Annotated in this window: 52 protein-coding genes (2 of these 52 cut by a window edge); 27 read left to right on the top strand and 25 right to left on the bottom strand. The window is 63.4% G+C overall.

The window, feature by feature from the left end; all coding sequences use genetic code 11:
• From C8N32_RS02895 to C8N32_RS02885, 3 genes are all read left to right on the top strand, one after another.
• Positions 1 to 755, top strand: the 3' portion of a protein-coding gene (locus tag C8N32_RS02895) for an RluA family pseudouridine synthase (protein WP_107890958.1). 292 nt of this gene lie to the left of the window's left edge; the window shows 755 of its 1,047 coding nt (coding positions 293-1,047); the start codon falls outside the window, past its left edge; the stop codon is at positions 753 to 755.
• Positions 756 to 874: 119 nt separating this feature from the next.
• A complete protein-coding gene (locus C8N32_RS02890) occupies positions 875 to 1,423 on the top strand; it encodes a DUF2726 domain-containing protein (protein WP_107890957.1) in 549 nt (182 codons plus the stop codon).
• Between the two features lie 422 nt (positions 1,424 to 1,845).
• Positions 1,846 to 2,172: a hypothetical protein gene (locus C8N32_RS02885; RefSeq protein ID WP_107890956.1), complete on the top strand. Its 327-nt coding sequence runs from the start codon at positions 1,846 to 1,848 to the stop codon at positions 2,170 to 2,172.
• Positions 2,173 to 2,216: 44 nt separating this feature from the next.
• Here the strand turns inward: C8N32_RS02885 and C8N32_RS02880 are convergent, their stop codons facing one another.
• Positions 2,217 to 3,590, bottom strand: a complete 1,374-nt coding sequence (locus C8N32_RS02880) for a M20/M25/M40 family metallo-hydrolase (RefSeq protein ID WP_107890955.1) — start codon at positions 3,588 to 3,590, stop codon at positions 2,217 to 2,219.
• A 379-nt stretch (positions 3,591 to 3,969) separates the two neighbouring features.
• Here C8N32_RS02880 and hemA point away from each other — a divergent pair, with 379 nt between their 5' ends.
• From hemA to ispG, 3 genes are all read left to right on the top strand, one after another.
• Positions 3,970 to 5,193: a 5-aminolevulinate synthase gene (gene hemA, locus C8N32_RS02875; RefSeq protein WP_107890954.1), complete on the top strand. Its 1,224-nt coding sequence runs from the start codon at positions 3,970 to 3,972 to the stop codon at positions 5,191 to 5,193.
• Positions 5,194 to 5,308: 115 nt separating this feature from the next.
• Positions 5,309 to 6,460, top strand: coding sequence for a helix-turn-helix domain-containing protein (locus C8N32_RS02870; RefSeq protein WP_242509475.1), 1,152 nt, complete (start codon positions 5,309 to 5,311; stop codon positions 6,458 to 6,460).
• A gap of 79 nt (positions 6,461 to 6,539) precedes the next feature.
• On the top strand, positions 6,540 to 7,670 hold the full coding sequence (gene ispG, locus C8N32_RS02865; RefSeq protein ID WP_107890953.1) for a flavodoxin-dependent (E)-4-hydroxy-3-methylbut-2-enyl-diphosphate synthase: 1,131 nt from the start codon (positions 6,540 to 6,542) through the stop codon (positions 7,668 to 7,670).
• 54 nt (positions 7,671 to 7,724) lie between these two features.
• Here the strand turns inward: ispG and C8N32_RS02860 are convergent, their stop codons facing one another.
• The 4 genes from C8N32_RS02860 to C8N32_RS02845 form a co-directional block, all read right to left on the bottom strand.
• A complete protein-coding gene (locus tag C8N32_RS02860) occupies positions 7,725 to 8,015 on the bottom strand; it encodes a hypothetical protein (RefSeq protein WP_107890952.1) in 291 nt (96 codons plus the stop codon).
• A 120-nt stretch (positions 8,016 to 8,135) separates the two neighbouring features.
• Complete coding sequence (locus C8N32_RS02855) at positions 8,136 to 8,885, bottom strand: DsbA family protein (RefSeq protein WP_107890951.1); 750 nt, start codon at positions 8,883 to 8,885, stop codon at positions 8,136 to 8,138.
• Positions 8,886 to 8,951: 66 nt separating this feature from the next.
• Positions 8,952 to 9,662, bottom strand: a complete 711-nt coding sequence (locus C8N32_RS02850) for a DsbA family protein (RefSeq protein ID WP_107890950.1) — start codon at positions 9,660 to 9,662, stop codon at positions 8,952 to 8,954.
• Positions 9,659 to 10,990 carry a M48 family metalloprotease gene (locus C8N32_RS02845; RefSeq protein ID WP_107890949.1) on the bottom strand — a complete coding sequence of 444 codons (1,332 nt, stop codon included), beginning with the start codon at positions 10,988 to 10,990 and terminating at the stop codon, positions 9,659 to 9,661. Before C8N32_RS02845 ends, C8N32_RS02850 begins: the two co-directional genes overlap by 4 nt.
• A 59-nt stretch (positions 10,991 to 11,049) precedes the next feature.
• Here C8N32_RS02845 and C8N32_RS02840 point away from each other — a divergent pair, with 59 nt between their 5' ends.
• The 3 genes from C8N32_RS02840 (at position 11,050) to prfB (ending at position 15,999) form a co-directional block, all read left to right on the top strand.
• Complete coding sequence (locus C8N32_RS02840) at positions 11,050 to 12,192, top strand: pyridoxal phosphate-dependent aminotransferase (protein ID WP_107890948.1); 1,143 nt, start codon at positions 11,050 to 11,052, stop codon at positions 12,190 to 12,192.
• 90 nt (positions 12,193 to 12,282) lie between these two features.
• Positions 12,283 to 14,802 carry a penicillin-binding protein 1A gene (locus C8N32_RS02835; protein ID WP_107890947.1) on the top strand — a complete coding sequence of 840 codons (2,520 nt, stop codon included), beginning with the start codon at positions 12,283 to 12,285 and terminating at the stop codon, positions 14,800 to 14,802.
• A gap of 69 nt (positions 14,803 to 14,871) precedes the next feature.
• Complete coding sequence (gene prfB / locus C8N32_RS02830; protein ID WP_107890946.1) at positions 14,872 to 15,999, top strand: peptide chain release factor 2; 1,128 nt, start codon at positions 14,872 to 14,874, stop codon at positions 15,997 to 15,999.
• 73 nt (positions 16,000 to 16,072) lie between these two features.
• On the opposite strand, the gene C8N32_RS02825 is transcribed toward prfB, so the two are convergent.
• The 3 genes from C8N32_RS02825 to C8N32_RS02815 form a co-directional block, all read right to left on the bottom strand.
• Complete coding sequence (locus tag C8N32_RS02825) at positions 16,073 to 16,597, bottom strand: bactofilin family protein (RefSeq protein ID WP_107890945.1); 525 nt, start codon at positions 16,595 to 16,597, stop codon at positions 16,073 to 16,075.
• Positions 16,587 to 17,918: a DUF5930 domain-containing protein gene (locus tag C8N32_RS02820; protein ID WP_107890944.1), complete on the bottom strand. Its 1,332-nt coding sequence runs from the start codon at positions 17,916 to 17,918 to the stop codon at positions 16,587 to 16,589. The genes C8N32_RS02825 and C8N32_RS02820 overlap by 11 nt, the downstream gene beginning before the upstream one ends.
• Before the next feature lie 190 nt (positions 17,919 to 18,108).
• A complete protein-coding gene (locus tag C8N32_RS02815) occupies positions 18,109 to 18,570 on the bottom strand; it encodes a peroxiredoxin (protein WP_107891015.1) in 462 nt (153 codons plus the stop codon).
• Positions 18,571 to 18,712: 142 nt separating this feature from the next.
• Here C8N32_RS02815 and C8N32_RS02810 point away from each other — a divergent pair, with 142 nt between their 5' ends.
• The 5 genes from C8N32_RS02810 (at position 18,713) to lpdA (ending at position 26,475) form a co-directional block, all read left to right on the top strand.
• Positions 18,713 to 21,937, top strand: coding sequence for a YhdP family protein (locus tag C8N32_RS02810; RefSeq protein WP_211309702.1), 3,225 nt, complete (start codon positions 18,713 to 18,715; stop codon positions 21,935 to 21,937).
• Entirely contained in the window at positions 21,934 to 22,983 is a 1,050-nt protein-coding gene (gene queA / locus C8N32_RS02805) for a tRNA preQ1(34) S-adenosylmethionine ribosyltransferase-isomerase QueA (RefSeq protein WP_107890942.1), read from the top strand. Before C8N32_RS02810 ends, queA begins: the two co-directional genes overlap by 4 nt.
• Positions 22,984 to 23,023: 40 nt before the next feature.
• Positions 23,024 to 24,280, top strand: coding sequence for an MFS transporter (locus C8N32_RS02800; RefSeq protein WP_107891014.1), 1,257 nt, complete (start codon positions 23,024 to 23,026; stop codon positions 24,278 to 24,280).
• Positions 24,281 to 24,369: 89 nt separating this feature from the next.
• Complete coding sequence (locus C8N32_RS02795) at positions 24,370 to 24,948, top strand: DUF924 family protein (protein WP_107891013.1); 579 nt, start codon at positions 24,370 to 24,372, stop codon at positions 24,946 to 24,948.
• A gap of 132 nt (positions 24,949 to 25,080) precedes the next feature.
• Complete coding sequence (lpdA, locus tag C8N32_RS02790; protein ID WP_107890941.1) at positions 25,081 to 26,475, top strand: dihydrolipoyl dehydrogenase; 1,395 nt, start codon at positions 25,081 to 25,083, stop codon at positions 26,473 to 26,475.
• Between the two features lie 9 nt (positions 26,476 to 26,484).
• Here the strand turns inward: lpdA and C8N32_RS02785 are convergent, their stop codons facing one another.
• Positions 26,485 to 26,847 carry a rhodanese-like domain-containing protein gene (locus C8N32_RS02785; protein WP_107890940.1) on the bottom strand — a complete coding sequence of 121 codons (363 nt, stop codon included), beginning with the start codon at positions 26,845 to 26,847 and terminating at the stop codon, positions 26,485 to 26,487.
• A 252-nt stretch (positions 26,848 to 27,099) separates the two neighbouring features.
• On the bottom strand, positions 27,100 to 27,543 hold the full coding sequence (locus tag C8N32_RS02780; RefSeq protein ID WP_107890939.1) for a GFA family protein: 444 nt from the start codon (positions 27,541 to 27,543) through the stop codon (positions 27,100 to 27,102).
• A gap of 347 nt (positions 27,544 to 27,890) precedes the next feature.
• Between C8N32_RS02780 and uvrA the strand changes: the two genes are divergently transcribed.
• On the top strand, positions 27,891 to 30,749 hold the full coding sequence (gene uvrA / locus C8N32_RS02775; RefSeq protein ID WP_107890938.1) for an excinuclease ABC subunit UvrA: 2,859 nt from the start codon (positions 27,891 to 27,893) through the stop codon (positions 30,747 to 30,749).
• 27 nt (positions 30,750 to 30,776) lie between these two features.
• On the opposite strand, the gene C8N32_RS02770 is transcribed toward uvrA, so the two are convergent.
• From C8N32_RS02770 to C8N32_RS02740, 7 genes are all read right to left on the bottom strand, one after another.
• Positions 30,777 to 30,971 carry a YgaP family membrane protein gene (locus C8N32_RS02770; protein WP_107890937.1) on the bottom strand — a complete coding sequence of 65 codons (195 nt, stop codon included), beginning with the start codon at positions 30,969 to 30,971 and terminating at the stop codon, positions 30,777 to 30,779.
• A gap of 83 nt (positions 30,972 to 31,054) precedes the next feature.
• Positions 31,055 to 31,714 (bottom strand): Crp/Fnr family transcriptional regulator, encoded by a 660-nt coding sequence (locus C8N32_RS02765; RefSeq protein WP_107890936.1) that lies wholly within the window; start codon positions 31,712 to 31,714, stop codon positions 31,055 to 31,057.
• 435 nt (positions 31,715 to 32,149) lie between these two features.
• Positions 32,150 to 33,022: a 3-hydroxyisobutyrate dehydrogenase gene (gene mmsB, locus C8N32_RS02760; protein ID WP_107890935.1), complete on the bottom strand. Its 873-nt coding sequence runs from the start codon at positions 33,020 to 33,022 to the stop codon at positions 32,150 to 32,152.
• A complete protein-coding gene (locus C8N32_RS02755) occupies positions 33,019 to 34,065 on the bottom strand; it encodes an enoyl-CoA hydratase/isomerase family protein (protein ID WP_107890934.1) in 1,047 nt (348 codons plus the stop codon). The genes mmsB and C8N32_RS02755 overlap by 4 nt, the downstream gene beginning before the upstream one ends.
• Positions 34,062 to 35,207 (bottom strand): acyl-CoA dehydrogenase family protein, encoded by a 1,146-nt coding sequence (locus C8N32_RS02750; protein ID WP_107890933.1) that lies wholly within the window; start codon positions 35,205 to 35,207, stop codon positions 34,062 to 34,064. Before C8N32_RS02750 ends, C8N32_RS02755 begins: the two co-directional genes overlap by 4 nt.
• Before the next feature lie 31 nt (positions 35,208 to 35,238).
• Positions 35,239 to 36,369 carry a carboxylate-amine ligase gene (locus tag C8N32_RS02745; protein ID WP_107890932.1) on the bottom strand — a complete coding sequence of 377 codons (1,131 nt, stop codon included), beginning with the start codon at positions 36,367 to 36,369 and terminating at the stop codon, positions 35,239 to 35,241.
• Positions 36,370 to 36,494: 125 nt separating this feature from the next.
• A complete protein-coding gene (locus C8N32_RS02740; protein ID WP_107890931.1) occupies positions 36,495 to 37,994 on the bottom strand; it encodes a CoA-acylating methylmalonate-semialdehyde dehydrogenase in 1,500 nt (499 codons plus the stop codon).
• Positions 37,995 to 38,100: 106 nt separating this feature from the next.
• Here C8N32_RS02740 and C8N32_RS02735 point away from each other — a divergent pair, with 106 nt between their 5' ends.
• The 3 genes from C8N32_RS02735 (at position 38,101) to coaD (ending at position 40,056) form a co-directional block, all read left to right on the top strand.
• Positions 38,101 to 38,991: a LysR family transcriptional regulator gene (locus C8N32_RS02735; RefSeq protein WP_107890930.1), complete on the top strand. Its 891-nt coding sequence runs from the start codon at positions 38,101 to 38,103 to the stop codon at positions 38,989 to 38,991.
• Between the two features lie 56 nt (positions 38,992 to 39,047).
• Positions 39,048 to 39,482, top strand: coding sequence for a CBS domain-containing protein (locus tag C8N32_RS02730; protein ID WP_107890929.1), 435 nt, complete (start codon positions 39,048 to 39,050; stop codon positions 39,480 to 39,482).
• Positions 39,483 to 39,564: 82 nt separating this feature from the next.
• The gene (gene coaD, locus C8N32_RS02725; RefSeq protein ID WP_107890928.1) at positions 39,565 to 40,056 is read left to right on the top strand and encodes a pantetheine-phosphate adenylyltransferase; all 492 of its coding nucleotides are present in this window, start codon (positions 39,565 to 39,567) and stop codon (positions 40,054 to 40,056) included.
• 22 nt (positions 40,057 to 40,078) lie between these two features.
• On the opposite strand, the gene C8N32_RS02720 is transcribed toward coaD, so the two are convergent.
• From C8N32_RS02720 to C8N32_RS02710, 3 genes are read right to left on the bottom strand one after another with little or no spacing between them, the layout of a single operon-like run.
• A complete protein-coding gene (locus C8N32_RS02720) occupies positions 40,079 to 41,263 on the bottom strand; it encodes a vWA domain-containing protein (RefSeq protein ID WP_107890927.1) in 1,185 nt (394 codons plus the stop codon).
• A 1-nt stretch (position 41,264) separates the two neighbouring features.
• Complete coding sequence (locus C8N32_RS02715) at positions 41,265 to 42,596, bottom strand: DUF2927 domain-containing protein (RefSeq protein ID WP_107890926.1); 1,332 nt, start codon at positions 42,594 to 42,596, stop codon at positions 41,265 to 41,267.
• 19 nt (positions 42,597 to 42,615) lie between these two features.
• A complete protein-coding gene (locus C8N32_RS02710; RefSeq protein ID WP_107891012.1) occupies positions 42,616 to 43,452 on the bottom strand; it encodes an AAA family ATPase in 837 nt (278 codons plus the stop codon).
• A 174-nt stretch (positions 43,453 to 43,626) separates the two neighbouring features.
• On the opposite strand from C8N32_RS02710, the gene dksA reads away from it, so the two are divergent.
• Together dksA and C8N32_RS02700 are read left to right on the top strand one after the other, a co-directional pair.
• A complete protein-coding gene (gene dksA / locus C8N32_RS02705) occupies positions 43,627 to 44,049 on the top strand; it encodes an RNA polymerase-binding protein DksA (protein ID WP_107890925.1) in 423 nt (140 codons plus the stop codon).
• Between the two features lie 42 nt (positions 44,050 to 44,091).
• Positions 44,092 to 45,267 carry an FAD-dependent monooxygenase gene (locus tag C8N32_RS02700; RefSeq protein ID WP_107890924.1) on the top strand — a complete coding sequence of 392 codons (1,176 nt, stop codon included), beginning with the start codon at positions 44,092 to 44,094 and terminating at the stop codon, positions 45,265 to 45,267.
• A gap of 2 nt (positions 45,268 to 45,269) precedes the next feature.
• Here the strand turns inward: C8N32_RS02700 and xth are convergent, their stop codons facing one another.
• The 5 genes from xth to C8N32_RS02675 all read right to left on the bottom strand — a co-directional run bounded on the left by xth (position 45,270) and on the right by C8N32_RS02675 (position 48,866).
• Positions 45,270 to 46,049, bottom strand: coding sequence for an exodeoxyribonuclease III (xth, locus tag C8N32_RS02695; protein WP_107890923.1), 780 nt, complete (start codon positions 46,047 to 46,049; stop codon positions 45,270 to 45,272).
• A gap of 67 nt (positions 46,050 to 46,116) precedes the next feature.
• Complete coding sequence (locus tag C8N32_RS02690; RefSeq protein WP_107890922.1) at positions 46,117 to 47,295, bottom strand: BaiN/RdsA family NAD(P)/FAD-dependent oxidoreductase; 1,179 nt, start codon at positions 47,293 to 47,295, stop codon at positions 46,117 to 46,119.
• A 50-nt stretch (positions 47,296 to 47,345) separates the two neighbouring features.
• Positions 47,346 to 47,948 carry a cytochrome b/b6 domain-containing protein gene (locus C8N32_RS02685; protein ID WP_107890921.1) on the bottom strand — a complete coding sequence of 201 codons (603 nt, stop codon included), beginning with the start codon at positions 47,946 to 47,948 and terminating at the stop codon, positions 47,346 to 47,348.
• A 2-nt stretch (positions 47,949 to 47,950) separates the two neighbouring features.
• Entirely contained in the window at positions 47,951 to 48,406 is a 456-nt protein-coding gene (locus C8N32_RS02680; RefSeq protein ID WP_107890920.1) for a c-type cytochrome, read from the bottom strand.
• Positions 48,407 to 48,542: 136 nt separating this feature from the next.
• Positions 48,543 to 48,866, bottom strand: a complete 324-nt coding sequence (locus tag C8N32_RS02675; protein ID WP_107891011.1) for a HesB/IscA family protein — start codon at positions 48,864 to 48,866, stop codon at positions 48,543 to 48,545.
• A gap of 81 nt (positions 48,867 to 48,947) precedes the next feature.
• On the opposite strand from C8N32_RS02675, the gene C8N32_RS02670 reads away from it, so the two are divergent.
• The 7 genes from C8N32_RS02670 to scpB form a co-directional block, all read left to right on the top strand.
• On the top strand, positions 48,948 to 50,093 hold the full coding sequence (locus C8N32_RS02670; protein ID WP_107890919.1) for a deoxyguanosinetriphosphate triphosphohydrolase: 1,146 nt from the start codon (positions 48,948 to 48,950) through the stop codon (positions 50,091 to 50,093).
• Positions 50,094 to 50,099: 6 nt separating this feature from the next.
• Complete coding sequence (locus C8N32_RS02665) at positions 50,100 to 51,911, top strand: cation:proton antiporter (RefSeq protein WP_244905889.1); 1,812 nt, start codon at positions 50,100 to 50,102, stop codon at positions 51,909 to 51,911.
• 50 nt (positions 51,912 to 51,961) lie between these two features.
• Complete coding sequence (argS, locus tag C8N32_RS02660) at positions 51,962 to 53,707, top strand: arginine--tRNA ligase (protein ID WP_107890918.1); 1,746 nt, start codon at positions 51,962 to 51,964, stop codon at positions 53,705 to 53,707.
• Positions 53,708 to 53,777: 70 nt separating this feature from the next.
• Positions 53,778 to 54,593 carry an SPOR domain-containing protein gene (locus tag C8N32_RS02655; RefSeq protein ID WP_107890917.1) on the top strand — a complete coding sequence of 272 codons (816 nt, stop codon included), beginning with the start codon at positions 53,778 to 53,780 and terminating at the stop codon, positions 54,591 to 54,593.
• On the top strand, positions 54,590 to 55,600 hold the full coding sequence (locus C8N32_RS02650; protein WP_107890916.1) for a glycoside hydrolase family 3 N-terminal domain-containing protein: 1,011 nt from the start codon (positions 54,590 to 54,592) through the stop codon (positions 55,598 to 55,600). Before C8N32_RS02655 ends, C8N32_RS02650 begins: the two co-directional genes overlap by 4 nt.
• Positions 55,593 to 56,372: a segregation and condensation protein A gene (locus C8N32_RS02645; RefSeq protein WP_107891009.1), complete on the top strand. Its 780-nt coding sequence runs from the start codon at positions 55,593 to 55,595 to the stop codon at positions 56,370 to 56,372. The genes C8N32_RS02650 and C8N32_RS02645 overlap by 8 nt, the downstream gene beginning before the upstream one ends.
• Positions 56,372 to 56,498: the 5' portion of an SMC-Scp complex subunit ScpB gene (scpB, locus tag C8N32_RS02640; protein ID WP_107890915.1), read on the top strand. 506 nt of this gene lie beyond the right edge of the window; 127 of the gene's 633 nt are visible here — the first part of the coding sequence; it begins with the start codon at positions 56,372 to 56,374; the stop codon falls past the right edge of the window. The genes C8N32_RS02645 and scpB overlap by 1 nt, the downstream gene beginning before the upstream one ends.

Raw genomic sequence — 56,498 nt, 5'->3', positions numbered from 1 at the left:
TGAACAAGCCCGCGGGTATGGTGGTCCATCCCGCGCCGGGGGCGCCGTCGGGGACGTTGGTGAATGCGCTTCTGGCGCATTGCGGGCAGAGCCTTTCCGGAATCGGCGGGGAACGCCGGCCCGGTATCGTCCATCGTATCGACAAGGATACCAGCGGTCTTCTGGTCGTCGCGAAGACGGACAAGGCCCATGCCGTGCTGGCGGCCCAATTTGCGGCCCACAGGACGGAACGGCATTACAAGGCACTGGCCCATGGTGTGCCGGATGCGGCGGAGTCGCGCCTGCGAGGGGTGCGGGGGATCAGTTTCGAACCCGGCGGGGTGTTGAAGATCACCACGCAACTGGCCCGCCACCGTACCGACCGCCAACGGCAGGCGGTGGTCTGGTCCGGCGGACGGCACGCCGTGACGCGCGCGCGGGTCGAAGAGATCTTTGGCCAGCCCGGCGCGGCGGCGTTGCTGGACTGCTGGCTGGAGACCGGGCGGACTCACCAGATCCGGGTGCATATGGCCCATGCGGGGCACGGATTGATCGGGGATCGGGTCTATGGCGGGCGGCGCCTGTCGGCGGCTGCGTTGGGCGCGGCGGCGACGGTGGCGCAGGCCTTTCCCCGCCAGGCCCTGCACGCGGCGACGTTGGGATTTTGCCACCCGGAAACGGGCCGGGACATGCGTTTTGAGGCGCCCCTGCCTGCCGATATGGCCGCGCTTCTGGACGTTTTGCGCAGCGCGTCCAGCCCCCGCCCGCGCCCGTGACGCGCGCGCGACTATCTTCGCCATGGGGCTTTGGCCGCCGGGGCCATGCCGTGCATTCCCGGTGCGGATTGGTATGACAAGGCCCATCCGGGTTCGAAAACAGGTACGGGATTTGGTTTATGGATTTTTTGACAGGCTTTCTGGCAGGTGTTCTGATTTTTGGCTTTTACCAGAAAAGAAAACATCGTTCTGCGAAGGAACGGTTCCAACAGTTTGATGTGACCAAACATCATAATCAACAAAGATTTGTCGATCAGGCAGATTTTTATCCGCGCAAGCCCGTGAACCCGGAGGCATATAAAGCTGTTTTCTCCGTGGTGGAGCGTACTCTCGCGGAGATTACTCCGAAACATCGGCTTCTGGCAGAGGTTTCGATGGGCAGTTTTCTGGGCACGTCAAACGAAAAAGGCACACGGGGGCAGCAGAATCTGGCTTTTCGATCAATCAACAGCAAGCGTGTGGATTTTCTGGTAATTGATGAATTTGGGTATCCAAAACTTGTTATCGAATATCACGGGAGTGGGCATTTTCAGGGAAGTGCCGAAGCGCGTGATGAAGTCAAACGCCGTGCGCTCAAGCGAGCGGGAATCCCGTTGCTTGAGTTCCATGAGGGGGTGAGCGCGAAGGAAGTCGGCAACAGGGTGCGCTGGTGGGTCACGAACCGCTGATCTCTGCCCCTTGTGCGGCGACGGGGCTGTTCGCAATCCGGGTCCGCGTTTTCGCGGCTTGGCTTTTGCGTCTTCGCCGGGGGTAAAAATACTCAAATATGAGAGGGGAGATTGAGGGCGGTTCGCGTCGCCCGCGACATTGATATTGGAGCCGGTGTCAGTCTTCACGCGCATTACACTCTCTGACTGCCAAAAATTCAAAAAAATATTCCTCTGATTGAATCTTTGTAAAAGATTCGCGTAAATTTGCCCGATTTTGCATTTTCATGACGTGTGTGATTACATGCGGTCGCCGGAAATGTATGTGACCGTAATCTGGCTTTAGTGATAATGGGGGCAACATGCGTCACGAGAGACTGATTGTTTTGGGATTGGTTTGCGGGCTTGCGGCCTGTGGGGCGACCACGCAACCGGAAAAGAGCATGCAAAGGGAAGATGCCGAAACGCTCGGAACCAAGGTTCTTGAGGGTGAGACACTCTATGTCGTTGGCGCGCGCGCACCGCTCTCCGGTGCAAGCGGCAAGGATGGGATGCCGACCCGTGCAGAAGTAGACGCCGGGATGAAAGCCATCCAGACCAGCGATGCGTCCACCGCGCTGCCTCGGCAAGCGGCACGCTATTGCACGACTTACCGGGTCTTGGATCCCGGTGTGCCGATCATCCGTGAGGAGCGCCGGGAGGGAGAAGGCTGGACGGTCTTTTCCAGGGTGACGATCGCGTGCGCATCGCCGTCGGGCGCCAGATCGTAGGTTGACCGGCCCGGAAGCTTTTGTCCTCCGGGCCATCAGGGCCGTTACGCCGCCAGCGCGCTGAGGATGCGTGCCCAGCTTCGGGCCCCTTTGCGGAAACTGACAAGATCGTATTTCTCGTTTGGCGAATGTATTGCGTCGTCGTCCTTACCAAAGCCGATCAGCATCGAATCCATTCCCAGGACGGTTTTGAAATACCCCGCAATCGGGATGGAGGCGCCGCAGCCGATATAGGCGGCGGGGTGCGGCCATTCGTCGGAAAGCGCCACGCGGGCTTTTTCAAAGGCGGGGTGATCTGTTGCCATCTGTGCGGCGGGTGACGCACCGTGGCCCTTGAAACCGACCGTGCAGTCGGGTGGCATGTGGCTTTGGATGAAGGCACGGAAATTTTCACGAATTTTAAGGGGATCCTGCTGACCGACAAGACGGAAGCTGACCTTGGCATGGGCCTGCGCCGGCAGGACCGTCTTGAACCCTTCGCCGGTATATCCGCCCCAGATTCCGTTCACATCGCAAGTCGGCCGCGCCCAAAGCTGCTCCAGCGGTGTCCGGTCTGCCTCGCCGGCGGGGGCCGAAAGGCCTGCCTCGCCCAGAAAGGTTTGCGGATCGAAGCCCAGGGCCTGCCATTGGGCCATGACATCCGCGGGGATTTCCGGCACGCCTTCGTAAAAACCGGGGACGGTGACGTGGCCCGTTTCGTCATGAAGGGCCGCAAGAGCCCGAGACAGGGCCCGGATCGGATTCATCGATATCCCGCCATACATTCCCGAATGCAGGTCTTTCGAGGGGCCAGTGACAGTCAGTTCTTCGGTCAGAAGGCCGCGCAGCATGGTGATGATCGCGGGAGTGTCTTCGCCAAAGAGGCCGGTGTCGCAGATCAGGGCGATATCGCTGGTGAGTTCACGCGCGTTTTCTTTCATGAACGGGATCAGCGAGGGCGAGCCGGATTCCTCCTCTCCCTCCAAAAACACAGTCACCTTGAGCGGCAGGCTGCCATGTACGGCCTTCCAGGCACGGCAGGCTTCGATGAAGGTCATCACCTGCCCCTTGTCATCGCTGGAACCGCGCCCGCGGATCACCTGACCCTTGGCGGTGTCCTCGACGACCGGGTCGAAGGGGTCGCGTGTCCACAGGGCCAGGGGGTCGATGGGCTGCACGTCGTAATGGCCGTAAAACAGCACATGCGGGCCGGGGCCGTCGTGATGGGCAACCACCATCGGGTGGCCGGGGGTTTCCCGCAGGCTGGCGTCAAAGCCGATGGACAGAAGGTCCGCGATCAGCCATTCGGCGGCGCGGGTGCATTCCGTGGCATAGGCAGGGTCGGTGGAGATGGAGGGGATGCGCAGAAGGTCCATCAGCCGGGCCAGCGCGGCGGGTTCCTCGGACTCGAGGCGATCCAGGACGGGGGTGAGTTTCATGCCCGAAGGCTCCTTGGTTTTGGGAACTGCGCGCAAGGTAGCAGGCGCGTGGGGGGTGTCCAGAGGCGGGGGGCGGCAAAACTTGACCGAAATCAAAGTCTGTCTTGTGGAACTGCCGTTAGCGTGCCCCGGAGGAACATGTCGCCGCCGCGATGTTCTCCGATAGGAACGCCTGTAGCGGATCGGAAAACGACCCCCGCAGAAATATACCCGTCTGCGCTGAAAGCGCCGGGAAGGCACGAGACGACGCATCGACAACCGGGGTAGATTTCGTATGGAATCGACCCGGAAGATCGCAAACCCGCATTGCGGGGCCGGATCGTCACAGATCCGGCAGGCATCAGGCCCCACGGAGGCCGAACAACGAAGGAGAGACCCGGTGGATTATACCGCAGGACTGGACGCAGCCATCAACCGCCTTCACGAAGAGGGGCGTTACCGCACCTTTATCGACATCGAGCGCCGCAAAGGCGCCTTCCCCGAGGCGGTCTGGTCGCGCCCCGATGGGGCGCAGCAGGACATTACGGTCTGGTGCGGGAACGACTATCTGGGCATGGGGCAGCATCCGGTCGTTCTTCAGGCGATGCACGATGTGCTGGATGCCACCGGCGCCGGGTCCGGGGGCACGCGCAACATCTCCGGAACCACGGTCTATCACAAGCAGCTTGAGGCCGAACTGGCCGATCTGCACCAGAAAGAAGCGGCGCTCGTTTTCAACTCCGCCTACATGGCCAATGACGCGACGCTGTCGACCCTGCCGGTTTTGTTCAAGGATCTCGTTATCGTTTCGGATGAACTCAACCACGCCTCGATGATCCAGGGGATTCGCCGGGGCCGCTGTGAGAAGCACATTTTCCGTCACAATGATATGGCGCACCTGCGCGAGATTCTCGAAGGCATAGAGAAAGGGCGCCCGATCCTGATCGCCTTCGAATCCGTTTATTCCATGGATGGTGATTTCGGCCCGATCGAGGATATCTGCGACCTTGCCGATGAATTCAACGCCCTGACCTATATCGACGAAGTGCATGCCGTGGGCATGTACGGCCCCCGCGGCGGAGGCGTGTGTGAGCGGGACGGCCTGATGGGCCGGATCGATATCATCAACGGTACGCTGGCGAAGGCTTATGGCGTATTCGGCGGGTATATCGCGGCGTCGGCCAGGATGTGCGATGCGGTCCGGTCCTATGCGCCCGGCTTTATCTTTACCACGTCGTTGCCCCCTGTGGTGGCCGCCGGGGCCGCGGCTTCGGTTCGGCATCTCAAGACCGACAGCGCCGTGCGTGACGTCCACCAAGACCGCGCCCGCGTCCTGAAGGCCCGTTTCAAGGGGCTGGGTATGCCGATCATCGACCATGGGAGCCATATCGTCCCCGTGATCGTGGGGGATCCGGTTCATACCAAGAAGATTTCCGATATGCTGCTGTCGGGTTACGGTATCTACGTACAGCCGATCAACTTCCCCACCGTGCCGCGCGGTACGGAGCGTTTGCGTTTTACCCCGTCTCCCGTCCACTCAACGGAGCAAATGGACGCCCTGGTTCGCGCAATGGATGGTCTTTGGTCCCATTGTGCGCTGAATCGTGCCGAGATGACGGCCTGATCAAGTTTCTGCCAGTGCAAAAACTCTGGCGCTGTGTTAAAAAACCCACAAGGCGGCGGTGATTCTGACACGCCGCCGTTTGGGGACACAGTGTGGCAGGCACAAGGCAGTTTAGATGGCCGGGCACCATGAGTTGTTGGCAGAGTCCGACAGCACCGTTGTAGATTTTGACGAAAATGACTTTCGTCTTGGCGATGTCATGCGCGGGGAGCGCGCAACCTTGGGCAAATCTTTGCTCGACGTTCAGCGAGAGCTGAAGATAAAGGCCGCCTATATCGCCGCGATAGAAAACCTGGACGTCAGCGCGTTTGAGACACCGGGCTTCATTGCCGGGTACGTGCGCTCCTATGCCCGCTATCTCGGACTGGATCCGGACCTTACATATCGGCGTTTCTGCGAGGAAGGCGGGTTGCCGCGCCCCTGCGACTCAGCCCCCAAGACCGAGCGCCGTACCACGGGTGATCCGCTGACAGATCCGAATGCGCTGTTCGTGCCCCAGGGCGACAGCTTCCTGTCGCGGGTAGAGCCGGGGGCGATCGGTTCGGTCCTGGTTTTGATTTTGCTGTTGAGCGGGCTGGCCTATGGCGGCTGGTCGGTTTTCAAGCAGATTCAGCGTGTGCAACTCAGCCCGGTGGAACAGACCCCCGGCGTGGTGGTGCAGGTGGACCCTCTGACCTCGGAACACGGCGTCGCGCAGGCGGACATTGCCCCCCCAAGCCCTGATGCCATGACCCGGCTTTATCGCCCTCAGGCGCTGGAGGCCCCGGTGCTGGTGGCGCGCGATGGGCCCATTGCCGCGCTCAAACCGGACCGTGTCGGGGCGTTTGCGGATCGGGCCGCCGACCCTCATCCGCCGGTGTTTGCCGAAAGCGGGGGAGTTGCAGCGCCGGAAGAGTCGCAGGTTCGGGTCCTTGCCGGGGGGGTGCCGGAGGTTTCGGTTCTGGCGGTGCGTCCGGCTTGGATACGTGTGAGCGCGGCTGACGGTGCGGTGCTGTTTGAAAAGATCCTGGATGCGGGGGAACGCTATGTCGTTCCCCAAACGGAGCAGCCGCCTGTGCTGCGCGCCGGAAATTCCGGGGCGGTTTATTTTTCCGTCGGAGAAAAGACCTACGGTCCGGCACTGCCCGGTGCCCGTGTTGCCAAGAATGTCAGCCTGGGGGCCGGGGACCTGGTTGCTGCCTATGATCTCGCGGATCCGGATGCCGATCCGGCACTGGCCAGCGCCATTGCCGTTGCGCAGGCGCAGGGTGGCACCGGGTCGCAATAGCGGGGGCGGTGCCGCGTTGCGTCTCCAGGCGTAATCCTTTATTCAGGGGACGACTTCACCAGCCGCAGGCAGGGTTTCCATGTCGCTGAACGCCGTGCGCCCCTGGCGCAATATAGAACGCCGAAAATCCCGTAAAATCCACGTTGGTCCGGTCCCTGTCGGGGGCGATGCGCCGATCTCGGTGCAGACCATGACCAACACTGTGACCACCGATATCAAGGGGACCATCGGACAGGTCCAGGCCGCCGCCGAGGCCGGGGCGGATATCGTCCGTGTTTCTGTTCCTGACGCGGATTCGTCTGCCGCGTTGAAAACGATCGTTGCGGAAAGCCCGGTTCCGATCGTTGCGGATATCCATTTCCACTACAAGCGCGGGATCGAGGCCGCCGAAGCCGGGGCCGCCTGTTTGCGGATCAATCCCGGAAATATCGGGGATGAGAGGCGCGTGAAAGAGGTCATCAAGGCTGCGCGCGACCATGGTTGCTCCATGCGGATCGGGGTCAACGCGGGCAGTCTCGAAAAGCACTTGCTGGAAAAATACGGTGAGCCGTGCCCCGAAGCGATGGTGGAAAGCGCGCTCGAACATATTCGCATCCTCGAGGATAACGACTTTCACGAGTTCAAGATCAGCGTGAAGGCATCGGACGTCTTTCTGGCCGCCGCCGCCTATCAGGGGATTGCCGAGGCCACGGATGCGCCGCTGCACCTTGGCATTACCGAGGCCGGGGGGTTGATGACGGGTACGATCAAGTCCGCCATCGGCTTGGGCAACCTGCTCTGGGCGGGGGTCGGGGACACGATCCGCGTGTCGCTTTCGGCGCATCCGGTCGAAGAGGTGAAAGTCGGCTATGAGATCCTCAAGGCCCTCGGCCTGCGCCACCGTGGGGTGAACATCATTTCCTGCCCATCCTGCGCGCGACAGGGGTTTGATGTCATCAAGACGGTTGAAACGCTTGAAAGGCGGCTGGAACACATCAAGACCCCGATGAGCCTGTCGATCATCGGGTGTGTCGTGAATGGTCCGGGGGAGGCGCTGATGACCGATGTCGGGTTCACCGGCGGTGGGGGCGGCAACGGGATGGTCTATCTGGCCGGGAAACAGGACCACCGGATCTCGAACGAAGAGATGATCGATCACATCGTGGAACAGGTTGAGAAGAAAGCCGCGGAGATCGAGGCATCCGCTGCTACGCCGCAAGCGGCAGAATAAAGGCGGGTTTGTCCAAAAAGCAGACGCCCCGCCATCGGCGGGGCGTCTTTGCGTTTAGCCGCGCAGGACGTTCCATCCAAAGCGGGACGACAGCGGTGTCGGGTCGTCGGTCATCAGTTCGACATTGGGCTTGCGGTCCGAAAGCACTGGCCAGCCGAAGCGCGTGGAGAACGGCGTCGGGTCGTCGGTCATCAGATCGATGTCGGGCTTGCGGTCGGACAGCAGGTCAAAACCCAGCATGTCGGAGAACGGGGTGGGGCTGGCGGCGACGCCGTCCTTTTCCACGTCGGTAAAAAAGCGGCTTTGCTTGGAAAGCGCGGGATAGTTTTTGAAAACCTGAGTCATGGTTTCTCCTGTGGCAAGCGCGTTGATCGCACCCTTACATTGGTACCGGATTGCCCCTCCGATACCAGTGGGGTGCGTCCAAATGGCAGTGACGCTCAGGCGTCACTGGCGGAAGATTGCCTATTGTGCGCGTTCGTTTGCAACCGTTTCCTGAAGCTCTGCCAGCGGCACATAGCCACGGATCATCTGCGATTTCAGGATGAAGGTCGGGGTGCCGGAAATTTGCAATCTTTGCGCCAATTCCCTGTTTTCATTTATGATATCATCAATTTCCGGCGCTTCCATCCGTGCAAGGGACGGCGCGGGGTCGAATCCCGCGTCTTCGGCGATCTGTCGCAGCGCGCTTTCGTTGACCGGTCCGCGCAGATGGATCAGCGCGTCGGAAACCTTCCGGTAGGCGTCGTTGCCTTCCGTTTGCAAAGTCGCGATCGCAAAACGGGAGGCACGCACCGAATCCTCGCTCAGAATTGGGAACTCCTTGAGTACGAAACGCACGTTCCCGTCAGCTTCCAGCAATTTCTTCACTTCCTCGTGGGCCTTGCGGCAGTAAGGGCAGCGGTAGTCGGTGAATTCCACCAGCGTGACGTCACCCTGCGGATTGCCGCCGACAAAAGAGTGAGGATCGTTGAAGATATCTTCGGCATTGACGGCGATCAGTTCGGCGTCGCTCACGGCTTCGGCTTCGGCCTGGCGCTGTTCCAGAACGGAGATAGCCTCCATCAGCACTTCGGGATGATCGAGAAGATAGGCGCGCACCTCGTCCCGAAAGGCGTCGCGCTCCGGACCGGACATGTTTGTCAGGTCGAGGGCCCCGGCAGGGGCGGCGAGGACAAGGCCGAAGGCGGCGGCGGTCAGGGCAGGGCGGATCATCGGGATCTCCGTTCTGGTTGGTATGGAACCTTTGCAGCATATTCGCCGCGCCGGGCCAAGGGGTGGTTATCGGGACCGTGTTCGGTCGATGGCACGGGTCAGGGCGATCGGGGGTACATCGCCCCGTACCAGCGCGTCCGGCAGCACCCAGACCGGGGCCGGCCCAAGATCGAGGGTTCTGGCCAGTCTGGCAGTGCGGGCGATGGTGGCGTGGGTTTCCGGGGCTTCCATGTGGGTCAGAACGGCCTGGGGGGCCGTACTGATCCGGTGGGCCAGGGCTCTCAGGGTCGTGGGGGTGTGGTCGGGTAGGGCGAAAAGCGCCCGCTGTGCCTTCAGGTAGGCGTCTGGCCCGTCGACATGCAAAATGGCCTGGGCAAGGCGGGCGGCGCCGGTTTCAGGGCCGGGGGCGTAGTCTTTCATCACGATCCGCAAGGCCGTGTCCCGCGTGGCCATTGCGCGGGCCACGGCCGGCATGTCCGCACAGGAAGCACAGGCGTAATCGACGAAGGCGACGAGAGTCACATCGCCCCTGCCTTCGGCCCAGTCCTGGGGCGAGTCGAACAGCGCCCCGGCGTTTTCGTTAAGGCGCGCCAGATCGTTTTGCGCTTCGCGGGTATAACGATGTGTTTCGGCCTGGCGCAATGCCTCCCGGACCACCTCCGGATGCTCCAGCAGATAACTGCGCAGTTCGGCACCGAAGGCGTTGCGTTGTTCGGGGGAAAGCTCAAGCGCGCCGGCCGGTATGGCCAGCAGCAGGAAGGGGAGGATGTATTTCATCTTTTGGCCTGCGCAGCGGCGCCAAGGATATCCTGGGCACGCAGCCAGCCGGGAGAGCCGCGCGCCAGCAGCCCTTCCGCCCGTTTCGCGTGGACGGCGGCGTCGGTCAGCCGGCCCCCAAGGGCATAGCGTTCGGCGGTCGCGACCGAGGCAAGCCCGTTCTGCCCCAGCCTTGCGTGGACCTGGGCGAGATCGCGCAGCATGCGCGGGTCGTAGGGGTCGCGGGCATGGGCGCGTTCCAGTACGGCCAGCGCCTTGCGGTCTGCGCCGGCGGTGTTCAGCGCCAGAAGGGCGCGCCCGTAACCGGACAGGATCAGGGGGTGTTTGGGGGCGAGCGACACGGCGCGTTCATAGGCGTTCACCGCTGCGGAAAACTGGCGCGATTCCAGAAGGATTTGCCCGCGTAATTCATGCACGAAAGGATCCTTGGGGCGGTTGGCGGCCAGTTGATCGATTGCCTTCATGGCCTTGGCGGTATCGGGTTGACGGTGATAGGCGATGGCACGGCGCATCAGCGCCACATCCGAAGTGTCCGAGCGTCCGATCTTGCGCAATGTGTAGGAGGGGTTGCGCAGGAAGGCCTCCAGCTTGCCGCGCGCGCGGGCATGCCAGTAGCGGGAACTGGCGCTTTCCGATCCGCCGGAATAACCCGCAGCGTAGCCTTTAAGCGCCCGCAGCCGTTCTGATGACAGCGGATGAGTCAGCGCATAAGGGTCCCTGCGGGAGACGCTCAGGGCTTCCTGCCCGCGGAACAGTTCCAGAACTTCGATCATGGCATTCGGATCCACCCCCGCATCGGCCATGAAACGCACGCCGGACTGGTCGGCGGCGGCTTCCTCGGCGCGGGTGTGGGCAAAGAACAGCCGCTGTGCGGTGGAGGCTGTCCCGATTGCCACGCCCACCCCCGCTCTGGCGTCGACGGAGGCCGCAGCCGCGGCCAGGACCAGCCCGATCGCTCCGATGGAGCGCGCCCCGCGCAAATTCGCCATGCGTCGGGTGATGTGCCCGTTGGCGATATGCGCCAGTTCGTGGGCAATGACCGCCTGTACCTGTGCGGGGGTTTCCAGCCTTAACAGCAGCCCGGAATGCAGGAACACCGTCCGGTGGTCGGCGACGAACGCGTTCATGGAACTGTCGTTGAGGATCATCACCCGCAGCGTCGCGGGGTTGAGGCCGGCGGCGGAGATGACGGGGCGGGCCAGTTCATGCAGGGCGTATTCGATCTCGGCGTCACGGATCAGGCTTTGGCCCCGGGCCGAAGGCAACCAGAGGGCCAGCAGCAGCGCGGCCAGCAGTCCGGTTCGGGGGATATGCACCCAACGCGGCATTGACCTTTCTCCTTCCGGCTGAAACAACGCGCCCATGCCTACACCGTAGAGAGGACGCGATGCGAGTTTCAAGCCGGGGCGAGGTCGATCCCTTCATTGTGATGGATGTGATGGAGGCCGCGCGCCGGGCCGAGGCCGAAGGTCGGGACATCGTGCACATGGAGGTGGGTCAGCCCGGTACGCCCGCGCCCGCCGCCGCCCGCGCCGCGCTGGCAGAGGTGTTAGGGCGGGACCCGCTGGGATATACTGTGGGGCTGGGCCTGCCGGCCCTGCGCGCCCGGATCGCGCAACTTTACGGGGAGTGGTATGACGTGGATCTCGATCCGGGCCGGGTAGTGGTGACGCCCGGTTCTTCGGGGGGATTTCTGCTGGCGTTCACTTCGCTGTTCGACACGGGCGACAGGGTGGGAATCGGGGCGCCCGGTTACCCGTCCTACCGCCAGATTCTTTCGGCTTTGGGCATTGTCCCGGTCATGCTGGAAGCGCGCGCGGAAAACCGTCTGCAACCCGTGCCTGCCGATCTGCCTGCCGATCTCGACGGGCTTATGGTGGCGTCGCCGGCCAACCCTTCCGGCACGATGCTGGACCGCGATGCGCTGGACGCGCTGATCGACACCTGCCACGGGCAAAACACCGCCTTCATCTCTGACGAAATCTACCACGGGATCGAATACGACAAGAAGGCGGTCACCGCCCTGGAAATTTCCGACGATGTTTATGTCATCAACTCGTTTTCCAAGTATTTCTCCATGACCGGATGGCGCGTGGGGTGGATGGTGGTTCCCCAAAGCCATGTCCGGCGGATCGAACGGCTGGCCCAGAACCTTTTCATCTGTACCCCCCATGCCAGCCAGGTCGTCGCCGCGGCGGCGATGGATTGCACCGAAGAGCTGGAGGCCAACATGGCCGTCTACCGGGAAAACCGCCGCCTGATGCTGGAAGGGCTTCCAGGGGCAGGGTTCACGAAGATCGCGCCGCCGGACGGGGCCTTCTACGTATATGCCGATGTTTCCGGCATAACCGATGACAGCCGCGCTTTCGCGCGTGAAATTCTGGACAGGGCCGGTGTCGCCGTGACGCCCGGCATGGATTTCGACCCCGACCGGGGCGCCGGTACGCTGAGATTTTCCTATGCACAGTCTACCGCGCGCATCCGCGAAGGCCTGAGCCGGTTGACCCTGTTCATGCGAAATCGCGCCTGAGCGGCGGAAAACGAACCCGACCATGCGGGTTGCTTTTGACGCATCCCCGCCGGACGCGTATACAAGCGCCATCATCAATCGGGGGCGCGCGTGGTTCGTTTTCTTCTATCCTTTATCGGGGCTGTCTTCAGTCTGCTGACCGTCGGGGTTCTGGCGGTGGCGCTGATGGTGGGCGCGCTGTTCTGGATGTATGCGCGCGATTTGCCCGATCACGAGGATCTTGCCAGCTACGCCCCGAAAACGATCAGCCGTATCTACACCGGCGAGGGCCGCATCATCGATGAATTCGCCGTTGAACGGCGCCTGTACGCTCCGGCAGACGAAATCCCCGATCTTGTGAAACAGGCGTTCATTTCCGCGGAGGACAAGAATTTTTATACCCATCCGGGGTTCGACGCGCGCGGCATCATCGCCGCCGGAATCGAAGCCATCCGTACCCGTGGCGAAACGGTGCGCGGCGCCTCGACCATTACCCAGCAGGTCATGAAGAACTTCCTGCTGGGCGGCGAACGGACCGGGGAGCGCAAGGTCAAGGAACTGATTCTGGCGACACGAATCGAGAAGACCCTGAGCAAGGAAAAGATCCTTGAACTCTATCTCAACGAGATTTTTCTTGGCCAGAACTCTTATGGCGTGGCTGCGGCTGCACAGACGTATTTCAACAAGACCCTTGGCGAATTGCGCCCGGAGGAGGCGGCCTACCTCGCCGCGCTGCCCAAGGCGCCGTCAAATTACCATCCTGTGCGTCAGACGGAGCGTGCCGTCGAACGGCGCAACTTCGTCCTGCGCGAGATGTTCGAGAACGGCTATCTTGACCGCACGGTTTTCGATGCGGCGCTGGCCGCGCCGCTCCGGACCGTGCAAAACGGCGATTATACCCCCTACCGGGACAGCTTGCCGCCGCGCGATTACTTCACCGACGAGATCCGCCGCCAGCTGAGCGAAAATTTCGGTGAAGAGGAATTTTTCGGTGGAGGGCTGACCATTCGCGCCACGCTGGACCGCGAACTCCAGGCGGAGGCCGCCCGTGCCTTGCGCGAGGGTTTGGAAAGTTACGACCGGGGGTTGGGAATATGGCGCGGCACCGGCAAGACGATCGACCCGGCCCTGCTGGAGCGCGAGGCGGACTGGCGCGAAGCTCTCGCGGCGACGGAGGTTTCCCGGGATGTCGAAGGCTGGTATCCGGCGGTGGTTCTTAAGGTGGGAACCCAGCAAATGCGCGTGGGGATCGAGGGGGTGCGCGACACCGCCGAGGATCCTTCCATCGTCCCCCGCTCCGATATCGCGTGGATGCGCGGCAGTTTTCAGGACAATTTCAAATCCGGCGATGTGGTGCATGTGCGCCGCTTGATCTCGGATGGTCAGGTCCTGAACTGGTCGCTGCGGCAGGTGCCGCGTATCCAGGGCGGGTTTGTGGCGATGGACGTGAACACCGGGCGCGTCCTTGCCATGCAGGGGGGCTTTTCCTACCAGTACTCCGTCTTCAACCGGGCCACGCAGGCCACCCGCCAGCCGGGGTCGAGCTTCAAGCCTTTCGTCTATGCTGCGGCGCTGGACAGTGGATTTACCCCCGCAACCATCGTGATCGACGCACCGATAGAGGTGAAGACCGGCGCGGGCATCTGGCGGCCCAAGAATGCCAGTAACCGCTTTTATGGCCCCGCCCCCCTGCGCACGGGGATCGAACGGTCGCGCAACCTGATGACCGTGCGTCTTGCGCAGGAAATCGGGATGGAGACTGTCGCGGGCTATGCCGAGCGGTTTGGCGTGTATGACCGCATGCAACCCTTCCTGGCCAATGCGCTGGGCAGCCAGGAAACCACGCTTTACCGGATGGTGGCGGCGTACGCGATGTTCGCCAATGGCGGTGAGCGGGTTGCCCCGACGCTGGTGGACCGGGTGCAGGATCGCTGGGGCAAGACCATCTATCGCCACGATATTCGCCGCTGTACCGAGTGCACCCGGAATGATCTGCCCGCGGGCAGGGCCCCGGCCATTGTCTCAGAGCGGGAGCGCGTCATGAATGCCATCACCGCTTACCAGTTGACCTCGATGATGCGCGGCGTGGTGGAACGCGGTACCGCCTCCAAAGTCATCAATCTGCCGGTGCCGACCGCCGGCAAGACCGGCACGACCAATGACGCGAAGGATGTCTGGTTCATCGGGTTTACCTCCAATATCGTGGCCGGATGCTACATGGGCTACGATCAGCCGCGTCCGCTGGGGCGGAGCGCCTTTGGCAGCAGCATGTGTGGACCCGTGTTCAACGATTTCATGAAACTTGCCGTCAAGAAATACGGCGGCGGTCCATTCGAGGTGCCTCCGGGCGGTTACTTCATCAAGATCGACCGCTATTCCGGCGCCCGCCTGCCAGACAATGCTTCCGGCCCGAACGTGGTGGCAGAGTATTTCCGTAATGACAGCGTGCCGGTATTCGGACTGGCTGCGGTCATCGATGGCGGCTTTGCCATGGGGGCGAACCTGCCGCTCTTCAAGCCCGGAGAGGGCGACGAAGAGGCGCCGGTCGAGGTCACGACATCCAGCGGCCGCAAAGCACGGGTCGGGCCGAAGGCGAACTTCGGGTCGCTGTCCTCGGGGGGGCTTTACTGACCTTGCCCGCGCATCCGGTTGGGGATATCACCGCGACTTGACACAGAGAACTTAGAAGGTCCGTTGCCGATGCGTGCAGAGGCGCAAAATACCGTTGAAGACATTCGCAAGTCGCTCACCCTGCTGGCCCAGAGGATGGATTGGGACACCGCCCGGCACAGGCTGGAGGAGTTCAACGCCATGGCCGAAGACCCGGACCTGTGGAGCGACCCGGAGCGGGCGCAAAAACTCATGCGTGACCGCCAGACGCTGGTAGACGCCATTGATACCTACGAGGGGATTGAACAGGAGCTCAACGATCACATCGAACTGATCGAACTGGGTGAAATGGAGGACGACAAAACAGTCGTTGCCGAATCCGAAGCCGCGCTGAAATCTCTCAGAGACCGGGCCGCACAAAAGGAACTGGAGGCTCTTCTCGATGGTGAGGCCGACGGGAACGATACCTTTCTCGAGATCAACTCGGGTGCGGGGGGGACCGAAAGCTGTGACTGGGCCAGCATGCTGGCGCGAATGTATGTCCGCTGGGCCGAGAAGCACGGCTACAAGGTCGAGTTGCAATCGGAAAGCCCTGGGGAAGAAGCCGGGATCAAATCCGCATCTTACAAGATTTCCGGTCATAACGCCTATGGCTGGCTGAAGTCGGAAAGTGGCGTGCATCGTCTGGTGCGGATCTCACCCTATGACAGCGCGGCGCGGCGCCATACCTCATTCAGCTCGGTCTGGGTCTATCCGGTGGTAGACGACAATATAGAGATCGAGGTCAATCCCGCCGATATTCGCATCGACACCTACCGGTCTTCCGGGGCTGGGGGCCAGCACGTGAATACCACGGACTCGGCTGTTCGCATCACACATTTGCCGACGGGGATCGTGGTGACAAGTTCGGAGAAATCCCAGCACCAGAACCGCGATATTGCGATGAAGGCCCTCAAATCCCGCCTGTATCAGATGGAACTGGACAAGCGGAATGCCGAAATCAACGCCCAGCACGAAGCGAAGGGCGAGGCCGGGTGGGGCAACCAGATCCGCTCTTATGTTTTGCAGCCTTACCAGATGGTGAAGGATCTGCGCACCGGGGTCGAGACATCCGATACCCAAGGGGTTCTGGATGGCGATCTGGATGCGTTCATGGCGGCCACGCTGGCCCTTAATGTTTCGGGGATGAGCCGGGCAGAGGCCAAAGCCGACGAATAATCGCGCGCAGCGCATATCCGCACATGAAAAAGGGCACCACCCGTGTGGTGCCCGAGATCCTGACTTTTCCGGATCAGGCCTTTGGTGTCGGCTGCTGCTGCGGAGGTTTCTGTGCCGCAGGCTGCGGGGCCTGCGGGCGGGTTCCGGCCGTACTCAGGGGATCTTCCTGCCGCTGGACGGATCCCTCGAAATGAGCCCCGCTTTCGATGGCAATCGTTTTGTGGATGATATCGCCCTCGACACGGGCGCTTGAGGTCAGACGAACCTTCAGCCCGCGCACGCGGCCCACAATGCGCCCGTTCACGACGACATCATCGGCCATCACCTCTCCGCGGACGGTCGCGGATTCCCCGACGGTCAGCATGTGGGCGCGAATGTCCCCCTCAACCGTCCCTTCGACCTGAATGTCACCGGTGGTTTTCACGTTGCCCTTGATGGTCAGATCGCTGGACAACAGCGACGCCGGCGGTTTGGCCTTGGCGACCGGTGCAGGGCTTTCGGAACCGGAACGAGGAACCGGGGCGGCCTCGGGCATGTTCGGTCTGGTCTTGTCTCCCGGTTTTTGCCCGGCTTCGTTGGGTCTGTTTTTAGAAAACATCTTTGGCTGCCTTGATATAGGTCATCGGATTTACGGGTTTGTCGTTCACGCGCACCTCATAGTGCAGGTGCGTCCCGGTTGAACGGCCCGTATTCCCCATATCACCGATCTGCTGCCCGCGCGAGACTCTTTCGCCCTTGCTCACGCGGAGTTTGGACATGTGGGCATAGCGGGTGGTGATGCCATAGTCGTGCCTGATGTCGACCATGCGTCCATAGCCCGAGACCCAGCCCGCCCGGACCACGACACCATCGGCCGTGGCATAAATCGGTGAGCCATGCGCCCCGGCCATATCCACCCCGGCATGCATGCGGGAACCGCCGATTATGGGATGATTGCGGTACCCGAACGGGCTGCTCATCCGGTATGAGGTCCGCAGCGGCGAGGCAAAGGGCGCACTTTCGGCGGCGATGCGGTAGAGGTTGAGTTCGTCCAGACGCGCGAGCAACGCGCTTCCCCGCACCTCATCCGGATGCGGCTCCGTCCCCTTGGTCGAGTAGGACAGCGGCGTCAGCGGGCCGCCAATTCCGGAATATCCCTGGCGCACGCTTTTCAGCAGGCTGTCTGGGTTCAGCCCGGCTTTTGCGAACATTTTCTCCAGCGGCTCGACCGAGATGGTCATCGCCTCTTCGAGCTGGGTGAAAATACGTTCGTTGCGTTCGCGGGCAAGTTCGTTCCGATAGGCAAGCGCATCCGCCAGCTTGTAGGCGGCAGCGGCATCCGCGCGGGCCAGAGTGCGTTCCTGCGCGGTATCTTCCAGCGCGTCGGACAGGAAGCGCAGCGCATCCTGCGCTTCGCCGCCATGGCCGGCCATAACGGTGTCAGAGCTTTCCAGCCGCGCGGCCAGCGCCCGTGCCTCGGTGCGGGCGGTATCCCGTTCGGCCATGATACGGCGCAGGGTCTGCTGCATCGCGTCCATGCCCTTGGCAAGTTCTGCGCTGCGCTCTTCGGAGGCCAGCAAGGCGGATTGCATGCCGGAGACCTCAACCAGCGCAAGCTTGAAACGCTCATGGGCTTCTTCCGCCTGCTTGATGCTGCGGTCACGTTCCTGCGCCATGGCATTCAGGCGGGTTTCGTAGCTGATCTGTTCACGCTGCGTCTTGTCGCGCAGGTTGCCGGTGCTGACGCTGTCCATCAGCAGGACGGTCGTGGATACCATCGCGGTTCCGGCGATGGCGATGGCCGCCGCGCCTGTGAAAAGCTGTGCGAGGGGGCTGATGCGAAGGAAGCGGGTTGCATTGTCTGTCCGCAAGAACAACCTTTGCTCGGGAAGAAGCCGCCCAAGGGCGGTGTCGATGCGATGTTTCAGTCGCGCTGCCAATGATCCTGCCTCATCTGCCTTTATGGGAAGTGGTGCCCCGCCGACCCTGTCCGGGCTTTTCCGGCTGACGCCACGCTTGCATGTTCTTTACATGCGAAAGCAGCGGTTTGTCTGCTGTTTTTGAGGTGATTGGCGGTTTTTTGCCGGTCGTCGTGCCCTTTTACACAAAGGGACGGGATGTCGGCACTGTTCAGAGCGCGCGCAGCGCCTCCAGAACGTCTTCCGCGTGCCCGGCCACCCTGACCTTGCGCCAGACCTGCGCCACCGTCCCCGAACTGTCGATGAGAAAGGTCGATCGTTCGATCCCCATGTAGGTTTTGCCGTACATCTTCTTTTCGGTCCAGGTGCCGTAGGCGTTGCAGACGCTGCCATCCTCGTCCGACAAAAGCGGCACGCTCAGAGCGTGCTTGGCGACAAATTTGTCATGCCTGGCCACGCTGTCGCGGGAAATGCCGAAAACCCTGGCCCCTGCGGCTTCGAATTCCGGCAGCAAAGCACTGAAGGACAATGCTTCCTTCGTGCAGCCCGACGTGTCATCCTTGGGATAGAAATACAAAACCACCGGCGCAGGCCGCAAACCGGAAAGCGTGACAGACATGCCGCCGTCGCGGGGCAGGGTGAAATCGGGCGCGGGATGTCCTGTCTCGGGCATGGTGTTCTCCAAAGCTTGCGGTGCCCGGTATTTCGGGGCACGGTCCTGCCGGGAAGATAACGGCCAAAGGGCCGGAGACAAGGGCAGGATCCGTACGGTACAGGTGGGTATCCGGAGGATGGAGGATCGAAAACCAGATTTTGTGCCACCGCCGGGACGGTTTGGCCTGTGGATGCTGCTGAGCCTTGCGATGCTGGCCGGCGTTGCGGGGCTGGTCGGGCTGGGCCTGACCGGGCGTGTCGTGAGCCTGCCCGGTGCGGTGGTTGCACAGGTGGAATCGCGGCTGAACGCAGGGCTGCGCCCGGTTTCGCTTCGTCTGGGGGAAGTGGACCTTTACGTTTCGCGCACGCTTCAGCCGCGGGCGTGGCTGCGCGACGTGCAGGTGCGCGACGGGGTCGGGCGTATTGTGGCCCGCCTGCCGGAACTCAGTGTGCGGCTTTCGCCGGCGGCGCTTCTGACGGGCCGTGTCCGGCCCAGCGAAGTGGCCCTGCGCGGTGCGGATATCAACCTGCGCCGTGCCCCGGATGGCAGTTTTGACCTCGCGCTGGGGACGGTTGGCGCGCCCGTTTCGGCCGCGCCCAACCTTAACGGCATGCTGGATCAGATTGATGGCGCTTTCGAACATCCCTTTCTCGCCCGGCTGGACCGGCTCAGCATCGAGAAACTGCACATCGGCTACGAAGATGCCCGTGCCGGGCGTGCCTGGCAGGTTCAGGACGGCCTGCTGGCCCTGGAAGCCGGGCAGACGGTATCGCTTCAGGTGTTTTTCTCGCTTCTGGGTGAAGCCGGGACTCCCGCCGAATTCGCTTTTACCTTTTCCACGGGCCGGGGCTCGCCCGCTTCGCGGATGGCGGCGAGTTTTTCCAATGTGCCGGCGGCGGACATTGCCACCCAGTCCCCCGCGCTTGCGTATCTGGCAGTGCTGGAGGCCCCGATCTCCGGCGCCCTGCGTACCAGGGTGGACACGGAGGGCGCGCTTGGCCCGCTGAGTGCTGCGTTGGAGATCGGGGCCGGGGCGCTGAAGCCGGCGGAAGGGATCCCGCCCATCGGGTTCAATTCCGCGCGCGCGTATTTTTCCTATACGCCGGAGAATGGCCGTATCGGGTTTGACCGCATCTCCGTGGACAGTGAGGCCCTGCGGCTGTCGGCAGGGGGCAAGGCCTATGTTCCCGAAACCGCGGGCGGGTGGCCTTCGGCGCTGGTGGCGCAGTTGCGGTTCGACGCTGTCGATATCAGCCCCGGAAAGTGGTTCGATGCGCCGGTGCACCTTTCGGGTGGAGCCCTGGACATGAAGCTGGACCTTGATCCGTTCAGCGTAACGGTCGGGCAGGCCGTGCTGGAGGACGGAGGCCAGAACTACCATGCGCGGGGCCGCATCGGTGCCAGCGAGACAGGATGGTCTTTTGGCGCGGACATTGGGCTGGATCGGATTCGCGCGGCACGTCTGCTGGAACTGTGGCCGGTGTCTGCTGCGCCCGGGCTGCGGGGGTGGCTGGCGAGAAACATTCTTGCCGGAGAGGCCTTCGACGTGAAGGCCGCGTTGCGTCATGACCCCGGTCAGCCCTGGCGGGTGTCTCTCAGCCACGAGGTTCGCGGCGGGCGCGTGCGCTTCCTGCCCGAAATGCCACCGATCGAGGATGGCCATGGCTATGGGTCCATCAGTGAGCGCGGCTACACCATCGTGATGGACCGGGGTCATGTGACGGCTGCCGACGGCAGCAAGGTAAACCTGGCAGGGTCCGTTTTCCGGGTGCCGGATGTTTTGCAACGGCCCGCCAGGGCCGAGATGGGCCTGCGCGCCGAAGGGACCATTCCGGCAGTCCTGTCGGTGCTGGATAACCCGCCCCTGTCCCTGATGGCCAGGTCCGGCCGCTCCCCCGATCTGGCCAGTGGGCGGGCCGAGGCCCGCGCGCGCATTTTCCTGCCTTTGATGAGGGGGCTTTCCCCGGCGAAGATATCCTATGATGTCAGTGGAACGCTGCGAGGGGTGCGGTCCGATGTGCTGATCGCAGGCCGAAGCCTGACCGCCAGCGCCCTGAACCTTCAGGCGCAAAACGGTGAGATACAGATTTCCGGTGCGCCGCAGCTCGATGGCGTTCCCCTTCGCGTTCGCTGGCGTCAGCAGACTGGCCCGGACGCCCCCCCGGCCACCGTTACCGGGCAGATCGAATTGTCGCCGCGGTTTGCACAGGCCTTCGGGATCAATCTTGGCAGGGGGGCGGTTTCCGGGGCAGGGTGGGGCAGCATCGATGTGACCTTGCCCAAGAACGGTGTGCCGTCCTTTTCCTTGCGTTCCGATCTCAGGGGGGTCGGGCTGCGCCTTGCGGGGCTGGGGTGGTCGAAAGCGCCGGATCGTGCCGCGGATATGCGGGTTTCCGGGCGGCTGGGGGATGTGCCTGTGATCGACCGGCTGAGCCTCGACGCGCCGGGGCTCAAGGCCGAGGGGCGGGTTGACCTGGCGCGGGGCGGCGGCCTGTCGCGGGCCAGCTTCTCACGGGTGCGGCTGGGGGCATGGCTGGACGCTTCCGCGCAGGTTCGTCCGGGGCCGGGCGCGCCCGAAATCGCATTGACCGGCGGAACGCTGGACATCCGACATCTGCCCAAGCGGGGCAGTGGCGGCGGCGGGAAGGGGGGCCCTGTCTCGGTCCGGCTGGACCGGATCATCGTCCGTGAGGGGCTGGCCCTGACCGGGGTCAGCGGGCAGCTTCAAGGGGGGGCGCTGCGCGGGCGTCTCTCGGGCCGGGTGAACGGCAAGGCGCCGCTGACGGTAACGCTTGCGCCGGCGGCAAACGGAACCGGAGTGCGCCTGCGGTCAGAGGATGCGGGCGCGGTGTTGCAGGCCGCAGGTCTTTTCGCCCGTGCACGTGGCGGGCAGATGGAGATTGCGCTTACCCCCACACCCCGTACGGGGAGCTACGATGGCCGGCTGCGCATCACCGACACGCAGGTGCGCGGGACATCGCTTCTTGCGGAGCTTCTGTCAGCCATCAGTGTCGTGGGGCTGATCGACCTGCTCAATGGCGATGGCTTGTCCTTTTCGCAGGTCGACGCCGATTTCCGCTTGACGCCCAAGGCGTTGCAGGTCAGTCAGGGCAGCGCCGTGGGGCCTTCGATGGGGTTGTCCGTGGCGGGCGTTTACGATTTTTCGCGGCGCAAGCTGGACATGCAGGGCGTGGTTTCCCCGATTTATCTGGTCAATTCCATCGGTTCGGTCCTGACCCGCCGGGGCGAGGGACTGTTCGGCATCAATTACCGCCTGTCGGGGAATCCCTCGCGCCCGCAGGTGCAGATAAACCCGTTGTCAATCCTGACCCCCGGAATGTTCAGGGATCTGTTTCGACGCCCTCCGCCGGAGTTGCCGGAATGAAGCTGTCCGATTTCGATTTCGCCTTGCCGGAAGATCTGATCGCCACCCGTCCCGCACGCCCGCGCAGTTCGGCGCGGCTTTTGCTGGCCCGGGGGGAGGAGATCGCGGATCGCCATGTCGGGGATCTTGTGACGATCCTGCGCCCCGGCGACCGGCTGGTGCTGAACGACACGCGCGTCCTACCTGCGCGGCTGACCGGCACGCGCCGTCGCAAGACTGCGCAAGGCATGGTCGAGGCACGGGTGGAGGTGACGCTGATGCACCCCACGCCCCAGGGGGGCTGGCGCGCGATGGCCAAGCCGCTGCGCAAGCTGCGCGCCGGAGAGGAGATCGTGTTCTCAGAGACGTTGCAGGCGGAGGTCATCGGAAAGAGCGACGAAAACGTCACATTGGCCTTCGGCTTGTCGGGTGCGGAATTCGACGCGGCGCTCGCGCAGGCGGGGGCAATGCCGCTGCCACCCTATATTGCCGCGCGGCGCCCCGCGGACGAGCAGGACCGGGTGGATTACCAGACGGTCTGGGCCGCGCGCCCCGGCGCGGTGGCCGCGCCGACGGCGTCGCTGCATTTCGATACGCCGCTGCTGAAGGCCCTGGCCGCGAGAGGTGTGCAGTTCAGCCATGTCACGCTGCATGTCGGGGCAGGGACGTTCCTGCCGGTGAAGGTCGATGATGTCAGCCAGCACAAGATGCACGCCGAATGGGGGGAGGTCGGCGCCCAGGCGGCGGCAGAGATCAATGCGACCCGTGCGGGCGGCGGGCGGGTCATCCCGGTGGGCACCACTGCGCTTCGGCTGATCGAAAGTGCCGCCGCCCCCGACGGGACGCTGCCGCCCTGGCGGGGCGAGACCGACATTTTCATCACACCCGGTTATCACTTCCGGGTGACCGACGGGCTGATGACGAATTTTCACTTGCCGCGCTCCACCCTCATGATGCTGGTGTCGGCGTTGATGGGGCAGGGCCGAATCCGTCGGATCTATGCCCATGCGATTGACCAGCGGTATCGGTTTTTCTCGTACGGGGATGCGTCTTTGCTGATCCCCTGAGGGCTGCTTTGTGCGGCGGTTTGAAGAAGGATGGTTGGACGTGTTTCAGGTTTTGGCCAGCTCCTGGGCGCTGTTGCTGGGGATTTTGCTGTTGATGGTGGGCAACGGCATTCAGGGGACCCTTCTTGGGATTCGCGGGGGTATCGAAGGATTTTCCACCTTCGAGATGTCAATCGTCATGTCGGCCTATTTCGTCGGGTTCCTCGGGGGGTCCAGGCTGGCGCCGGAAATGATCCGCAGGGTTGGGCATATCCGGGTATTCGCGGCGCTGGCTTCGCTGATTTCGGCGATTCTGATCCTTTATCCGACCTGGGCGAATCCGGTGAGCTGGGCGATCGGGCGGGTGTTGATCGGGTTCTGTTTTTCGGGCGTGTACGTAACTGCCGAAAGCTGGCTGAACAACTCCGCCAGCAACGAAAACCGGGGTCAGGCGCTGTCGCTTTACATGGTTACGCAGATGGCGGGAATCGTGGCCGCGCAGGGGCTGTTGCTGACGGCAGACCCGGCGGGGTTTTTGCTGTTCATCATTCCTTCGGTCCTGGTGTCGGTCTCATTCGCGCCGATCCTGCTGTCGGTCAGTCCGACGCCGGCTTATGAAACCGCCAAGCCGATGAAACTGGCAGAGCTGATCCGCATCTCGCCCACGGGCTGCGTTGGGATGTTCCTGATGGGGGGGGTGTTCTCGTCGCTGTTTGGGATGGCGTCGGTTTATGGAACCCAGGCGGGGTTGAGCGTGGCCCAGATTTCAGGCTTCATCGCGGCGATCTATCTTGGCGGGCTGTGTCTGCAATTTCCCATTGGCTGGATTTCCGACCGGATGGACCGGCGGACGCTGATCCTTGCGCTCGCAGCGACCGGGGGAGGGGCGGCCATCGCGGCGATGGCTGTCGGGGAAACCTTTGCGGCACTTCTGGTCGCGGCCTTCCTCATCGGGGGTATGTCGAACCCGCTTTATGCGTTGTTGATCGCGTATACGAATGACTACCTGGACCTCGACGACATGCCGGCAGCTTCGGGGGGGCTGATTTTCATCAACGGGGTCGGGGCAATTCTGGGGCCGCTGGTGACCGGCTGGGCGATGGGCATGATCGGGCCGCAGGGGTTCTTTTCACTGATTGCGGTTCTGATGCTGACGCTGGCGATCTATGCCGCCTACCGGATGACCCAGCGTGCCGCCGTACCGGTGACCGAAACCGCAAGCTACACGCCGATCACGCCGACAGCATCCCCGGTTGCCGTCGATGTGGCGCAGGAGATTGCCATCGAGGCCGCCGAGGCCGAGGCCGGTGCGACATGAATTCGTCACAATCGTCGTGAACCGCTTGCATGCATTGGCTGAATCTGGAACCATTCCGCCATGGACACGTCGCGCAGCAGGAGGCACCAATGTCGCGCCAAGACGAGATCATCGGGTTCTGGCTGAATGAGGTCGGCCCGCAGGGATGGTACAAGGTCGACCCTGCTGTCGACGCCGCCGTCCGGGACCGCTTTCAACCCGATTGGGAACTGGCCCATTCCGGCGACCTGTCCGACTGGGCGACCAACCCCAAGGGCACTTTCGCCTTCCTGATCCTGACGGATCAGTTCCCGCGCAACATGTTCCGCGACGAATACCGCGCCTTTGCCACCGATGCGCTGGCGCGGGCGGTTTCCAAGCGTGCGATCGAGCGCCATTTCGACATGCGCTACCCGGAGCCGGAGCGCCAGTTCTTCTACATGCCGCTGATGCATTCGGAATGTCTCATGGATCAGGATCGCTGCGTGCGCCTGATGCTGACGCGCATGCCAGAAACCGGTGCGGAGAACCTGCTCCATGCCAAGGCTCACCGGGAGGTGATCCGCCAGTTCGGGCGCTTCCCTTCGCGCAACACGGCGCTGGCGCGCGGATCGTCAGCCAACGAGAAAGCGTTTCTGGCCGATGGCGGCTACGGGAAATGTCTGGAACGGTTGCGCGCCACGGCCTGAGCCGGGCACCGGCGGAACGTTCCGGGGGAAGGCGGCTTCGGCCGCCTTTTTCAGGCCCGTTCCGCGCGCGCGATTGAACGGACCTGAAAAATGGTTTAACGTTGAACAAATTTTTCCCAGGGGGAGGCCGCAATGACGGGCAAAAGCTTCGACATGATCGTGATCGGCGCCGGGCCGGGGGGCTATGTGGCGGCTATCCGGGGCGCCCAGCTCGGGTTGAAGGTTGCGGTCGTGGAACGGGAGCATCTTGGCGGTATTTGCCTCAACTGGGGTTGCATTCCCACCAAGGCGCTGCTGCGCTCGGCCGAGGTGTTCCACCTGATGCACCGGGCCGGGGAATTCGGGCTGAAGGCGCAGGGCCTGGGCTTTGACCTCAAAGCGGTGGTGGCGCGCTCCCGTGCGGTTGCAAAGCAGTTGAACGGGGGTGTCGGGCATCTTCTGAAAAAGAACAAGGTCGCCGTGGTCATGGGGCAGGCGACGCTGCCTGCCAGGGGCAGGGTGGCCGTGACGACCGACAGCGGCACCGAAGAACTGACCGCGAAGTCCATCGTTCTGGCCACTGGTGCGCGGGCACGGGAATTGCCGGGGCTGGAACCCGACGGCGACCGCGTCTGGGCCTACAAGCACGCTTTGGTGCCCCCGCGCATGCCTGAGAGGCTGCTGGTGATCGGCTCGGGCGCGATCGGGATCGAGTTTGCCAGTTTCTACAACACGCTGGGGGCCGGAACGACCGTTGTCGAGGTCATGGATCGTGTGCTGCCGGTGGAAGATGCCGAGATTTCAGCTTTTGCGAAGAAACAGTTCGAAAAACAGGGCATGACCATTCTCGAAAAGGCGACCGTCAAGAAACTGGACCGTGGCAAAACCGGCGTGACAGCCCATATCGAGCGGGGCGGAAAGCTTGAGACGCAGGATTTCGACACGGTGATCTCCGCCGTTGGCATTGTCGGCAATGTCGAGGGGCTGGGGCTGGAGGCGCTGGGTGTGCGGATCGACCGGACCCATGTCGTGACGGATGCCTACTGTCGTACCGGGGTTGAGGGCCTTTACGCGATCGGGGATGTGGCGGGGGCGCCGTGGCTGGCGCACAAGGCCAGCCACGAGGGCGTGATGGTGGCTGAACTGGTTGCCGGGCAGCAGCCGCATCCGGTCAAGCCCGAAAGTATTGCGGGCTGTACCTATTGCCAGCCGCAGGTGGCCAGCGTCGGGCTGACCGAAGCGCAGGCGAAGGAAAAGGGCCATTCCGTCAAGGTGGGCCGTTTTCCCTTTATGGGCAACGGAAAGGCGATCGCGCTGGGTGAGCCTGAGGGCCTTGTCAAAACGGTCTTCGATGCCAGGACGGGCGAACTTCTTGGCGCGCATATGGTCGGGGCCGAGGTGACGGAGCTGATCCAAGGCTATGTTGTCGGTCGCCAGCTGGAGACAACCGAGCAGGACCTCATGCACACCGTGTTCCCCCATCCGACGCTCAGCGAGATGATGCACGAATCAGTTCTGGACGCCTGGGGGCGTGCCATCCATTTCTGAAGACGGGCGTTAGCGTTCTATCGGACCCTTGGCGTTGATCCAGTGGCGCAGGGCGTTCAGGTCATAGACCTCGAACCCCATCTTCAGCAGCGTTCGTGCGGCGAATGTCGATTTTTGTCCGCCATCGCCGTAAACCACCACGGGGCGGTCCTTGCGCAGTTCGGGCGAATAGTAGGGGCTGTTCGGGTTCAGGACGTGGCGCACGAAATCCACCGGCACGTTGACGGCCCCCCTGGCCTTGCCGGTTTCGCGCAGGGTTTCCGCCTTGCGGATATCCAGCAGCACGACCTCCCCGGTTTCGGCGCGGCGGATGGCGTCTTCTGCGCTGATACCCGGCACGGTCGGGAAAAGGCGGTTCAACAGGTCAATCATCGGTCATCCTTTCGCCTGTGGGCCGTTGGCCCCGATGCGGGGACTTTACCCGCCTCGTGCGGGATTGAAACCCGCTCCATGGCCGCAGGCCTTCGCCGAGTGTTGTCCTGAGGGGCGATACGGGTGCGCTGGTGGTGTAGCCCTTCATCGTCAGTAAAATCAGTACGCAGAACCCGTAGTGGCGTTTTCGGTTTGGGTGCCGGGCCCCGGTTTCGGGAAAATCTGTCGGCTGCGTGGTGTTCCGGCCGTGCTTCAGGATTTCTGGAAGGAGATAACAGCCGCATTCCATGCGTCGTTCCCGGCAACGGTGTTTTCATCCGGTTCAGGCAACTTTCCGATATGGTCGGTAAAGCTGCAAGCATACCTGTGGTTGATCTGCAATGTTGGCGGTGCGCGTTCGGGGTTGTCGAGAGTGCCGGTCGCGATTTCGACCTCATCGTCGTCGAAGTTCTCCAAGCTCAGCGGTGTACCGCATTTTCCGCAAAAGCCGCGTTGGCTGACGTTGGAACTCTTGAACAAACGGCGGTTTCCCCGCGTCCACTGCAAGCCTTTGACTATGACCAAAGGCGCATAGAACGCACCGAAGGCACGCTGGCACATCCGGCAGTGGCACACAGAAGAACGCCCGAGAGACGCGACGCGATAGCGTACCGCACCACACTGGCATCCGCCTGTTATATCGACGTTCCTTGTCATGTTCCTCAGGTTGACCCAATCGCGGCGCCGCGTCCAGAGCAGCGATGGGAATCGCGTAGCGATATCGCCGGCGGGAATGCGCCGGACAGGTGAGACAATGTCGAATAGAAGCCGGTTGCGTGCCCGCCGCCTCCCCTCATGGGGTCCGTCATTGATGTACGTCCCGACTGGCCCCAAGGATGATGGCGGTCATCCGCCCTGCCGGGGATCGCCCCCAATACCGGGTCCGCTCCTCGACACCTCCGGTAAGGTTTGCCGGAGCGCCCCCGTTTGTTCTCCCTCCGTTCGCATTTTTCCGTTGGAGACTCACCCCCCGAGGGGTATGTGTAGCACAAACGGGAGAACACATGGTGGATCTGAAGCGGATCGAAGTACGCGGCGCGCGCGAACACAATCTCAGGAACGTGGATGTGGATATTCCGCGCGATGCACTGGTGGTGATCACGGGGCTGTCGGGCTCTGGTAAGTCGTCTCTTGCCTTCGATACCATTTATGCCGAAGGTCAGCGCCGCTATGTCGAAAGCCTTTCGGCCTATGCGCGTCAGTTCCTGGACATGATGGAAAAGCCGGACGTGGACCACATTGCCGGGCTTTCGCCGGCAATTTCCATCGAACAGAAGACGACCTCCAAGAACCCGCGTTCCACGGTGGGGACGGTGACGGAGATCTATGACTACCTGCGCCTTCTCTTTGCCCGTGCGGGCACGCCCTATTCGCCGGCAACCGGCCTGCCGATCGAGGCCCAGCAGGTGCAGGATATGGTGGACCGCGTCATGACGATGGCGGAGGGTACCCGTGCCTATCTGCTGGCCCCCATTGTGCGTGACCGCAAGGGGGAGTATCGCAAGGAGTTCCTGGACCTGCGCAAGCAGGGCTTTCAGCGCGTCAAGGTGGACGGGACATTCCATGACCTTGATGAGCCGCCGGCGCTGGACAAGAAGTTTCGCCATGACATCGATGTCGTGGTGGACCGGCTGGTGGTGAAACCCGGTCTGGAAACCCGCTTGGCGGACAGCTTTCGAACCGCGCTGGATCTGGCCGACGGCATTGCTATTCTGGAAACCGCCCCGCGTGAGGGGGAGGCGGAGCGCATCACCTTCAGTGAGAATTTCGCCTGCCCGGTTTCCGGTTTCACGATCCCGGAAATCGAGCCGCGCCTCTTTTCCTTCAACGCCCCCTTCGGGGCCTGCCCGGAGTGCGACGGGTTGGGGGTAGAACTGTTCTTCGACGAACGCCTCGTAGTGCCCGACGCGGCGCTGACGGTCTATGACGGGGCTATCGCGCCATGGCGGAAGGGAAAATCCCCCTATTTCCGCCAGACGATCGAGGCTATCGCCGCCCATTATGAATTCGACAAGGCGACGCCGTGGAAAGATCTGCCCGCCCATGTTAAACAGGTCTTCCTCCGTGGTTCCGGTGAGGACGAGATCCTGTTTCGTTATGATGAGGGCGGGCGGGTTTATCAGGTAACGCGCCCGTTCGAGGGGGTCATTCCCAACATGGAACGTCGCTATCGGGAGACCGAATCAAACTGGATTCGCGAGGAATTTGAGCGTTACCAGAACAACCGTCCGTGCCAGACCTGCGGTGGCCACCGCTTGCGGGACGAAGCTCTGGCAGTGAAGGTCGCGGGGCTGCATATCGGCGAGGTGGTGCATATGTCGATCCGTGAGGCATACGCCTGGATCGACACTGTGCCCGAACAGTTGAGTTCCCAGAAGAATGAGATCGCCCGCGCGATTCTGAAGGAAATCCGGGAGCGTCTGGGTTTTCTCAACAACGTGGGGCTGGAATACCTGACGCTGTCCCGCAATGCCGGCACGCTTTCGGGCGGAGAAAGTCAGCGCATCCGCCTGGCCAGCCAGATCGGATCGGGTCTGACAGGGGTCCTTTACGTACTGGACGAGCCGTCTATCGGTCTCCACCAGCGAGACAATGGCCGCCTGCTGACGACACTCAAGAACCTGCGCGATCAGGGCAACACCGTGATCGTGGTGGAGCATGATGAGGAAGCCATCCGCGAAGCGGACCATGTTCTGGATATCGGGCCCGGTGCCGGGGTGCATGGCGGCCGTATCGTAGCGCAGGGCACGCCGGAGGCCATCTCCGCCGATCCGGCGTCTCTGACCGGGCAATATCTGTCCGGCACTCGCGAAATCGCCATTCCGGCGGAACGCCGTGCGGGGAATGGCAAGGCACTGACGGTGGTTCGGGCGACCGGCAACAACCTGCGCGGGGTCAGCGTGGCTTTCCCGCTGGGGAAATTCGTCTGTGTTACAGGTGTGTCCGGCGGGGGTAAATCCACCCTGACCATCGAGACGCTGTTCAAGACGGCGTCGATGCGGTTGAACGGTGCGCGCCAGACACCCGCGCCTTGCGAAACCATCAGGGGGCTGGAGCATCTGGACAAGGTGATCGATATCGACCAGCGTCCGATCGGGCGCACGCCACGTTCCAACCCTGCGACCTACACCGGCGCCTTCACGCCGATCCGCGAATGGTTCGCCGGTTTGCCAGAGGCCAGGGCCCGCGGTTACAAGCCGGGGCGGTTTTCCTTCAACGTCAAGGGCGGACGCTGCGAGGCCTGTCAGGGAGATGGGCTCATCAAGATCGAGATGCATTTTTTACCCGACGTGTACGTGACCTGCGAAACCTGTAAGGGCGCGCGTTACAATCGCGAAACGCTGGAGGTGAAGTTCAAGGGCAAGTCCATTGCCGATGTTCTGGACATGACGGTCGAAGACGCGCAGGATTTTTTCAAGGCGGTTCCGTCGATCCGCGAAAAGATGGATGCGCTGATGCGCGTGGGGTTGGGCTATATCAAGGTTGGGCAGCAGGCTACGACCCTGTCCGGGGGGGAGGCCCAGCGGGTGAAACTCTCCAAGGAGCTTTCAAAACGCGCCACGGGCCGCACGCTTTACATCCTGGACGAACCCACGACCGGCCTGCATTTCGAGGATGTCAGAAAACTGCTCGAAGTTTTGCATGAACTGGTGGCGCAAGGCAATTCCGTGGTGGTGATCGAGCACAACCTGGATGTCATCAAGACCGCCGACCACATTATCGACATCGGCCCGGAAGGGGGCGATGGCGGCGGGCGGGTGGTGGCCGAGGGGACGCCCGAAGATATTGCCGAAGCCGGGGGCAGCCACACCGGGAGATATCTCAAGGAGATTCTCTCTGCCCGGCGGGTCGCGGCGGAATGAGGGGCGGTCAGGCCGCCCCGTCCGCTGTCATTGCTTCGGGCAGGTGTTCATCCCGATGAGGTTGTAAAGCGGGCAGGTCTGCATCAGCCCGGTGGCCAGTGGCACGATGCCCAGCAACCACAGCCAGCTTGCATCTTCGATCAGGACATAGGCGGCGATCATGACGACGCCCAACGCGATGCGGGCAATGCGGTCCAGACCGCCGACGTTTTTGGTGAACATGGGATATCTCCGTTTGGTGAGGGGGCGACTCGGCCCGGTCGCGCCCATTTTGCACCAGGCCCGCCCCCCGGTCTGTGACTTCGTCACACAACCCTGGCATTGGCGGCCAGAAGGGCGAGTTTGTCGGGGTCTTCCACGGTTACAGCTCCACGATCCAGGCGCACCATTCCGGCTTTGGCCAGCGCGTCCAGCCGACGGGAGACCACCTCCCGCGCGGTTCCGATCCGGGTGGCGATTTCCTGGTGGGTGGCACGGACGGTCGTGCCCTCGGCATGGGAGAGCAGGTCGGCGGCAAGGCGGCTTTCGACCTTCTGAAATGCCACCCGCTCCAGAAGTGCCATGATCGCCTGTATCCGTACCGCGAAGGCCCCGAACACAAAGCGCCGGAAGACCGGTGATCTGTCCATCAAGGACAAAAACAGCCCGCGTGGGATAAGTACGGCCCGACAGTCGGTGGCTGTGACGGCCTCGCCGGTGTAGTCCTCTCCGCCCAGCAGGCCGAGTGTGGATTGCACACAGGATTCCCCCGGTTCTATGGCGTAAAGCAGAATTTCCCGCCCGTTGGGGCCGGTCAGGAACACCTCCACCCGGCCGGACAGCACGATGGTGAAGCCGCGCGCGGCTTCGCCGGGGCAAAACAGCACCTTTCCCTTTGGGAGGTTCATCACAGGCAGGGCTCCAAGCTGCGCGGCGATGCCGGCTTCCAGCCCCTCCAGGCCTTCGGCCTGGTCCATCCATGTCATTGCTCGGCCCTCCAAGGGATAATCGCTCGGTCCTTCATACGCCCCCGCGCATCTGTCCGGTAGCCGGTTCCGGGGGCAGAACCCGGAGCGGTGGAATTTGAGGCCACAGGCCGGTGGTGGTCGCAAGGTGCCCAGCCGGGGCGGGGCATATCAAGCGTATGTGTGGCATCCCCACCGGAATGGAGCGGTGTTCGATGGCAGCCTGGCCGTGCATGTCCCGCCATGCACGGCCTGCGGCCATGGCGCAAATGCGCCGCGTTTCGGTTCCGCCGCCCTTTGCGGTGCACCTATGCGTATCGGTTCGCGGCGTTGCCGACCAGACGCATCAGCGTCCGCAGTGAGGTCGGGGCGGTATGCCTAGGCACAGAGGGCGTGCCGGTTTGCGGCAAGGCGGCCGCCCTGCGCATCGGGGGCGAGCGCCGAGGGGGAGGGGCTTCAGCCCCGTCCCCGTTTTTCAAAACGCGGCAACAAGGCGGAAAAATCCTGGCCTGTCCCGTCTTCCTGTTCCACGAAGGCCGTATAAAGGGCGGTCGCGCGTTCTCCCATAGGTGTATCGGCGTCCACCGTCTGCGCCGCCTGTTGCGACAGGCGCAGATCCTTGAGCATCAGCTCAGCGGCGAAGCCGGGCCTGTAGCCGTTATCCGCGGGGCTTTGCGGCCCGATGCCGGGAGCGGGGCAATAGGCGTTCATGCTCCAGCTGTAGCCCGAAGAGGTCGACACCACATCGAACATCTTTTGCCGGTCCAGCCCCAGCTTGTCGGCCAGCGCGAAAGCCTCGCAGGTGGCGGCCATGGTGACGCCGAGGATCATGTTGTTGCAGATCTTTGCCGCCTGTCCGCTGCCGACGGGGCCGCAATGCACGGCTTTCTGGCCCATGACATCGAACAGGGGCCGGACGATGGCGAAGGCGTCGTTGCTGCCGCCGGCCATGAAAGTCAGGGTGCCCGCGGCGGCCCCGCCGATACCGCCCGATACCGGGGCGTCGATGGCCATGATGCCTTTTGCGGCGGCTTGTTCGGCCACGTCGCGGGCGCTTTCCACGTCTATTGTGGAGCAATCCAGCAAAACCGCACCCTTGTCCATCGCCGGAAGGATATCGGCGGCGACGGCCCGCAGAATCCGCCCGTTGGGCAGCATGGTCAGGACGACATCGCGCCCCCCCGCAGCATCCTGCGCGGATGCGGCGCTTGCCACGCCCTCGGGGCAGGGGGCGGCAAGGTCAAACCCCGTGACCTCGTGCCCGGCCCTGGCAAGGTTGGCCGCCATCGGCGCGCCCATATTACCCAACCCGATGAATCCGATCTTCATGCCAGTTCCTCCTCCAGTTTCAGGGCATGGTCCCCCAGCGGCATCAGCATCCGGGCCACATCCGCCGTGGGCACCGCGGTCAGGGACGGATGCTGCCAGCGGGGGGATTTGTCCTTGTCGATGATTGCGGCACGGATGCCTTCCAGAAAGTCGGAATGTTCCGGCGCGCGATGGGTGAAGCGATATTCCATTTCCAGCGCCCGGCGGATGCCTTGCACGCCGTCCAGACGGTGCTGGATTTCGATGGTGCAGGCCAGAGACAGCGGGCTGCCTGTCGCAAGGCGGCGGAGCGCATCGGTGGCAAAGTCCGATCCGTCCGCCTTCAGCGCGTTGACGATATCCACCAGCCCGTCACCGGCGAAAAGAGCATCGACCTGTGCTTGCAGCGCGGGCAGGTCCCCCTCGGGCGGGGGTTCGGCGGCAGCATCGATGGCGGTCCAGTTGCCGGTCTCTGTCAGCTCTGCGGTCAGGGCGAGCCATTTGGCCTGAGGGATGAAATAGTCCGCGAACCCGGCATGGATGGCATCGCCCGGTCCCATGCGGCGCCCCGTGGTGCCAAGGTATTCGCCCAGCCGTCCCGGTGCCCGCGCAAGAATCAGGGAGCCGCCTACATCCGGCACCAGCCCGATGGCACATTCCGGCATGGCAACCTGAGAAGTTTCCCCCACCACCCGGTGCGATCCGTGGCACCCCACGCCGACGCCACCCCCCATGACGAACCCCTGCATCAGGCTGGCCACGGGCTTGGGAAATTCGAACAGCCTTGCGTTCATGCGGTATTCGTCACGCCAGAACTTCTGGCCATAGGCGAAATCGCCCCTTGTGCCGGTTTCGTACATTTGCGCGATGTCGCCACCGGCGCAAAAGGCGCGCCCCCCCTCTGCGTCGATCAGGACCATGCGCACCGCCTCATCCCCGGCCCATGCCTTCAGCGCCGCCTCGATTTCCAGGCACATCTCGTAGCTGAGCGCGTTCAGCGCCTTGGGGCGGGTCAGGGTGATGCGCCCGATGCGGCCTTCCCTGCGAATGGCGATATCGCTCATGCACGGTGCTCCAGCAGGGCACGGGCGACGATGAGGCGCATGATCTCGTTGGTACCCTCAAGGATCTGGTGCACGCGCAGGTCCCGGACGAGTTTTTCGATGCCATAATCCGCGAGATACCCGTAGCCACCATGCAGTTGCAGGCACTGGTCGGCCACGCGGCTGCCGGCCTCGGTGACGAACTTTTTCGCCATGGCACAGAATTTTGAGGCATCCGACGCCCCCTGGTCCAGTTTCCAGGCCGCCTGGCGCAGGAAAGTGCGGGCGGCCTGAAGTTCGATCTCCAGCTCTGCCAGCCGGAATTGCAGGGCCTGGAACTGATCGAGTGTCTTGCCGAAAGCCTTGCGCTCCCCCATGTAGGCGAGCGTCGTGTCCAGGGCCGCCTGTGCGCCGCCAAGGCTGCAAGCGGCGATGTTCAGCCGCCCGCCATCAAGCCCCATCATCGCGTAGCGAAACCCCTTGCCTTCCTCCCCCAGAAGGTTTGTGGCGGGGATTTCACAGTCGTCGAACTGAACCTGACGGGTGGGCTGGCTGCGCCACCCCATTTTCGCCTCCAGCCCGCCAAAGGACAATCCCGGCGTGCCATCCTCCACCACCATGGCGGAGATGCCGCGTGGACCGTCCGCGCCGGTGCGGGCCATCACGATATAGGCGTCCGAATACCCGCCCCCGGAGATGAAGGCCTTCGTTCCGGTCAGGCAGTAGCCACGATCCGTCGCCTCGGCGCGGGTTTTCAAAGCCGCCGCGTCCGAGCCGGAACCCGGTTCCGTCAGGCAGTAGGAAAAGACCTTTTCCATCGTCAGTGCCGGTGCGAGATAGCGGGCCCTCAACTCGTCGGTGCCAAAGCTGTCCAGCATCTTGGCGCACATGTTGTGGATCGACAGGAATGCCGCGACCGAGGGACAGGCCTGGCTGAGGGCCTCGAACACCAGCGTCGCGTCAAGGCGCGTCAGCCCGGAGCCGCCCGACTCCTCGCGCACGTAAAGCCCGGCAAAGCCCAGTTCCGCCAGTTTGGGCCAGATCTCACGGGGGATCGTGCCGGCCTGTTCCCATGCCTGTGCGTGGGGGGCGATCTGCTCCTGCCCGAAGGCATGGGCCATGTCGTAAATCGCCGTCTGTTCTTCGGTCAGTGCAAAATCCATATCGTCTCCTTCCCGGCGCCCGGATACGGGCCTACAAATCGGTTTGATAATCCTCGATCAGCGTATCGATGACCTCTCGCATGGCGCTGTCGTGGTCTTTGCCGGCTTCGGTTGCCCGGGCCAGGACCGCGCGCTGACGATCGGCGGCGGTCCCCCCGGCCACCATCCGGCGCGTGGCCTCGATTTCGGCCAGGCAGGACAGCGCGGCGCCGTCCTCCTCCAGCATCCCCAGAAGCTCTTCCATCAGGTCGGCAAAGGGCACAAGCTGTTTGCGGCCGAAATCTATCAGCGGCTCGGAGGTCCCGTAACGCTGGGCCCGCCAGCGGTTTTCCGAGATCAGGAACCGGTCGTAGATACGCCATCGCTGGTTCAGGCGGCTCAGCCGCCATAGCATCCGTGTCAGGCACTGGGTCAGGGCGGCGATCGTCAGGGTGTGTTCCAGCCGGGGAGAGACATCGCAGATTCTCGCCTCCAGCGTGGGAAAGCGGGCGGAGGGGCGCAGATCCCACCAGATCTTGCTGGCATCCTCGATCACCCCGAGTCCGGTCAGAACATCCACGGATTTCTGGAAATCGGTCCAGCTTTCCAGGCGGGGTGGCAACCCGGTGCGGGGCAGGTTGTCGAACACCGTCAGCCGGTAGGATGCCAGCCCCGTATCCTGGCCCATCCAGAAGGGCGATGAGGCCGAGAGCGCCAGGAGATGGGGCAGAAAATAGGTCAACTGCGACATCAGGTCGATGCGCTGGTCCCTGTTCTCGATGCCCACATGTACATGCATCCCGCAGATCAGAAGCCGCCGGGCCACTCCGGCCAGCGCCTTTTCGAGATCGTTGTAACGGTCCTTGTCGGTGTGGCTTTGCTGTTTCCAGTCCGCCAGCGGATGGCAGGAGACCGCAATCGGGGCCAGCCCGTGTTCCGCGGCCAGCCGTGCCACCGTGCGCCGCAGGCGGCGCAGGTCCTCGCGCACCTCGGGGATCGTGGTGCAGGGCTTGGTGCCTACCTCGATCTGGCATTGCAGGAACTCCGGGCTGACCTGCTTGCCCAGTTCGGCCATGCAGGCCTTCATCAGGGCATTGGGCGCCTGCGCCAGCGCGCGTGTTTCGCGGTCGACCAGAAGATATTCTTCTTCCACCCCAAGGGTGAAGCCGGGCTCTTTCGTCATTGCTTTCCCTCCCGTTGGCCGGAACAGCAAAGCAGAGCGGTCGGAACGCGGCAAGAGCGGGCAACCCGGTCAACAGGATACCTCATGGCGAAAAACGGGAAAGGGCGCCCCGAAGGGCGCCGGGATCAGTCCATTTGCTTGAAGTGGAACTCGCCGCCTTCCTTCAGGCCGGAGGGCCAGCGCGACGTGACGGTTTTGGTGCGGGTGTAAAAACGGAAGGCGTCCGGGCCGTGCTGGTTCAGGTCGCCAAAGCCGGATTTTTTCCATCCGCCGAACGTGTGGTAGGCCAGCGGCACCGGGATCGGCACATTGATACCCACCATGCCCACGTTGATGCGGTTGGCAAAGTCACGGGCGGTGTCGCCATCGCGGGTGAAGATGGCGGTGCCGTTGCCGTACTGATGGTCCATCGCGTGACCGATGGCCTCTTCATAGGTGCCGGCACGTACCTGAGACAGTACAGGACCGAAGATTTCCTGCTTGTATATCTCCATGTGCGGTGTGACACGGTCGAACAGAGACGGGCCGATGAAATAGCCGTTTTCGTACCCCTGAAGGCTGAAGCCGCGCCCGTCCACGACCAGCTCCGCACCTTCCTTCACACCCTGATCGATCAGGCCGAGGATGCGCGCCTTGGCGTCGGCGGTGACGACGGGGCCATAATCCACATCGTTGCCGGCGGTGTAGGGCCCGACCTTGAGCTTTTCAATCCGGGGAATGAGCTTTTCGATCAGCGCGTCGGCGGTTTCCTCGCCCACCGGTACGGCGACGGAGATCGCCATGCAGCGTTCTCCGGCTGCGCCATAGCCCGCCCCTATCAGTGCATCGGCTGCCTGGTCCATGTCGGCGTCAGGCATGACGATCATGTGGTTTTTCGCGCCGCCGAAGCACTGTACGCGCTTGCCGCCCGCGCAGCCGCGCGCGTAGATGTATTCTGCGATCGGGGTGGAACCGACAAAGCCGACGGCCTGGATTTGCGGGTTGTCGAGAATGGCGTCCACGGCTTCCTTGTCGCCGTTGACGACCTGAAGCAGCCCGTCAGGCAGCCCGGCCTCTTGCAGCAATTCCGCCAGCATCAGTGGAACCGAGGGGTCGCGTTCGGACGGTTTCAGGATGAAGGCGTTGCCACAGGCCAGCGCCGGCGCCATTTTCCACATCGGAATCATGGCAGGGAAGTTGAACGGTGTGATTCCCGCCACGACCCCAAGGGGCTGACGCATCGAGTACATATCGATGCCCGGTCCGGCGCTGTCGGTGAACTCGCCCTTCAACAGGTGGGGGGCGCCGATGCAGAACTCCACCACTTCCAACCCGCGCTGAACATCGCCCTTGGCGTCGGGCAGTGTTTTGCCGTGTTCACGGCTCAACGCCTCCGCCAGCTTGTCCATGTCGCGGTGGATCAAACGAACGAACTCCATCAGCACGCGGGCGCGCTTTTGGGGATTCGTCGCGGCCCAGGCCGGTTGTGCCGCAGCGGCTGCCGCGATCGCGGCATCCAGCTCCTCCCTGCTGGCCAGCGGTACTTTGGCCTGGACCTCGCCCAGCGCGGGGTTGAACACATCGGCGTATCGACCTGACGTGCCTTTGACCGGCTGACCGTTGATGAAGTGGTGCAGTTCCTGCATCGGTTTCTCCCTGGGCTCTCCTCCGGGGGTATATTAGCCTTGCAAAAACCTTGCTAAAAGCGGCAGTTTCTCAAAAATATTTTGCAAAAATGCAAAGGAAGCTTCGATGAACTGGGATGATCTGCGCGTTTTCCTGGCCGTGGCGCGGGCGGAAAGCCTTTCCGGCGCGGCCAAGGCGACACGGCTGGACCCGGCAACGCTGGGCCGCCGCATTGCCCGGCTGGAGGACGCGCTGGGCGTCGGGCTTTTCGCGCGTTCCCCCCGCGGGTACGACCTGACCGAAGAGGGGGAGCGCCTTCTGCCCCGTGCCGAACAGGCCGAGCAGGCCTTGGCGCAAGGCGTGGACGATTTGCGCGGGCAGGCAGGCCAGCTTGCCGGTTCGGTGCGCATCGGGGCGCCGGACGGGGTCGCGAATTTCTTGTTGCCTCAGGTCACAGCGGCAATATCGGATGCCAATCCGGGGCTGGAGATCCAGGTGGTTGCGCTGCCCCGTGTGTTCAACCTCAGTCGGCGCGAGGCCGACATGGCCATCGCCGTCAGCCCGCCCACGGCCGGGCGCCTGACGGTCCAGAAGATCACCGACTATCGCCTGCACCTTGCCGCCACGCGCGAGTACCTTGAGCGGCACGGCCCGATCCGGGGGCTTTCCGACCTGCGCGGTCACCGCATCATTGGCTATATCGCGGACATGATCTTCGACCCGGAGCTGGATTATCTTGCCGAAACCGGGGCCGAGCGAGTCGCCCTGACGTCGAACTCGGTCTCGGTCCAGTTGCATTGGCTGCGGGCAGGGGCCGGGCTGGGAATCGTGCATGATTTTGCCATTCCGACCGCGCCCGGTCTGGTGAAGGTGCTGCCCACGGAGGTCTCTTTGCGCCGCACCTTCTACCTGATCCGCCACGGGGACGATCGCAGGCTTGCGCGGCTCAACCGGTTTGCCGGGTTGCTGACCGAAGGGCTGCGCGCCGAGGTTGCCCGGCTTGAGGCACAGTCTTGACAGAATATCCCCACAAGCGCGACGCTTGTGCATCATGGGAGGAAAGGGAGGGCGCCATGCAAGTATTCCAGATTCTCAAGTCAAAGGCCGATGACAGGGTCATCACTGTCAGCCCCGGAAGTTCCGTTGCCGCGGCGGCCAAGCTGCTGTCCGTGCGGCGGATCGGGTCGGTGGTCGTGTCCCCGGACGGTGCGATGCCGGTCGGTATCGTGTCTGAGCGCGATATCGTGCGCGAACTGGGCAAAAGCGGAGACGCCTGCCTGAAATACAGGGTCGAGGCCGTGATGACCCGTGACGTCATCACCTGCACCAAGGACCAGTCCGCCGAGGAAATCCTTGAAACCATGACCCGTGGGCGGTTCCGCCACATCCCCGTGATGGAGGACGGGCGCATGGTCGGGCTGATTTCCATCGGGGATGTGGTCAAGGCACGCATATCGGAACTGGCGATGGAAAAATCCGCGCTCGAAGGCATGGTGATGGGGAACTGAAGCATGCCCTGTTGAGCACGCCCTCTTGCAAAGCGGGGCGTAATATTGTTGCGTGCCCCAAAAGGTTGAAAAGGGGGCGCGCATGCGCATCGGACTTTATCCCGGCACGTTCGATCCGGTCACGCTGGGGCATCTGGATATCATCACCCGTGCCTGTGCGCTGGTGGACCGGCTGGTGATCGGTGTGGCCATCAACCGGGACAAGGGGCCGCTGTTTTCGCTGGAGGAACGCGTTGCCATGATCGAGGGCGAATGTGAGGCGCTGCGCGAAAAGACCGGAACCGAGATCGTCGTCCACCCGTTCGAAAACCTGTTGATCGACTGCGCCCATGACGTGGGGGCCGGCATGATCGTGCGGGGTCTGCGCGCGGTGGCGGATTTCGAGTACGAGTTCCAGATGGTCGGCATGAACCGGGCGCTCGATTCGAGTGTCGAGACCGTCTTCCTCATGGCGGATGCGCGGCGGCAGGCGATCGCCTCCAAGCTGGTCAAGGAAATCGCGCGGCTGGGGGGCGATGTCTCCAGCTTCGTGTCCGCGGAGGTTAAGGCCGGGCTGATGGCGAAATTCGCCTGAGCCGGGCGCCAACCGGACGGTTTCAGCGCAGCATCAGTCGCATGCCCCGGTCGATTCCTTCCAGGGTCATCGGGACCATGGCATCTTCGAAAATGTCGCGGATCATGGCGATGGACTGGGTGTACTCCCAATACTTTTGCGGGACCGGGTTGATCCAGACGTGGTCAGGCCATTGCGTGCGGGCGCGTTGCAACCAGACCTGGCCGGCCTCGGCGTTCCAGTGCTCATTCGCGCCGCCGGGAAAGGCGATCTCGTAAGGCGACATGCTGGCATCGCCCACGAAGATGCACTTGTAATCGGAGCCATAGGTATGCAGCACGTCCCATGTGGAGGTTTGCGCATCCCACCGGCGGCGGTTGTCGCGCCAGACGCCCTCGTAGAGGCAGTTGTGAAAGTAATAGTGTTCGAGATGCTTGAACTCCGCCCGCGCGGCGGAGAAAAGCTCCTCCACGATCCGGATGTGGTCGTCCATCGACCCGCCGACATCCAGAAACAGAAGAACCTTCACCGCGTTGCGCCGCTCGGGGCGGGTTTTCACATCGAGATACCCGTGATCGGCGGTGGCCCGGATGGTGCCGTCCAGGTCGAGTTCCTGATGCGCGCCGTCGCGCGCCCAACGGCGCAGCCGCTTGAGTGCAACCTTGATGTTGCGTGTGCCCAACTCCACACTGTCGTCGAGGTTGCGGAACTCTCGCTTGTCCCACACCTTCACCGCGCGGCGGTGGCGGCTTTCGTGCTGACCGATGCGCACGCCTTCCGGGTTGTACCCATAGGCCCCGAAAGGGGAGGTGCCCGCCGTGCCGATCCACTTGTTCCCGCCCTGGTGGCGGCCCTGTTGCTCTTGCAGCCTTTGCCGCAGGGTATCCATCAGCTTGTCGAACCCGCCCAGTGCCTCGATCTCGGCGCGCTCTTCCGGGGTCAGGTGCTTTTCGGCCAGCTTGCGCAGCCAGGCTTCGGGGATGTTGACGGCGTTCATCACCGCATCGGCGGGGATTTCGTCCAGCCCCTCGAACGCTGCCGCGAAAGCCCTGTCAAAGCGATCGAGATGACGCTCATCCTTCACCATGGCGGTGCGGGCGAGGTAATAAAACCCCTCGACATCGTAGGTGACCAGCCCTGCCTGCATTCCTTCGAGGAAGGAAAGGTATTCGCGCAGGGAAACGGGCAACCCGGCCTCGCGCAGGGCGGTGAAGAACGGTAGGAACATGTCAGTCTCTCGCCTGTTGCAGAAGGGTTATGAGGGCATCGATTTCCCCGATCCGTGCGTTTGCATCCCGGTCCCCCAGACCATAGCGCGCCCAGCTCAGGGCTTCGGTCCGCGTGGCGGTGGCGGGTTGGCCGGTTCTCTCGAGGGCGGCGGCTTCGATCATCATCAGGGCCGACAACAGCCCGGCGTTCTGGTGGCGCCTGGCCATGGGGATGTTTTCCCGCGTCAGCTTCAGGGCCAGATTCGCCCGGTCGCCGGCCAACGCGACTCCGGCGAGCTGCGCCTCCACATGGGCCGCGTGCAGGCGTGTCGCGGGATCGGAGCGGAAGAGAGCGCCCGCCGCCGCCAGCAGCGACAGCCGGCGGGCGGCCTGTTCTGGCGGTGTCAGATAGGCACGGGCGAACAGGCTGAAAGCCAGCCGGTGGTCCATCAGCCCGGCTTTGCGCGCGATGGACACCGCGCGCGCGGCGGCGTTGCGCCGGGCCGGGGGCCTCGCGCCGGGGCCAAGCGCGGTTTCGATCGCGCTCACCCACGCTTTCGGGGTGGGGGGCAAGGGAGGGGCTTGTACATGCTCGCCCGCGGGGTTCAGCCGGGCGAGAAGGGCGGGCAGGCGGCGGGCGGCCTCTTCGCGAGTCATGCCGTTTTGCAATTCCGGTGCATAGAAAGCCCGCAGGATGAGCATGTCAAAACTGGTCAGGACGGCGTGGATGTTGTCATCGTTGAAAATGCTGTCGGGCAGCCGGTAGAGGTCATTCAGCGGCCCGAGCGCCTGTGCGAGTTCTTCATGCAGGCAGTCGCGCACGTCTTGTGGGCTGACATCCGCAGGCAGGAAAATCGCGGCGGTTTCACGCCGGTTCAGAGTGCTCCAGTCCAGGGCACGGCGGTTTCGGCGGTTTCGGAACTCCGCCCAGCTTTGCACGCGGGGCACCACGAAACAGGCCGCCCCTGGGACGGACCTTTGCAATTCGCGGCGGGTCACAGGCTGGACGGTGATCTGCGCGGGGCCCCCGGCGGGCACGCGGATGACGGAAATACCGGCCTCCCGTTTCAGCCGGCGGATCAGGGCGTCCAGGTCCCTCTCCAGTGTCGGGGGGGCGGGGCCTGTCACGCGGATTGTCACGGGCTGTTCGAAGCGGGTCAGGACCGGAAGTGCCTCCCCCGTCTCAAGGCGAAATGCGAGGTCGAGAAAATCGCGCGCCACCTGTGTGTTCGGGCGTGTGGGCAGGGGGGCCGGGCTGCCGGAGAACTGCCGCATTGGCGGCAGGTCCGGTGCGGGCGGAGGGGGGCGCAGCGGCTCTGTCGCGGTGCAGGCCGCCACGAACAGCAGGGCCATGCCCGCGCCGCGCACCGGATCAGCCGCGCCGGGCCATGAAGGCCAGGCGTTCGAACATCTGTACGTCCTGTTCGTTTTTCAAAAGCGCACCGTGCAGTTTGGGCAGGGCGTCGCGCCCGCCTTTGCGCAGGTCCTCGGCGGTCATGTCCTCGGCCAGAAGAAGCTTGAGCCAGTCCAGCACCTCGGACGTCGAGGGGCGCTTTTTCAGGCCGGCCATTTCGCGAATCTCATAGAACTGTGTCAGTGCCGCGGTCAGCAGGCGGTCCTTGATGCCGGGGAAGTGCACCTCGACGATCTTTTTCATCGTTTCCATGTCCGGGAAGCGGATGTAGTGGAAAAAGCATCGGCGCAGGAATGCATCGGGCAATTCCTTTTCGTTGTTCGAGGTGATGATGACGATGGGGCGGGTGCGCGCACGGATCGTTTCGCCGGTTTCGTAGACGAAGAACTCCATCCGGTCGAGTTCCTGCAACAGGTCGTTGGGAAACTCGATATCCGCCTTGTCGATCTCGTCGATCAGAAGAACGGTTTTTTGCCCGGCCTCGAAAGCTGTCCAGAGCTTGCCCTTGCGAATATAGTTTTTCACGTCATGGACGCGTTCGTCACCCAGCTGGCTGTCGCGCAGGCGGCTGACGGCGTCGTATTCGTAAAGCCCCTGCTGGGCACGGGTGGTGGATTTTATGTGCCATTCCACGATCGGCAGGTTCAGGCTTTGCGCTACCTGCCGGGCGAGTTCGGTCTTGCCGGTGCCGGGTTCGCCCTTGACCAGCAGGGGGCGCTCCAGCGTGACGGCGGCATTGACTGCCACGCTCAGGTCCTGGTCGGCGATGTAGGTTTCTGTTCCGGTGAATTTCATGTCGGGAAAACGTCCTTGCTGCGCGATCATTCGGAGAATAGTGGCAAACCCTTCTGCGGCAAGGGCAACGCCGCGCCACTTCGCCTAGTGACATGACCGCGCAGTTGGGATACATGACCGCGCAGGAGTAACCGGAGTGCTTTTTGCGACATCCGGTCGAGAAAGGGAGTAGGGATGAAACCCGAAGTTTTCTTGCCCGAAGATTATCGGCCCGCAGAAGACGAGCCGTTTATGAATGAGCGGCAACTTGAATATTTCCGCAGAAAACTTAACGCTCAGAAAACCGACATCCTCGACGAGAGCAAGTCGACTCTGGAGGGTTTGCAGGACGGGACCCGCAACATACCCGACATCGCCGACCGCGCCAGCGAAGAAACCGACCGCGCGCTTGAGCTGCGAATTCGCGATCGTCAGCGCAAGTTGATTTCCAAGATAGACGCGGCCCTGTTGCGCATCGAGACCGGTGAGTACGGCTATTGCAAGGATACGGGCGAACCGATTTCGCTCAAGCGGCTGGACGCGCGCCCGACCACGACCCTCAGCCTTGAGGCCCAGGAACGTCACGAACGCCGCGAAAAGGTGCACCGGGACGATTGAGCCAGTGGTCCGGAGCGGGGCCCGTCATACAAGGGGGCAACCTTGCCGCTGACAACACGGAAAATCACGGTTCTCGGGGGCGGGATTGCAGGGTTGACCGTTGCCATGGCCTTGGCCCGGCACGGGGCGGAAGTCCATGTTCTGGAACAATCTCCCGAAATCAGGGAGGTCGGCGCCGGGCTTCAGATTTCCCCTAATGGCACGGCGGTTTTGAAGGAACTCGGGCTGGAGCGTGGGCTGGCCGAGGTCGGCGTGCGCGGTGAGGGTGTGGTGCTGCGCGACTACCGTCGCGGTCGGCAGGTTCTGCGACTGGACCTGACGCGCAAGAAATTCCCCTATTACTTCGTTCACCGTGCGGATCTGATCAACCTTCTGGCACATGCCGCGAGAGAGGCCGGCGTGCAGATTCGTCTCCTGCACGAGATCACCGGGCTGGAACTCGACAGCAGCGGCGTGCGGTTGACCTCTGCACAGGGGGCGACGCTCAATGCGGATCTGCTCATTGGGGCAGACGGGCTGCATTCGGTTGTGCGCAGTGCGCTCAACCGGACGACGCGACCGTTTTTTACCGGGCAGGTTGCATGGCGTGCGGTGGTACCCGCAGACGGTCCGGTGCCCGCAGTGGCGACGAACCACATGGGCCCCGGGCGTCACTTCGTGCATTACCCGTTGCGGCGCGGGGAACTGATCAACATCGTTGCCGTGGAAGAGCGGGGGGCCTGGACGAACGAGGGCTGGAACCGCCGCGATGACCCGGACAACCTGCGTGCCGCTTTTGCGGGTTTTGCGCCCGAGGTCCGGGCGCTTCTGGACAAGGTCGAAGACGTCTATCTTTGGGGGCTTTTCCGGCATTCGGTTGCGGCTTGCTGGCACAAGGGGCCGGCTACCATTCTCGGGGACGCAGCGCATCCGACACTGCCTTTCCTTGCTCAGGGTGCGGTTATGGCGATCGAAGACGCATGGGTGCTGTCACAGGCCTTGGTGAGATACGAAAATGTCGGCGAAGCCCTCAGCCGCTATCAGGCGCTTCGTCGGCCCCGTGCCCTGCGGGTGGTGGACCTTGCCAGCAAGAACGCCCGTGCCTATCATCTGGGTTTGCCGGTCATACGTGACGCGGCCCATATGGGCCTGCGGCTGGCGGGGTTGCTGGGGACGGATTTCCACCTCTCCCGGTTCAACTGGCTCTACGATTACGACATTACCAAACGCCAGGTCTGACTTCAGGCTTCCAGCTCTACCCAGACCGGAACGTGGTCGGAGGGTTTTTCCCGCCCGCGAAGGCCGGGGTCTATCCAGCAATCGGTCATCAGGTCTGCCGCCTGCGGAGTCAGAAGGACATGATCGATGCGGATACCGTCGTTTCGGTTCCATGCACCGGCCTGGTAGTCCCAGAAACTGTAATGCCCTCCGCTATGGGTTTGGGCACGGAAAGCGTCGGTGAAACCGAGGTTCAGGATACGGCGGAATGCGCTTCGGGCTTCGGGCAGGGCCAGCGCGTCCCTGGCCCAGGCTTCGGGGCGGGCGGCGTCCTCGTCCTGCGGAATGATGTTGTAGTCGCCTGCCATCACAGCCGGTTCCTCACTGTCCAGCAGTGCGCGCGCACGCGTTTGCAGCCGGCTCATCCAGTCCAGCTTGTAGTCGAATTTCGGCCCCGGAGCCGGATTGCCGTTGGGCAGGTAAAGCCCACATACCCGGACCGCCCGCTCCCCGATCACGGTCGCCTCGATCCAGCGGGCCTGTTCGTCGCCTTCATCGCCGGGCAGGCCGCGCGTCACATCCTCCAGCGGCAGCCTGGACAGGATCGCTACTCCGTTGAAGCTCTTCTGCCCGTGGGTTTCCACGTTGTATCCGCGCTCCTCGAACGGGTCGCGCGGGAAAGCCGCATCGACGGACTTGATTTCCTGCAAAACCGCCACGTCGGGCCGTGCCTCATCCAGCCAGTCCAGCAGGGCGGGCAGGCGCGCCTTTATACCATTGATGTTGAACGTGGCGATTTTCATGTGGTCTCCCAAGTCTTGCTTTGGGCAAAATATCCCCGCCGGAGGCATGAAAGTCCATGCCCCGCGGTCAGCCTTGTGCGATAGCGGCGCCCGCCGCCCATCCCGACGACCAGGCCCACTGAAAATTGAACCCGCCCAGCCAGCCCGTCACATCGACGACCTCACCGATGAAATACAGCCCCGGTACGATCCGGCTTTCCATGTTGCGTGCGTCCAGCGCGTCGGTGGCGACCCCGCCAAGGGTGACCTCGGCGGTTCGGTAACCTTCCGTCCCGGCAGGGGACAGGTGCCAGGCAGCCACGGTTCGGGCAAGCGCGCCAAGCTGCCTGTCCGACAAATCCGCCATGTTGCAGGCAAAGCCCCCCGCAAGATAGGCGGCCAGCCGCGCAGGCAAAAGCGCGGCCAGTGCTCGGGCCGGGCTTTTGCGCGGGGTTTTGGCGCGCAGGCTCCGCAATGTCGCCTCTGCATCGCGCCGGGGCAGCAGGTCCAGGACAATCTCCGTCCCCTCGCGCCAATAGGATGACGCCTGCAAGATTGCCGGGCCTGACAGCCCCCGATGGGTGAACAGCACGGCCTCCTCGAAAGTTGCGCTGCCTGCGGTCACGCGCGCCTGGGCCGAAACGCCTGCCAGAGATCGCAAGCTTTCCAGCACCGGGCCGGTGAATGTGAACGGCACAAGGGCGGGGCGGGTTTCTGTTACCTGATGGCCGAATTGCCGGGCGAGCCGGTGGCCGAAATCGCTGGCGCCCATTCTGGGGATCGACTTGCCGCCCGTAGCCACAACCAGCCGCTGCGTTGTCAGCCGTTCTCCGGTTGCAAGCAGGACTGCGAATCCACCGGGCAGCCGGTCCACCTCGCTTATGTGGGCCTTCAGGCGCAGGCCCGCGCCCGCGCGCTCCATCTCCAAGAGCAGCAGCGTGACAATCTCTTGTGCGGAGCCATCGCAGAAAAGCTGTCCCAGTGTTTTCTCATGCCATGTCACATCATGACGGGCGAGAAGGTCGATGAAATCCAATTGGGTATAGCGTGCCAGTGCCGACTTGGCGAAATGCGGATTCTCGGACAGGTAGTTTTCCGGCCCCGCATGAAGATTGGTGAAATTGCATCGTCCGCCCCCCGATATCCGGATTTTCTCTCCCGGAGCCCTGGCATGGTCGAGAACAAGCGTGCCCGGCCCGGCATGGGCGGCACACATCAGGCCGGCGGCCCCGGCTCCCAGAACAATGCAGCGGTGGTCGAATGACATGGCCCTGCCCTTTGCGCAAGGGCGGGGCCGTTGTCCAGTGTGAAAGTTTCTCAGGCCTCTTTGCGGACGGTTTTCACGCCAGTCAGCATCGGGCGGATCAGGTCTTCATTCTTCCAGCGGCGGTAGAAACCGATCGCGGCAATGTGCAAAGCGGTCAGCCCCAGAACCCACCAGCCCAGCAAGTCATGCCAGGCCAGGGCCTGCCGTGCCCCATCGGAGCCGGCATATTCCGCAAGCGGTCCGACGTTGATGTAATCTTCCGGGTCGGCAAACAGGCCGGTTACAGCCTGTGCCAGCAGGACGCCGAGAATAATGAACACGAACGCACCCCCCAGCGGGTTATGGCCCCGCCAGTAGCTGGGTCTGCGCCGGAACATGCCGACCCCGTAGCGCAGAATGGCAAACGGCCCGTAGGCGAAATTGCCAAAGCGCGCGTGTTCGGGCCCGATGAAGCCCCATACCAGCCGGAAGGCCAGCAACCCAAGCACCGCGTAACCAAAATAGAAATGCAGTGTCATGACATCGGGGCCGAACTTTCCCAGGCCCCAGGCTGCAATGACACAGAACGCCAGCAGCCAGTGGTATATCCGCAAAAGCGGATCCCAAAGGCGGACGGTTTCAAGCCTGGATGTTTCGGTGCTTGGGCTGGACATGATCAGAAGTCCTTGGCGCGGTAATCGTCGTGACAGGCCTTGCAGGCCCCGCCAAGTTGTTGAACGGCCTTGGCAAGCTCATCCTTTCCGTCGACGGCCACGGCGTTGAGGTTTTCCACGGCTTTTACAAAGGCCATGCCTTTTTCCTGTACGCCAGCACCGTCTTCCCAGATCGCGGGCAGGGCGCGGGTTTTTCCCGGCAGGTCGGCGTTCGATGTGCCGGGGGCATAGATATCCCCCATGTTGTACTGGGTCAGCGTCTTGATGTCGGCGGCGTGGCCCTGGGCTTTTTCGGCGCTGTATTCGGTTTCGCCTTTGACCATGGAAACGAGGCCGTCCATCTCGATGCCGAGCAGTTTGTAAAAGCCTTTGCGGGCTTCGGCCACATCCTCGGCGGGGGCGGCGAAGGCCGTAAGCGGCAGGGCGATCAGGGCCGAGGCCATCAAAATCTTGCGCATTGAATCGTCTCCTTTGGGTTGTGTAGTCAGGGCGTACCTTAATTTTCACGACGATATGAAAATAATCCGTCGCCGCGAATACCTATTTCTCAACGGGGGCTGTGCGCCTCAAGGTGATGTGCCATTTTGGCGCAGATCAGATCGAGAAGCTGGTCCCGCACCCGCAGGAACTGGTCGCGTTCGGATTTTCGATGGTAAAGCGCGCGCCGATCAACTCTTCGGTGAAGTCGATCGTGGCATTGGTCAGAAACGGCAGTGAGACAGAGTCCACCACGACTTTCTGGCCGCGGCCTTCGAGAATCAGGTCGCCTTCTGCCGGGGTGTCCAGGGCGATCTCATACTGAAAGCCCGAACATCCCCCCCCCTCCACGGCGACACGCAGGGCCTTGCCCTGTTCGGCGGCGCCGATTTCGCAAAGACGGTCAAAGGCGCGCTCCGTCACCTTTGGGGGCAGCGTCAGGTCCATGGTTGCGTTTCCCTGAAAATACGTGACATTCCCAATATATGCGGCGTCCCATGCCGCGGCAAGAACGGGGGGGAAATGCTTGTGCCCTATGCCTGCCGTCCCGAGACCTCGCGCGGGCGGCGATACCGGGAGGAGGAAAGCGTCTTCCGGTCGGCCTTTCAGCGTGATCGGGACCGGATCATCCATGCCTCGGCCTTTCGCCGTCTGATGCATAAAACGCAGGTTTTCGTGGTGCATGAGGGCGACAGTTTCCGCACCCGCCTGACCCATTCCATAGAGGTGGCGCAGGTGGCGCGGACCATTGCGGGGGCGTTGGGTCTGAACGCGGAACTGACCGAGGCCGTCGCGCTGGCCCATGACCTTGGCCATACCCCCTTCGGCCATGCGGGCGAGGATCTGATGGCCCGGCTCATGGCGCCTTTCGGCGGGTTCGACCACAACGCGCAGGCGGTGCGCGTCGTGACAAAGCTGGAGCGCCACTACGCCGCGTTCGACGGTCTGAACCTGACATGGGAAACTCTGGAAGGTATCGCCAAGCATAACGGCCCGGTGGCGGGACCGCTGCCCTGGGCGCTGGCGGACTACAGCGCCGTGCACGATCTGGAGTTGACCACCCACGCCAGTGCCGAGGCACAGGTGGCCGCGCTTTCCGATGACATTGCCTATAATAACCACGATCTTCAGGATGGGTTGCGCGCGGGATTGTTCACCGAAGCCGACCTGGCCGGTCTTCCGGTCATCGGGGCCTGTTACGCGGAGGTGGATGTCCTGTATCCGGGCCTCGATGCGCGCCGCCGCCGGCACGAGGCCTTGCGCCGGGTGTTCGGGATCATGGTTGCCGACGTGATCGAGACGTCCCGCGCCGTGCTGGCGCAGGCGCGTCCGCAAACGCCCGCCGACATACGTGCGCTGGCGCGTCCGGTGATCCGGTTCTCCCAGGCGCTCCGGGCCGATCTCAAGGTTATCCGCGACTTTCTCTTTGCCCGCATGTATCGTGCGCCCGGGGTGATGGCGGTGCGCGCGGAGGTTACGAGAATGATCGAGAATCTCTTCCCCCTCTACCTGCGGGAAACGGGCCTTCTGCCCGACCGCTGGCGGGCCGACATCGCGGAGGCCGCCGACGAAACGGAACTGGCGCGGATCGTGTGCGACTACATCGCCGGCATGACGGATCGTTTCGCCATGCAGGAACATGCCCGGCTGTTCGGGCGGGAAGGATAGGCAAGCGTGGCAACCGGGGTGGAAGGGGCTTTACCTCCGATAGCGGCGTTCGCGCTGGTGGGCGCGCTGGGGGTCGGCGCGCAATGGCTGGCATGGAGATTGCGGCTGCCGGCGATCGTGCTGATGCTGATCGCCGGGCTTCTGGTGGGGCCGGTGCTGGGGGTGTTCGACCCCGCGCGCGATATCGGTGCGCTGATGGGGCCGATGGTGGCCATCGCCGTCGCGATCATCCTGTTCGAGGGGGGGCTGACGCTGAACCTTCACTCTTTGCGCGATGCTGCCGGCGGGGTGCGGCGGCTGGTGGTGATCGGCGCGCCCCTGGGGTGGCTGAGCTCGGCGCTGGCGCTTCACTACGTGGCGGGGCTGGGATGGGAGGCGTCGGCGGTGTTCGGGGGGATCATGATCGTCACCGGGCCTACGGTTATCGCGCCTCTGTTGCGCCAGGCGCGTTTGTCCCGCCGTCCGGCACAGCTGCTGCAATGGGAAGCCATCGTCAATGATCCGGTCGGGGCCCTGGCGGCGGTTCTGGCCTTCGAGGTCGTTGTGGTGCTCGACACCGCTCTGACGGTAAACGAGGCCATCCTGGCAATGATTGTCGGTATTGTTCTGGCGCTGGTTCTGGGGCTTCTGGGCGGGTGGGGGTTGTCGGCGGTCTTCCGGCGGGCCTGGGTGCCGGAATACATGAAGGTTCCGGTGCTGTTCGCCTCCACGCTGGCGGTGTTCGCCTTGTCCGATCTGGTCCTGCATGAAAGCGGGCTTCTGGCGGTAACGGTGATGGGCCTGTTCATTGCCAACGCGAACCTTCCATCCTACGCCGAGATGCGCCGCTTCAAGGAGCATGCCACGATTTTGCTGGTTTCGGGCGTGTTCATCCTGCTGGCGGCCAATATGGATCTGGAGACCCTGCGCACGCTGGACTGGCGTACGGCGGCCTTCGTGGCGGTGGTGGTTCTGGTGGCGCGGCCGGTGACGGTTCTGATCTCTCTGGCCTTTTCTCCCGTACCGTGGCGCGAACGCCTGCTGGTTGCCCTCACAGGGCCGCGCGGGGTGGTTCTGGTGGCGGTTGCGGGGCTGTTCGGGGAACGTCTGGCCGCAATGGGGATAGAGGATGGGGCGCGCATCGCGCCACTGGCTTTTGCGCTGGTGGCGGCGACGGTGGTGCTGCACGGGTTTGCGCTGATGCCGCTGGCGCGCTTTCTCGGGCTTGCCGGGGCGGAGACGCCGGGCGTGATCGTGGTTGGGGGCTCGCGCTTTACCACGGCTTTCGCCGAGGCGCTGCAAAAGGTCGAGGTGCCGGTGCTGATCGCGGATCCGAACCGCGCAAGGCTGCGCCGCGCGCGGGAGGCGGGGGTGGATACCTTTTATGGCGATATCCTGTCCGAGGCCGCCGAGCACAGCGTGGAGCTTGTCAGCTACGCGACCATTCTGGCGACCACCGATAACGATGCCTACAACACCCTTGTCGCCACGGATCTCGCCCCTGAATTCGGGCGGGAGAACGTGTTCCAGCTCAAGCGTGCCAAGCAGACCAGCCAGCGTCACGCACTGCCGCCCACCCTTGGCGGGCGGGTGTTCGGGGGGGGGCTTGGGTTTTACGACCTCAACAGTCGCATGACCGAAGGCTGGCGTATCCGCACAACCCGGCTGAGCGGGGATTTCACCCTGGAAGACTGGCGAGAGCAGTCGCCGGAGGCGATACTGCTGGCGCGGACGGGGCCGGGCGGACTGCGAATCGTGTCCGGGGAGGACCCCCGCACCCAGCCCGGAACGGTCTTGATTTCGCTGGTCCCGCCGCCCGATGGCCCCAAGCCCGGTTGACGCCGTTGCGCCCGGTGTTAAACCGCCCGCAACGGAAAGGAAGGACAAGCATGAACCTTTTCACCGATATGCATGGGCTGGTGATCGAAAGCCTGGGCCGGATGCAGGCCGAAGGTACGCTGCCCAAGGGTCTGGCCTTTGACAACGTCGCGGTGGAGCCGCCCCGCGACCCCGCCCATGGCGACATGGCCACCAACGCGGCGATGGTGCTGGCCAGGCCCGCCGGGCAGAAACCGCGCGACATCGCGGATGCGCTGGCGGTACGGCTTGCGTCCGATCCGCGTGTCGCGCTGGCGGAGGTGGCCGGGCCGGGTTTCATCAATCTGCGTCTTGCGCCCACGGTGTGGCAGGATGTGGTGCGCAACGTTCTTGGGGAGGGTGCGGGGTTCGGCCGACCGGCGGCGGGCGGCGGGCGGAAGGTCAATGTCGAATATGTCTCCGCCAATCCGACCGGCCCGCTCCATGTCGGGCATACCCGTGGCGCGGTGTTCGGGGATGCGCTGGCCAATCTGTTGGAATATGCGGGTCATGACGTCACGCGGGAATACTATATCAATGACGGCGGTGCCCAGGTCGATGTGCTGGCACGGTCGGTTTACCTGCGCTACCTCGAAGCCCACGGCCAGAGCGTCGAATTCGAGGACGGCACCTATCCCGGCGATTACCTGATCGAGGTCGGGCAGGCGCTGAAAGACGAGGTGGGCGAGGCCTATATCGACAAACCGGAGGCCGACTGGCTGGCCGATATCCGCGAATTCGCCACCGGGCGGATGCTGGATCTGATCCGTGACGACCTGTCCGCGCTCGGCGTCACGATGGACAGGTTCTTCTCGGAAAAATCGCTTTACGGGACCGGCCGCATCGAGGCGGCGCTGGCAACGCTGTCCGACAAGGGGCTGATCTATGAGGGTGTTCTTGACCCCCCGAAGGGCAAGATGCCGGAAGATTGGGAACCGCGCGTGCAAACGCTGTTCCGCGCTACCGCCCATGGGGACGATGTCGACCGTCCGGTGAAGAAATCGGACGGCGCATGGACCTATTTCGCCCCTGACATCGCCTACCACTATGACAAGATCACCCGTGGATACGACGCGCTGATCGATGTATTCGGTGCCGACCACGGCGGCTATGTCAAGCGGATGAAGGCTGCGGTTTCGGCGCTTTCGGACGGGCGGGTGCCGCTGGATATCAAGCTGACTCAGCTTGTCAAGCTGTACAAGAACTGCGCCCCTTTCAAGATGAGCAAGCGCGCCGGGACGTTCGTCACGCTGCGCGATGTCGTGGATCAGGTCGGCCCGGATGTGACCCGCTTTGTCATGCTGACCCGCAAGAACGATGCACCGCTGGATTTCGATTTCGACAAGGTTCTGGAGCAGTCGCGGGAGAACCCCGTCTTTTACGTCCAGTATGCCCATGCGCGGGTGTGCAGCGTGTTGCGCAAGGCGGACGGGGCCGGGATTACCGTCGACGATGCCACGCTGGAGGCGGCCGACCTGTCCGGCCTGGTCCATGAAGCCGAGCTGACCGTCGCGAAGAAGCTGGCCGAGTGGCCGCGCCTTGTAGAGGTTGCCGCCCGCGGGCACGAGCCCCACCGGGTTGCGTTCTACCTTTACGAACTTGCCTCCGACCTGCATGCTCTTTGGAACCGGGGCAACGACATGCCGGACCTGCGGTTCCTGCAAGAGGGGAATGCTGCCGCGAGCCAGTCCAAAATCGCGCTGGCACGGGCCGTGGCCGTTGTTATTTCCGCCGGTCTTGGTATTCTTGGTGTAACCCCGGTACAGGAAATGCGCTGAAAACAAGCGCCGCACCGGGGCCGGCAAGACTTCGGGCGGTATGCGCCGCCCTCGGGCAGCGAGGCAGAAAATGGCGGAAATTGATTACGATGGAGGGGCGTGGGGGCCGCGTGTGCCGTGGCGCGCCACCCTTGCACGGATGATGAACTGGGCCGGGGGGGCGACATCGATCGTCCTCGCGGTCGGGGTGACGGTGTGGGGATACCAGCTTGTCAAACGCGATGTGACCGGGGTTCCGGTTATCCAGGCTCTCGAAGGCCCGGCGCGTGTCGCCCCGGACGATCCGGGGGGAGAGATGGCGCCCCATCAGGGGCTGGCCGTGAACCGCGTCGTCGCCGAGGGGCAGGCCGCGCCGCCTGCGGACCAGCTGGCTCTGGCGCCCGCGCCCGCAGCCCTGACGGACGAAGACATGCCGCGCCCTGCGCTGCGCCCCGAACCGGAACTGGGCGCAACCCCCGCCACGGAGGAGGCGGCCAGGCTTCCCGATGTGCCGGTGACCGTTCCCGGCGTGGTCCGGTCCCCACGGCCGGCGGCCCGGCCGGAGGGCGACCTGGCCGTGCGGCTTGCGCTGGCTTCTGCGACTGCGGCGCTGACCCCGACTGCGCCGGAGGAAGTGGACGCGGTGCGGATCGCCCCCGGTACGCCTTTGGTACAGCTTGGCACCTATCCGTCCCGCGATCTCGCGCGGCTGGACTGGGACCGGCTCAGCGACCGTTTCGAAAGTTTCCTGTACGGCAAGACCCGTGTGGTCTTGGCGGCCGAGGCCAGCAGTGGGCAAATGTTCCGCCTGCGCGCTTCGGGGTTTTCCGATATCGACGCCGCGCGGCGGATGTGTGAGGCGCTCAAGGCCGATGGGGCAGAGTGCATCCCGCTGGTGGCACGGTGAGCGGCGCTGCCGCAGCCTGTATCCTTGGCTGCGCGGGACCGTCCCTGAGTGTGGAGGAGGCGGCATTCTTCGCCGACCTGCGCCCTTTCGGGTTCATCCTGTTCGCCCGCAACATCGAAACGCCCGGGCAGGTCCGACGCCTGACGTCTGATTTGCGGACCGTTGCGGGACATGAGGCCCCGATCCTGATCGATCAGGAAGGGGGACGCGTGCAGCGCATGGGGCCGCCGCATTGGCGTGCCTGGCTGCCCGCGCTTGAACAGGCCCTTGCCGCCGGTCAACAGGCCGCACGCGTTCTTTATTTGCGCAACCGCCTGATCGCGGCGGAACTGCGCGCGGTCGGACTCGATGTCAACTGTGCGCCGCTGGCCGATGTGGCCCGTCCGGAAACCCACAAGATTCTGAAAAACCGGTGTTACGGGTTTGATGCGGCCACTGTCATCGCGGGGGCCCGTGCCACTGCGGAAGGGTTGCTGGCCGGTGGCGTTCTGCCGGTGCTCAAGCACATTCCCGGCCATGGTCGTGCGGTTGTGGACAGCCACCTGGACCTGCCTCGTGTTTCCGCCCCGCGCTCGGCCCTGGAGGAAGATTTCGCCCCGTTTCGCGCATTGGCGGATCTGCCGATGGCGATGACCGCGCATATCGTTTTTGATGCGATCGATCCGTGCGCGCCGGTGACCGTCTCGCCGGCGGGGATACGATTGATCCGCGAAGAGATCGGCTTTGACGGCCTGTTGATGAGCGATGACCTCTCCATGGAGGCGCTGCGCGGCAGTCTGGCCGTGCGCACCCGCGCGGCGCTGGATGCGGGCTGCGATGTGGTTTTGCATTGCAATGGTAACCTGAACGAGATGCAACAGATCGCCGCCGAAGCCGGCCCCCTGCAGGCCGATGCCGTGCGTCGGGCGTACAATGCGCTGGACCGGCGCCAGCCTGTCGATGACGCCGATTTGGGGCAGATGGAGGCCGAGCTTTGCGCTATACTCCGCCCCCATGCCCATGGATGAGACTCAGCCCAGTCTGCTTTCGGTCAACGAACGCCTCGCCGCCGAGGCGTTGATTGTCGATGTGGATGGGTTCGAAGGGCCGTTGGACCTTTTGCTGAACCTCGCGCGTAGCCAGAAGGTGGATCTGCGCAAGATTTCGATCCTGGATCTGGCACGGCAATACCTCGCGTTTGTCGAAGAGGCCAAGCGTCTGCGGATCGAACTCGCCGCCGATTATCTCGTGATGGCGGCGTGGCTGGCGTTTTTGAAATCGCGCCTGCTGCTGCCGCCCGATCCGGCGGATGAAGGTCCCTCGGGGGAGGATCTGGCCGCGCATCTGGCATTCCAGCTGGAGCGGCTGGAGGCCATGAGGGGCGTGGCCGCCCGGCTGATGGCGCGGGATCAGATGGGGCGGGATTTCTTCGCGCGCGGCATCCCCGAAGACGTCACCCGCATCCGGACTGTGCGGTTTACCGCGACGCTACTGGATCTGATGCAGGCCTATGCGCGCCTGCGCACCCGCGATGAATTTCGCCCCTATGTCATGGACCGCGATGCGGTTTACACGATGGAAGAGGCTTTGGAACGCATGCGGGGCCTGATCCGGTTCGCGGGGGACTGGGTGGATCTGGCCCATTGGCTGCCCGAGGGCTGGGGGAATGACCCGGTCAGACGCCGGTCCGCGACGGCGGCGCATTTCGCGGCCTCGCTGGAACTGGCCAAGCAGGGGGCGCTTGATATCCGCCAGAGTGACATGTTCGCCCCGATCGAAATCCGCAGGAAAGGGAACTGATGGCAGAGCCGCCGGAAGAAAGCCTGTTCGAAGCGCCGCCCCCGGTCGAACAGGAGCGCATGGTCGAGGCGATCCTTTTCGCCAGTGCCGAGCCTGTCCGTGTGGCGGATCTCAACGCGCGTATGC

The organism is Rhodovulum imhoffii, from assembly GCF_003046545.1.
GTDB lineage: Bacteria > Pseudomonadota > Alphaproteobacteria > Rhodobacterales > Rhodobacteraceae > Rhodovulum > Rhodovulum imhoffii.
This window is presented reverse-complemented; position numbering and strand designations above follow the sequence as displayed.

What these genes read in the sequence shown, in the direction of transcription:
- C8N32_RS02890 (WP_107890957.1), top strand. Translation starts at nt 875, where the DNA reads ATGGATTTTTTGACAGGCTTTCTGGCAGGTGTTCTGATTTTTGGCTTT.
- C8N32_RS02885 (WP_107890956.1), top strand. Translation starts at nt 1,846, where the DNA reads ATGCAAAGGGAAGATGCCGAAACGCTCGGAACCAAGGTTCTTGAGGGT.
- C8N32_RS02880 (WP_107890955.1), bottom strand. Translation starts at nt 3,590, where the DNA reads ATGAAACTCACCCCCGTCCTGGATCGCCTCGAGTCCGAGGAACCCGCC.
- C8N32_RS02870 (WP_242509475.1), top strand. Translation starts at nt 5,309, where the DNA reads ATGGCCGGGCACCATGAGTTGTTGGCAGAGTCCGACAGCACCGTTGTA.
- ispG (WP_107890953.1), top strand. Translation starts at nt 6,540, where the DNA reads ATGTCGCTGAACGCCGTGCGCCCCTGGCGCAATATAGAACGCCGAAAA.
- C8N32_RS02860 (WP_107890952.1), bottom strand. Translation starts at nt 8,015, where the DNA reads ATGACTCAGGTTTTCAAAAACTATCCCGCGCTTTCCAAGCAAAGCCGC.
- C8N32_RS02855 (WP_107890951.1), bottom strand. Translation starts at nt 8,885, where the DNA reads ATGATCCGCCCTGCCCTGACCGCCGCCGCCTTCGGCCTTGTCCTCGCC.
- C8N32_RS02850 (WP_107890950.1), bottom strand. Translation starts at nt 9,662, where the DNA reads ATGAAATACATCCTCCCCTTCCTGCTGCTGGCCATACCGGCCGGCGCG.
- C8N32_RS02845 (WP_107890949.1), bottom strand. Translation starts at nt 10,990, where the DNA reads ATGCCGCGTTGGGTGCATATCCCCCGAACCGGACTGCTGGCCGCGCTG.
- C8N32_RS02840 (WP_107890948.1), top strand. Translation starts at nt 11,050, where the DNA reads ATGCGAGTTTCAAGCCGGGGCGAGGTCGATCCCTTCATTGTGATGGAT.
- prfB (WP_107890946.1), top strand. Translation starts at nt 14,872, where the DNA reads ATGCGTGCAGAGGCGCAAAATACCGTTGAAGACATTCGCAAGTCGCTC.
- C8N32_RS02825 (WP_107890945.1), bottom strand. Translation starts at nt 16,597, where the DNA reads ATGTTTTCTAAAAACAGACCCAACGAAGCCGGGCAAAAACCGGGAGAC.
- C8N32_RS02815 (WP_107891015.1), bottom strand. Translation starts at nt 18,570, where the DNA reads ATGCCCGAGACAGGACATCCCGCGCCCGATTTCACCCTGCCCCGCGAC.
- queA (WP_107890942.1), top strand. Translation starts at nt 21,934, where the DNA reads ATGAAGCTGTCCGATTTCGATTTCGCCTTGCCGGAAGATCTGATCGCC.
- C8N32_RS02795 (WP_107891013.1), top strand. Translation starts at nt 24,370, where the DNA reads ATGTCGCGCCAAGACGAGATCATCGGGTTCTGGCTGAATGAGGTCGGC.
- lpdA (WP_107890941.1), top strand. Translation starts at nt 25,081, where the DNA reads ATGACGGGCAAAAGCTTCGACATGATCGTGATCGGCGCCGGGCCGGGG.
- C8N32_RS02785 (WP_107890940.1), bottom strand. Translation starts at nt 26,847, where the DNA reads ATGATTGACCTGTTGAACCGCCTTTTCCCGACCGTGCCGGGTATCAGC.
- C8N32_RS02780 (WP_107890939.1), bottom strand. Translation starts at nt 27,543, where the DNA reads ATGACAAGGAACGTCGATATAACAGGCGGATGCCAGTGTGGTGCGGTA.
- uvrA (WP_107890938.1), top strand. Translation starts at nt 27,891, where the DNA reads ATGGTGGATCTGAAGCGGATCGAAGTACGCGGCGCGCGCGAACACAAT.
- C8N32_RS02770 (WP_107890937.1), bottom strand. Translation starts at nt 30,971, where the DNA reads ATGTTCACCAAAAACGTCGGCGGTCTGGACCGCATTGCCCGCATCGCG.
- C8N32_RS02765 (WP_107890936.1), bottom strand. Translation starts at nt 31,714, where the DNA reads ATGACATGGATGGACCAGGCCGAAGGCCTGGAGGGGCTGGAAGCCGGC.
- mmsB (WP_107890935.1), bottom strand. Translation starts at nt 33,022, where the DNA reads ATGAAGATCGGATTCATCGGGTTGGGTAATATGGGCGCGCCGATGGCG.
- C8N32_RS02755 (WP_107890934.1), bottom strand. Translation starts at nt 34,065, where the DNA reads ATGAGCGATATCGCCATTCGCAGGGAAGGCCGCATCGGGCGCATCACC.
- C8N32_RS02750 (WP_107890933.1), bottom strand. Translation starts at nt 35,207, where the DNA reads ATGGATTTTGCACTGACCGAAGAACAGACGGCGATTTACGACATGGCC.
- C8N32_RS02745 (WP_107890932.1), bottom strand. Translation starts at nt 36,369, where the DNA reads ATGACGAAAGAGCCCGGCTTCACCCTTGGGGTGGAAGAAGAATATCTT.
- C8N32_RS02740 (WP_107890931.1), bottom strand. Translation starts at nt 37,994, where the DNA reads ATGCAGGAACTGCACCACTTCATCAACGGTCAGCCGGTCAAAGGCACG.
- C8N32_RS02735 (WP_107890930.1), top strand. Translation starts at nt 38,101, where the DNA reads ATGAACTGGGATGATCTGCGCGTTTTCCTGGCCGTGGCGCGGGCGGAA.
- C8N32_RS02730 (WP_107890929.1), top strand. Translation starts at nt 39,048, where the DNA reads ATGCAAGTATTCCAGATTCTCAAGTCAAAGGCCGATGACAGGGTCATC.
- coaD (WP_107890928.1), top strand. Translation starts at nt 39,565, where the DNA reads ATGCGCATCGGACTTTATCCCGGCACGTTCGATCCGGTCACGCTGGGG.
- C8N32_RS02720 (WP_107890927.1), bottom strand. Translation starts at nt 41,263, where the DNA reads ATGTTCCTACCGTTCTTCACCGCCCTGCGCGAGGCCGGGTTGCCCGTT.
- C8N32_RS02715 (WP_107890926.1), bottom strand. Translation starts at nt 42,596, where the DNA reads ATGGCCCTGCTGTTCGTGGCGGCCTGCACCGCGACAGAGCCGCTGCGC.
- C8N32_RS02710 (WP_107891012.1), bottom strand. Translation starts at nt 43,452, where the DNA reads ATGAAATTCACCGGAACAGAAACCTACATCGCCGACCAGGACCTGAGC.
- dksA (WP_107890925.1), top strand. Translation starts at nt 43,627, where the DNA reads ATGAAACCCGAAGTTTTCTTGCCCGAAGATTATCGGCCCGCAGAAGAC.
- xth (WP_107890923.1), bottom strand. Translation starts at nt 46,049, where the DNA reads ATGAAAATCGCCACGTTCAACATCAATGGTATAAAGGCGCGCCTGCCC.
- C8N32_RS02690 (WP_107890922.1), bottom strand. Translation starts at nt 47,295, where the DNA reads ATGTCATTCGACCACCGCTGCATTGTTCTGGGAGCCGGGGCCGCCGGC.
- C8N32_RS02685 (WP_107890921.1), bottom strand. Translation starts at nt 47,948, where the DNA reads ATGTCCAGCCCAAGCACCGAAACATCCAGGCTTGAAACCGTCCGCCTT.
- C8N32_RS02680 (WP_107890920.1), bottom strand. Translation starts at nt 48,406, where the DNA reads ATGCGCAAGATTTTGATGGCCTCGGCCCTGATCGCCCTGCCGCTTACG.
- C8N32_RS02670 (WP_107890919.1), top strand. Translation starts at nt 48,948, where the DNA reads ATGCTTGTGCCCTATGCCTGCCGTCCCGAGACCTCGCGCGGGCGGCGA.
- argS (WP_107890918.1), top strand. Translation starts at nt 51,962, where the DNA reads ATGAACCTTTTCACCGATATGCATGGGCTGGTGATCGAAAGCCTGGGC.
- C8N32_RS02655 (WP_107890917.1), top strand. Translation starts at nt 53,778, where the DNA reads ATGGCGGAAATTGATTACGATGGAGGGGCGTGGGGGCCGCGTGTGCCG.
- C8N32_RS02645 (WP_107891009.1), top strand. Translation starts at nt 55,593, where the DNA reads ATGGATGAGACTCAGCCCAGTCTGCTTTCGGTCAACGAACGCCTCGCC.